52 protein-coding genes, 2 tRNA genes and 1 pseudogene are annotated in these 49607 nt (G+C 64.5%); 13 read left to right on the plus strand and 42 right to left on the minus strand.

All coding sequences use genetic code 11. The features are described 5' to 3' along the window. From A5906_RS44210 to A5906_RS10815, 3 genes are all read right to left on the minus strand, one after another. Nucleotides 1-125 (minus strand): FAD-dependent oxidoreductase (locus A5906_RS44210; RefSeq protein WP_245326675.1); only part of this gene is annotated, 125 nt, incomplete at its 3' end. 11 nt (nt 126-136) lie between these two features. Continuing rightward, nucleotides 137-847, minus strand: a complete 711-nt coding sequence (locus A5906_RS10810; RefSeq protein ID WP_080135136.1) for a dihydrofolate reductase family protein — start codon at nt 845-847, stop codon at nt 137-139. A 19-nt stretch (nt 848-866) separates the two neighbouring features. Beyond that, the gene (locus A5906_RS10815; RefSeq protein WP_080135137.1) at nt 867-1535 is read right to left on the minus strand and encodes an FABP family protein; all 669 of its coding nucleotides are present in this window, start codon (nt 1533-1535) and stop codon (nt 867-869) included. A gap of 137 nt (nt 1536-1672) precedes the next feature. Here A5906_RS10815 and A5906_RS10820 point away from each other — a divergent pair, with 137 nt between their 5' ends. Next, the gene (locus tag A5906_RS10820; protein ID WP_080135138.1) at nt 1673-3793 is read left to right on the plus strand and encodes a hybrid sensor histidine kinase/response regulator; all 2121 of its coding nucleotides are present in this window, start codon (nt 1673-1675) and stop codon (nt 3791-3793) included. Nucleotides 3794-3823: 30 nt separating this feature from the next. On the opposite strand, the gene A5906_RS10825 is transcribed toward A5906_RS10820, so the two are convergent. Continuing rightward, nucleotides 3824-5143, minus strand: coding sequence for an aminotransferase class V-fold PLP-dependent enzyme (locus tag A5906_RS10825; protein ID WP_080135139.1), 1320 nt, complete (start codon nt 5141-5143; stop codon nt 3824-3826). Between the two features lie 159 nt (nt 5144-5302). After that, nucleotides 5303-5548 (minus strand): hypothetical protein, encoded by a 246-nt coding sequence (locus A5906_RS10830; RefSeq protein ID WP_080135140.1) that lies wholly within the window; start codon nt 5546-5548, stop codon nt 5303-5305. Nucleotides 5549-6523: 975 nt separating this feature from the next. On the opposite strand from A5906_RS10830, the gene A5906_RS10835 reads away from it, so the two are divergent. Together A5906_RS10835 and A5906_RS10840 are read left to right on the plus strand one after the other, a co-directional pair. Beyond that, complete coding sequence (locus A5906_RS10835; protein WP_080135141.1) at nt 6524-8266, plus strand: ethylbenzene dehydrogenase-related protein; 1743 nt, start codon at nt 6524-6526, stop codon at nt 8264-8266. A 54-nt stretch (nt 8267-8320) separates the two neighbouring features. Continuing rightward, nucleotides 8321-9331: a 2Fe-2S iron-sulfur cluster-binding protein gene (locus A5906_RS10840; protein WP_080135142.1), complete on the plus strand. Its 1011-nt coding sequence runs from the start codon at nt 8321-8323 to the stop codon at nt 9329-9331. Nucleotides 9332-9399: 68 nt separating this feature from the next. Here the strand turns inward: A5906_RS10840 and A5906_RS10845 are convergent, their stop codons facing one another. Next, nucleotides 9400-10203 carry a substrate-binding domain-containing protein gene (locus tag A5906_RS10845; RefSeq protein WP_080135143.1) on the minus strand — a complete coding sequence of 268 codons (804 nt, stop codon included), beginning with the start codon at nt 10201-10203 and terminating at the stop codon, nt 9400-9402. Nucleotides 10204-10579: 376 nt separating this feature from the next. Between A5906_RS10845 and A5906_RS10850 the strand changes: the two genes are divergently transcribed. Continuing rightward, nucleotides 10580-13069: a bifunctional diguanylate cyclase/phosphodiesterase gene (locus tag A5906_RS10850; RefSeq protein WP_245326665.1), complete on the plus strand. Its 2490-nt coding sequence runs from the start codon at nt 10580-10582 to the stop codon at nt 13067-13069. A 232-nt stretch (nt 13070-13301) separates the two neighbouring features. Here the strand turns inward: A5906_RS10850 and A5906_RS10855 are convergent, their stop codons facing one another. The 13 genes from A5906_RS10855 to A5906_RS10915 all read right to left on the minus strand — a co-directional run bounded on the left by A5906_RS10855 (nt 13302) and on the right by A5906_RS10915 (nt 23246). After that, a complete protein-coding gene (locus tag A5906_RS10855) occupies nt 13302-13943 on the minus strand; it encodes an HD domain-containing protein (RefSeq protein WP_080135145.1) in 642 nt (213 codons plus the stop codon). Nucleotides 13944-14124: 181 nt separating this feature from the next. Further along, complete coding sequence (locus A5906_RS10860; RefSeq protein WP_080135146.1) at nt 14125-15099, minus strand: GlxA family transcriptional regulator; 975 nt, start codon at nt 15097-15099, stop codon at nt 14125-14127. Nucleotides 15100-15318: 219 nt separating this feature from the next. Beyond that, a complete protein-coding gene (locus A5906_RS10865) occupies nt 15319-15762 on the minus strand; it encodes a cupin domain-containing protein (RefSeq protein WP_245326676.1) in 444 nt (147 codons plus the stop codon). An 80-nt stretch (nt 15763-15842) separates the two neighbouring features. After that, nucleotides 15843-16496 carry an HD domain-containing protein gene (locus tag A5906_RS10870; RefSeq protein WP_080135148.1) on the minus strand — a complete coding sequence of 218 codons (654 nt, stop codon included), beginning with the start codon at nt 16494-16496 and terminating at the stop codon, nt 15843-15845. Between the two features lie 74 nt (nt 16497-16570). Then, nucleotides 16571-17506: an NADP-dependent oxidoreductase gene (locus A5906_RS10875; RefSeq protein WP_080135271.1), complete on the minus strand. Its 936-nt coding sequence runs from the start codon at nt 17504-17506 to the stop codon at nt 16571-16573. 457 nt (nt 17507-17963) lie between these two features. Continuing rightward, nucleotides 17964-18039: transfer RNA gene (locus tag A5906_RS10880), tRNA-Phe, on the minus strand. A 175-nt stretch (nt 18040-18214) separates the two neighbouring features. Next, nucleotides 18215-18397 (minus strand): DNA gyrase inhibitor YacG, encoded by a 183-nt coding sequence (gene yacG / locus A5906_RS10885; RefSeq protein WP_080135149.1) that lies wholly within the window; start codon nt 18395-18397, stop codon nt 18215-18217. Nucleotides 18398-18546: 149 nt separating this feature from the next. Beyond that, nucleotides 18547-19176, minus strand: coding sequence for a Maf-like protein (locus A5906_RS10890; RefSeq protein ID WP_080135150.1), 630 nt, complete (start codon nt 19174-19176; stop codon nt 18547-18549). A gap of 158 nt (nt 19177-19334) precedes the next feature. After that, a complete protein-coding gene (locus A5906_RS10895; RefSeq protein ID WP_080135151.1) occupies nt 19335-19802 on the minus strand; it encodes an arsenate-mycothiol transferase ArsC in 468 nt (155 codons plus the stop codon). Between the two features lie 5 nt (nt 19803-19807). Continuing rightward, nucleotides 19808-20305 (minus strand): UPF0262 family protein, encoded by a 498-nt coding sequence (locus tag A5906_RS10900; protein ID WP_080135152.1) that lies wholly within the window; start codon nt 20303-20305, stop codon nt 19808-19810. Next, on the minus strand, nt 20302-21597 hold the full coding sequence (hisD, locus tag A5906_RS10905; protein ID WP_080135153.1) for a histidinol dehydrogenase: 1296 nt from the start codon (nt 21595-21597) through the stop codon (nt 20302-20304). The genes A5906_RS10900 and hisD overlap by 4 nt, the downstream gene beginning before the upstream one ends. A 116-nt stretch (nt 21598-21713) precedes the next feature. Further along, nucleotides 21714-22163 carry a DUF2948 family protein gene (locus A5906_RS10910; RefSeq protein WP_080135154.1) on the minus strand — a complete coding sequence of 150 codons (450 nt, stop codon included), beginning with the start codon at nt 22161-22163 and terminating at the stop codon, nt 21714-21716. Nucleotides 22164-22310: 147 nt separating this feature from the next. Next, complete coding sequence (locus A5906_RS10915) at nt 22311-23246, minus strand: SDR family oxidoreductase (RefSeq protein WP_080135155.1); 936 nt, start codon at nt 23244-23246, stop codon at nt 22311-22313. An 86-nt stretch (nt 23247-23332) separates the two neighbouring features. Between A5906_RS10915 and A5906_RS10920 the strand changes: the two genes are divergently transcribed. Then, complete coding sequence (locus A5906_RS10920) at nt 23333-23974, plus strand: TetR/AcrR family transcriptional regulator (protein ID WP_080135156.1); 642 nt, start codon at nt 23333-23335, stop codon at nt 23972-23974. A gap of 39 nt (nt 23975-24013) precedes the next feature. Here A5906_RS10920 and A5906_RS10925 read toward each other — a convergent pair whose 3' ends face one another. The 5 genes from A5906_RS10925 to A5906_RS10945 all read right to left on the minus strand — a co-directional run bounded on the left by A5906_RS10925 (nt 24014) and on the right by A5906_RS10945 (nt 28126). After that, complete coding sequence (locus A5906_RS10925) at nt 24014-24838, minus strand: alpha/beta fold hydrolase (RefSeq protein WP_080135157.1); 825 nt, start codon at nt 24836-24838, stop codon at nt 24014-24016. Nucleotides 24839-24951: 113 nt separating this feature from the next. After that, nucleotides 24952-25461 (minus strand): hypothetical protein, encoded by a 510-nt coding sequence (locus A5906_RS10930; RefSeq protein ID WP_080135158.1) that lies wholly within the window; start codon nt 25459-25461, stop codon nt 24952-24954. Between the two features lie 192 nt (nt 25462-25653). Next, complete coding sequence (locus A5906_RS10935; RefSeq protein ID WP_080135159.1) at nt 25654-25962, minus strand: EthD family reductase; 309 nt, start codon at nt 25960-25962, stop codon at nt 25654-25656. A 205-nt stretch (nt 25963-26167) separates the two neighbouring features. After that, nucleotides 26168-27874, minus strand: coding sequence for an FAD-dependent oxidoreductase (locus A5906_RS10940; RefSeq protein WP_080135272.1), 1707 nt, complete (start codon nt 27872-27874; stop codon nt 26168-26170). A 51-nt stretch (nt 27875-27925) separates the two neighbouring features. Continuing rightward, nucleotides 27926-28126 carry a hypothetical protein gene (locus tag A5906_RS10945; protein ID WP_080135273.1) on the minus strand — a complete coding sequence of 67 codons (201 nt, stop codon included), beginning with the start codon at nt 28124-28126 and terminating at the stop codon, nt 27926-27928. 315 nt (nt 28127-28441) lie between these two features. On the opposite strand from A5906_RS10945, the gene A5906_RS10950 reads away from it, so the two are divergent. Then, nucleotides 28442-28516: transfer RNA gene (locus tag A5906_RS10950), tRNA-Thr, on the plus strand. A gap of 1640 nt (nt 28517-30156) precedes the next feature. Here A5906_RS10950 and A5906_RS10955 read toward each other — a convergent pair. The 5 genes from A5906_RS10955 to A5906_RS44215 form a co-directional block, all read right to left on the minus strand. Continuing rightward, nucleotides 30157-30633 (minus strand): cyclic nucleotide-binding domain-containing protein, encoded by a 477-nt coding sequence (locus A5906_RS10955; RefSeq protein WP_080135160.1) that lies wholly within the window; start codon nt 30631-30633, stop codon nt 30157-30159. 67 nt (nt 30634-30700) lie between these two features. Beyond that, complete coding sequence (locus A5906_RS10960; RefSeq protein WP_080135274.1) at nt 30701-31489, minus strand: class I SAM-dependent methyltransferase; 789 nt, start codon at nt 31487-31489, stop codon at nt 30701-30703. Between the two features lie 98 nt (nt 31490-31587). Next, complete coding sequence (locus tag A5906_RS10965) at nt 31588-32226, minus strand: ferric reductase-like transmembrane domain-containing protein (RefSeq protein WP_080135161.1); 639 nt, start codon at nt 32224-32226, stop codon at nt 31588-31590. A gap of 10 nt (nt 32227-32236) precedes the next feature. Beyond that, nucleotides 32237-32740 (minus strand): peptidase associated/transthyretin-like domain-containing protein, encoded by a 504-nt coding sequence (locus A5906_RS10970; protein ID WP_080135162.1) that lies wholly within the window; start codon nt 32738-32740, stop codon nt 32237-32239. Between the two features lie 190 nt (nt 32741-32930). Then, entirely contained in the window at nt 32931-33107 is a 177-nt protein-coding gene (locus A5906_RS44215) for a hypothetical protein (protein WP_186465150.1), read from the minus strand. Between the two features lie 261 nt (nt 33108-33368). On the opposite strand from A5906_RS44215, the gene A5906_RS10980 reads away from it, so the two are divergent. Beyond that, nucleotides 33369-34376: an LLM class flavin-dependent oxidoreductase gene (locus A5906_RS10980; protein WP_080135164.1), complete on the plus strand. Its 1008-nt coding sequence runs from the start codon at nt 33369-33371 to the stop codon at nt 34374-34376. 131 nt (nt 34377-34507) lie between these two features. Then, nucleotides 34508-35236, plus strand: a complete 729-nt coding sequence (locus tag A5906_RS10985) for a helix-turn-helix transcriptional regulator (protein ID WP_080135165.1) — start codon at nt 34508-34510, stop codon at nt 35234-35236. 73 nt (nt 35237-35309) lie between these two features. Here A5906_RS10985 and A5906_RS10990 read toward each other — a convergent pair whose 3' ends face one another. The 6 genes from A5906_RS10990 to A5906_RS11015 are packed head-to-tail and all read right to left on the minus strand — an operon-like array spanning nt 35310 to nt 39927. Beyond that, on the minus strand, nt 35310-36185 hold the full coding sequence (locus A5906_RS10990) for an amidohydrolase family protein (protein ID WP_080135166.1): 876 nt from the start codon (nt 36183-36185) through the stop codon (nt 35310-35312). A 12-nt stretch (nt 36186-36197) separates the two neighbouring features. Continuing rightward, nucleotides 36198-36593, minus strand: coding sequence for a RidA family protein (locus A5906_RS10995; protein ID WP_063693448.1), 396 nt, complete (start codon nt 36591-36593; stop codon nt 36198-36200). 25 nt (nt 36594-36618) lie between these two features. After that, on the minus strand, nt 36619-37422 hold the full coding sequence (hpaH, locus tag A5906_RS11000) for a 2-oxo-hept-4-ene-1,7-dioate hydratase (RefSeq protein WP_080135167.1): 804 nt from the start codon (nt 37420-37422) through the stop codon (nt 36619-36621). Between the two features lie 3 nt (nt 37423-37425). Continuing rightward, on the minus strand, nt 37426-38286 hold the full coding sequence (locus A5906_RS11005) for a fumarylacetoacetate hydrolase family protein (protein WP_080135168.1): 861 nt from the start codon (nt 38284-38286) through the stop codon (nt 37426-37428). Nucleotides 38287-38340: 54 nt separating this feature from the next. After that, nucleotides 38341-38958 (minus strand): flavin reductase family protein, encoded by a 618-nt coding sequence (locus A5906_RS11010; protein WP_080135169.1) that lies wholly within the window; start codon nt 38956-38958, stop codon nt 38341-38343. A 3-nt stretch (nt 38959-38961) separates the two neighbouring features. Then, a complete protein-coding gene (locus tag A5906_RS11015) occupies nt 38962-39927 on the minus strand; it encodes a Bug family tripartite tricarboxylate transporter substrate binding protein (RefSeq protein ID WP_080135170.1) in 966 nt (321 codons plus the stop codon). A gap of 131 nt (nt 39928-40058) precedes the next feature. On the opposite strand from A5906_RS11015, the gene A5906_RS11020 reads away from it, so the two are divergent. From A5906_RS11020 to A5906_RS11035, 4 genes are all read left to right on the plus strand, one after another. Further along, entirely contained in the window at nt 40059-40850 is a 792-nt protein-coding gene (locus A5906_RS11020) for an IclR family transcriptional regulator (RefSeq protein ID WP_080135171.1), read from the plus strand. A gap of 150 nt (nt 40851-41000) precedes the next feature. Next, nucleotides 41001-42296, plus strand: coding sequence for an O-acetylhomoserine aminocarboxypropyltransferase (locus A5906_RS11025; protein ID WP_080135172.1), 1296 nt, complete (start codon nt 41001-41003; stop codon nt 42294-42296). Between the two features lie 3 nt (nt 42297-42299). After that, entirely contained in the window at nt 42300-43082 is a 783-nt protein-coding gene (locus A5906_RS11030; RefSeq protein WP_080135173.1) for an alpha/beta fold hydrolase, read from the plus strand. A 68-nt stretch (nt 43083-43150) separates the two neighbouring features. Further along, the gene (locus A5906_RS11035) at nt 43151-43654 is read left to right on the plus strand and encodes a DUF6496 domain-containing protein (RefSeq protein ID WP_080135174.1); all 504 of its coding nucleotides are present in this window, start codon (nt 43151-43153) and stop codon (nt 43652-43654) included. Nucleotides 43655-43668: 14 nt separating this feature from the next. Here A5906_RS11035 and A5906_RS11040 read toward each other — a convergent pair whose 3' ends face one another. Then, entirely contained in the window at nt 43669-44622 is a 954-nt protein-coding gene (locus A5906_RS11040; protein ID WP_080135175.1) for an aliphatic sulfonate ABC transporter substrate-binding protein, read from the minus strand. A gap of 21 nt (nt 44623-44643) precedes the next feature. Continuing rightward, nucleotides 44644-44865: a hypothetical protein gene (locus tag A5906_RS11045; RefSeq protein WP_080135176.1), complete on the minus strand. Its 222-nt coding sequence runs from the start codon at nt 44863-44865 to the stop codon at nt 44644-44646. A 394-nt stretch (nt 44866-45259) separates the two neighbouring features. Here A5906_RS11045 and A5906_RS11050 point away from each other — a divergent pair, with 394 nt between their 5' ends. Continuing rightward, on the plus strand, nt 45260-45991 hold the full coding sequence (locus tag A5906_RS11050) for an SDR family NAD(P)-dependent oxidoreductase (RefSeq protein ID WP_080135177.1): 732 nt from the start codon (nt 45260-45262) through the stop codon (nt 45989-45991). Between the two features lie 216 nt (nt 45992-46207). Here A5906_RS11050 and A5906_RS11055 read toward each other — a convergent pair whose 3' ends face one another. From A5906_RS11055 to phnK, 5 genes and pseudogenes are all read right to left on the minus strand, one after another. Then, nucleotides 46208-46819, minus strand: a complete 612-nt coding sequence (locus tag A5906_RS11055) for a pyridoxamine 5'-phosphate oxidase family protein (protein WP_080135178.1) — start codon at nt 46817-46819, stop codon at nt 46208-46210. 88 nt (nt 46820-46907) lie between these two features. After that, complete coding sequence (gene phnN / locus A5906_RS11060) at nt 46908-47504, minus strand: phosphonate metabolism protein/1,5-bisphosphokinase (PRPP-forming) PhnN (RefSeq protein WP_080135179.1); 597 nt, start codon at nt 47502-47504, stop codon at nt 46908-46910. After that, nucleotides 47501-48658 carry an alpha-D-ribose 1-methylphosphonate 5-triphosphate diphosphatase gene (locus A5906_RS11065; RefSeq protein ID WP_080135180.1) on the minus strand — a complete coding sequence of 386 codons (1158 nt, stop codon included), beginning with the start codon at nt 48656-48658 and terminating at the stop codon, nt 47501-47503. Before A5906_RS11065 ends, phnN begins: the two co-directional genes overlap by 4 nt. Before the next feature lie 5 nt (nt 48659-48663). After that, nucleotides 48664-49362, minus strand: a complete 699-nt coding sequence (gene phnL, locus A5906_RS11070) for a phosphonate C-P lyase system protein PhnL (RefSeq protein WP_080135181.1) — start codon at nt 49360-49362, stop codon at nt 48664-48666. Between the two features lie 8 nt (nt 49363-49370). Continuing rightward, a pseudogene (phnK, locus tag A5906_RS44220) lies at nt 49371-49607 on the minus strand (phosphonate C-P lyase system protein PhnK); the annotation flags it as partial.

Genomic DNA, 49607 nt, shown 5'->3' on the forward strand with positions numbered 1-49607 from the left:
CCGCCGCAGCGCTCGCGCGCTTCGAGGATCGTGACCCTCCTGCCGGCGCGCACAAGTTCCCGCGCCGCCATCAGGCCGGCCGCACCGGCGCCGACGATGACAATGTGCTCTGAGATGTCTGGCATAACGGCGCTTTTTACCCGGCCGCGCCTTGCGGATCGTTCTTGATCAGATAGCGCAGCAACAGAACGCCACCACCGAGCTCCCGCACGTTCTCCAGCGTCATCGCTGTGAGAGGCGCGCGCTTGTCGCCGTCCGCTTCTGTCGAGTCGAACACAAAGGGCGCGCCCTTGGCGCCGTCGATCGCGGGACTGAGGATCAGATTGAACTCGTCGATCAGACCTGCGCGCAGGAAAGCGCCATTGGCCACGCCGCCGCCCTCCACCAGCAGCCGCTTGACGCCGAGCTCGCGGTTGAGGATGTTGAGCGCCAGCACCAGGTCGATCTCGGACTTGCCGGCGAAGATATAGGACACGCCCTCGCCGCGGAGCCCTGCGAGGTGCGAATCCGGCACGCTCTCGCTCAGCACCACCACGATCGGATCGCCCCCGATGTCGGAACGTCCCCAGCCGATCTTGCCGTGCGCGTCGAGCACGACGCCATAGGTCTTCGCGTCGCGCCGCGCGAACCAGTTCTGACGCGGAAACGTCTCGCCGGTCGTCGCGGGATAGGGCTTGCCCTTGGCGAACTCCGAGCCGGTGACCCGGCCGATCACCCAGGCATCGCCGCCGAGTTCTTCGTGGATCTTCTCGAACCAGTCCGTGCCCGCGCCCTTCGGACGCCAACGGCTGGGATGCGTGCGGCCGTCGAGACTCGAATGCATCAGACAAATGACATACGGCTTCATGCCAATCTCCGGGTAACGCTCAAGCCGCCGTTCCGCCGCCGTCGGCTTTGGCGCGATCGTTGACGATCACCGCCAGCGGATTGAGCTTCGGCGGTGCGATGAGCTGAAGCGTGTTGGTGTCGTGATGATTGAACGGCGCACCGCGCACGAACAACTCGGTCCGGATCAGATAGGTCCAGCTTCCGTCGTCGTTGAAGGTGATGTCGCAGCGATAGGAATCGGTGCGGAAGGCCTGTTCCAGGAAGTCGGTCGAGCAGATCCCGTAAGCGGTATCGCCGCGCTTCGCGGTGACGGAGATCTTCTTGTCGTCCGTTGCGGCCGTGCCCGAGGCCAGCAGCACCTGCCCGCGCGGGATCGCCAGCGTCTGCATGATCAGTCCGGTCGCTGGCTCCCACAGCCAATAGCCAACCTGGTCGTGAAAAGTGATGTCCTCTTCCGGCGTGTTGATGTGGATGTGATAGCGCAAGCCATAGAACAGCTGCGGCCCGTTGGCCTGGGGATCGATCGGGTCCATGCGGATGCGCTCGATGAAGGTGCGTCGCTCCGGCCCATCCGCCTTCGGATTGACGTCGATGCCCTTGTCCGCCTGCCAGCTGCCGGCAAGACGGCGCAGCGGCCCGAGATTGGCAAGCGCGTCGGGCGAAACGTCCTCGGGCTCGGTGAAGATGTCGGCGGGAATGGGGAGCATGGGGACCTCGCGTCGTTGCGGATGCAGCAATAGCACAAGGCCGGCGTAAAACTACCGGAATGGAACGAGAAGTCGTGCCGGACGTTGTGGGATGGTTGAGTCCTCGAAATTCCGGGCTCGGTTGGGCAAGGACGCCCATGTCACGCGTCGCGAGGAGTCCGGTGCTGTCGGAGAGAGCCGCTCTGCAGCCAACTGACGTATCCTTCCTCGCCGGCGGCGGCGAGCTGGGCGCGATGATGCGCGCCCTCGACTGGTCGGACTCGCCGCTCGGCCCCCCCAATCATTGGTCGCAGGCCCTGAAGACGACGGTCGGCATGCTGCTGGCGGCGCAAGCCCAGATCGTTCTGTTCTGGGGCCCCGATTTTGTCGCGCTCTACAATGATGCCTATGCGCCGGGCATCGGCGCCAATCATCCCCGCGCCCTTGGCCGCCCGGCGATCGAGAATTGGGGTGAGCTGTGGGACGATCTCGAACCGCTGCTGGCCGGCGTCCGCCGGACCAGGACGACATTCGCCGCAAAGGACCGCCCATTCTACGTCGAGCGCCACGGCTACGGCGAGACCAGCTACTGGGACGTCTCCTATTCGGCCGTGCCGGATGACGACGGCTCGGTCGGCGGCGTGCTCTGCATCGTCTCGGAAACGACCGAGCGCGTTCTGGGCGAGACCCAGCTGCGGGCGAGCGAAGCGCGCTACAGGGAGCTCAATGCCACGCTCGAACAGCGCGTGGCCGAACGCACCGCCGAGCGGCATTTGCTTGCCACGATCGTGGAAACCACCGACGGGCAGATCCAGGCCCTCGACCTCGATTACCGCTGGCTCGCCATCAACGCGTCCTGCGCCGCCGCCTATGAGCGCATCTACGGCAAGCGGCCGAAGGTCGGCGATTCCCTGCACGAATTCCTCGCCGACCGGCCGGAGCATCTTGCTGCGGCCACGGCGGTCTGGAGTCGCGCGCTGGGCGGCGAAGCCTTCACCACGATCGAGGAATTCGGAGATCCCAGCTTCGATCGCCGCGTCTACGAGATGAAGTTCGAGGCGCTGCGCGCGCCGGATGGCACGAGGATCGGCGCGTTCCTGACCGGGATGGACGTGACCGATCGCCTGGAGGAGCAGGTGCGGCTCGCACAGGCGGAGGAGGCGTTGCGTCAGGCCCAAAAGATGGAAGCCATGGGCCAGCTCACCGGCGGTGTCGCCCACGACTTCAACAATCTTCTCACACCGATCGTCGGGCTGCTCGACATGTTCCAGCGCAGGGGCATCGGCGGCGAGCGCGAGCACCGCCTCATCGCCGGCGCAGCGCAGGCGGCCGAGCGCGCCAAGACGCTGGTCCAGCGTCTGCTCGCCTTTGCGCGCCGGCAGCCGCTTCAGGCCGTTCCGGTCGATATCAGCCGGCTCGTCGGCGACATGGGCGACCTGATCTCGAGCACGACCGGACCGCGGATCGAGGTGACGGTGGACGCGCCGGAAGGGCTTCCCGAGGCGATGGCCGATCCCAACCAGATCGAGATGGCGATCCTGAACCTCAGCGTGAATGCACGGGATGCCATGCCCGACGGCGGCAAGTTGCGTATCTCGGCCAAGGCTCGCACGGTTGAGCGCGCACACAGATCTGGACCGACGCCGGGGACCTATGTCTGCATCTCCGTCGCCGATACCGGCATCGGCATGGACGAGGAGACACTGGCCCACGCCGTCGAGCCGTTCTTCTCGACCAAGGGCGTCGGACAAGGCACCGGTCTCGGGCTTTCGATGGTCCACGGCCTTGCGTCCCAGCTCGGCGGCGCACTCACGATCAGGAGTGCGGTGGGGGCCGGGACGACGGTGGAGTTATGGCTGCCGGTAAGCCACGCGCGCCCGGGCGCGATCGACACCGCCCCGCAGCCGAAACTGCAGCCGCTTCCCGCCGGCACGGCGCTGCTGGTGGACGACGAGCCGCTGGTGCGCATGAGCACCGCCGAAATGCTGAGCGAGCTCGGCTACACGGTCGTCGAGGCGGGCTCGGCGGAAGACGCCCTTCAACGCGTCCGGGAGGGCCTCCGGCCGAACCTGCTCGTCACCGACCATCTCATGCCGGGCATGAGCGGCACAGACCTCGGCCGTGTCCTGCGCAACCAATATCCCGAGCTCCAGATCCTCATCGTCTCGGGCTATTCCAACAACGAAGGCATCACGCCGGATTTGTCGCGACTGACGAAGCCATTCCGGAGCGATGAGCTGGCGGCGAGTCTTGCGAAGCTCGCGCAGTTGGCGCAGTAGGCGGCTAAGCGAGCCGGAGCAATCGCGCCCTCAACCTGCCTTCGTGCCCGTGATGGTCGCAAGCGCCTCGACGAAGCGGTCGAGATCGGCCTCCTCGGTGTAGAGCGCCGGCGTCACGCGGATGCACTGGCCCTTGGCGACGCCCGCCCGGCGAACCGTCAGGACCTTGTAGGTGTCCCTGAGCTTCGCCACGATGGCGTCGTTGTCGGCCTTGCTCGTCTTGCCAGCGAGGCGGAAGGACGTGATCGCACCATAGAGGCCGGCCTCATCAGGCGTCAGGATCTCAAGGTCCTTGAAGCCCCTGCTACGGCTGACCCAGTAGTCGCGCAAATAGCGCAACCGGGCCTGTTTCGCCGCAGCACCGATCTGCCGATGGAGTTCGACAGCCGTGGGCACCGTCAGCACCGTCGCGAAGTTGACCGTGCCGGTGTGCACGCGCGAGCGGATGTCGTCTTCCGGGAAATCCTCGTCGCCGAGGTCGCGATCGATGGCGGAGAGGCGGTCCTTCCTGATGTAGAGGAAGCCCACGCCGACGGGCGCGCCGATCCATTTGTGCAGGTTGAAGCCGACGAAATCGACCTCGAGCTCGCTTACCCTGAAGTCCATCTGTCCCCAGGAATGAGCGGCGTCGAGGATGACATCGACGCCCTTCGCCCTCGCCATGCGCGCGATCTCGGTAACCGGCATGATGAGCCCGGTACGATGACTGACATGGGTGAGGAGGAGAAGCCTGGTCTTCGGATTGGCCTCGAGGGCGCGGGCATAGGCGTCGAGCACGCCCTGACGCGCGGCCGGCTCCGGCACGTCGAACTTGACCACGTCGACGCCGCGGCGCCCCTTCAGCGCGTTCATGGCATATTGCATCGAATCGTAGTCGAGGTCGGCGTAGAGCACGCTGTCGCCGGGCTTCAGCCTGTTGTAGCCGCTGATCAGCAGCTGCAACGCTTCAGTCGCACCGCGGGTGAGCGCGATTTCCTCCGGGGCTGCGCCGACCGCCGCTGCCACCTTGGCCCGCACGGCCTCGAAATCCGCGCCCGCGCGCTGCCGCGCGTAGTAGGTGTTCTGATAGTTGACCATGTCGGACAGGCGGATGAACTCGCGCCTCACCGGCTCTGCCATGATGCCCCAGAAGCCGTTCTCCAGATTGACGACGTCAGGCGTCACGGCATAGAGCCCCTTCACGGCCGTCCAATAGGCCTTGTCGGTGGCGATTGCGGCCGCAGGTCCGCTCAGTTGCGCCGGCAGGCCCTCGGCAGCAAGAGCCGGCGTCGCCAGCGGCGCGACGGCCGCGGCCGCGAGGCCCTTCAGGATCGACCGGCGGTCGGAAGAAATCGTCTTGACCAGATGCATGTCCGCTCTCCGCAAAGCGCGGCGAAAGGAGCAGCATTCATTGACCGGGCGATGACAATCAGATGATGCCGTCAGTGTCCGGCAGGGACTATGCGTGCATCGCGAGGGCGGTCGCGGGAATGAGGGCCGCTGATCGCCGCCCTCGCCCGGAGACCGCGCTCAAGCCGCTTCCGACATTGATTTCGCACGCTGCTCGAGCACGCCGATCGTCGACACCAGATTGTCGCGTCGCGCGCGGAGGTTCAGCGCCAGGAGCGGATAGCTCGGCTGATTCACGTCGAACACGCCGGTTTTCGCTTCTTCCTCGAGAATGTCGGTGTTCAGCAGCCGAACACGCCACCACAAATCCGCGATCAACGCATCGAGCTGGAGTTCACCAGCACCAGAACGGGACACTTCCTGCATGACTTGCCTCAACCTGAAACGGCCACCTCTGCCGGGGCCTGGATTGGCCTCAGCTGAGCAAGCAGAGTGCCAGGAGTGGGCGGGCGCCCCTGACCAGGGGCTGTCACAAGGATGCGGACCTGGAACTGGATGGACGACCTCGCCATACTGCCGGCATGAGCGATATATTTCATCTCTTTGCCCCGGGGCCGATCCAGTCTGCTCGCCAGACCCAGCCTGCTCAGTGGCGCTGTTCTGTTTCGACCGCTGTCGCCGCTATCGGCAGATCTGCCAGCGACCATGCATGCGACACCGGTCCTGGTCCTGATGGAGAGAACGACACACGCCGATCGCGCGGCGACGGTCTGAGGCTGGCCGAGAGCCTGAGACGTGCGGGTGCTGCAGTGACGCATCATGTACTCCACGCGGGACACGCGATCACGTCAGAGGACGGAGAGGTCGCACGAGAGTGGCTTGCCAACACTGTCCGGACATAGGGGACGATTGGCCTCTTGCACCCGGCGATATCGTTCGGCGTCATATGCCGCCAAGTGCAATGCCGAAATTTCGCGATGCGTCGCGCGTTGCAAGGCCGGCAACAAGGTATTCATCGGCGTCTATGAAGGCACCGGAGGCGGCCAGTCCTGGAGGCGTGAGGCGGGCCATTCAGAACAAAACCGCGAACTCGTATATGATTGAGATTGCTATATAAATCCAAGTTGTGTGTGGGAGCATCGGCTACCTGCGTCCCCCAACGGTTTTAGCCGAGTTTATGGTGGACGCGGCTTGGCGACCCGCGCAACGGCCGCGCTCTGAGCTGCCCGGCACCGGAGTTAAGCAGGATCAGAGACGCTCGTTGGCCGACCGCATTGATTGGGATAATGATCGTTGCCGGTCGCCTTGGCTGGTTCGGCGATCACGCCGATCTCGCCAAATCCCCAATACTCGCAGCCTTTCTGGCGCAACTGCTGGTTTACCCTGGGTAGGCTTTGTGCAATGAACGATGTCACCGCTCGAACGAACGCCGATGCCTTGACCGAGAAACGCCTCGCTCAGACAAAGACTCGAGAAAGCCCGCCACGCACCGATGTCGGGACGATAGCCCTCCATTGGGCGACCGCGGTCGCGTTCGTCGTAAGCCTCGTTACCGGCATACGCATCGCAGCGGACGCGCTGCACGCCCCCTTCTCGAAATGGCTCGCTCCGGTCCTGCCGCAGGGCGAGATCTTTTCCTGGCATTTCCTCGGGGGGCTCGCCCTGTTCTTCTGCGGGTCGGCCTACGTCGCCTACCTCGCGCGCAGCGGCCTCCTCGAGCGCAACAGCCCCAAGAAGACGCGGATCCTCACGATGCGCGCCCCGGCTCGCCTCAAATGGGGAGCCGTCAACGTCTTCCTGCACTGGTTCGTCTATGCGCTCGTGATCTTCCTCACGGGGACGGGCGTCATGATGTATCTCGGCTATGGCGGCTGGTGGGCTTATCTTCACTCGATCGCCGCCTTCGTCGCCCTCGCCTATATCTTCGCGCATGTCGCAGCGCACTATTTCTATGGCGGCTGGCAGCAGATTTTCCGCGTGTTTCGGCCGACGCCGCTCGCGATCACGAAGGCCGTGCGGCCGAGGCCTCTTCTCGGCGCCGCTGCAATCGGGGTGGCCGTCGCGTGCGGCGTCGCCGGACTCGACTGGGCGACGCGCGATACGCTCGTCATCGCGCGGGTGAGCGCCGCGCCCAAGCTCGACGGCGCGATGGGAGATCCCGCCTGGTCGCGCGCGCTGCCCGTCTTCATTCGCACGCAGCAAGGTGCCAATCTCGGCGGATCGGGCGAATCGCTCGTGGAGGTGCGCGCCCTGCACGACGGGCAGAAGATCTATTTTGCCTTCCGCTGGGAGGATCCCACGCGCTCCCTCCGCCGCATTCCGATCATCAAGCAAGAGGATGGCTGGCACGCCCTCGACGAGCGTGCGGGCCTGCAAGACGCCTCCGACTTGTACGAGGATAAGCTGGCGGTCATTTTCTCGGATAATCCATCGCTCGGCGGCGCAGGCGCGACGGATCTCGGTGCCGATCCGCTGCCCGGCAAACCGATGCCGATCAACGGCCGCGGCTTCCACTTCACGACGGACGGCAGCTACATAGACATGTGGCAGTGGAAGGCGTCGCGCGGGGGCATGCTCGGGCGCGTCGACAGCCAATATATCGGCCCGCCCTACGCCCCTACTCTGGACGAGCAGAATTACAATGCCCGCTATCAGGGCGGCTATTGGAATAAGCCTGGCCGCTCTCTTTATTCGTATAACTTCAAGTTCATCCACCGCGACGACAAAGGGCCCGTCACGGTTCTGCGGCTTCCCAAGGACTGGAAGGCGCAAGTCGCAGCACTCGGCAAATTCGATCTTGATCCGAACAGCAGTGACGACGAGAGCGGCCGTTGGTACATGTTCGACTGGGAGAGCGAACCCTACACTCCAGAGGCCGACGCGAGGATTCCCGTCGGCACGGTCCTGCCCGGCGTGATTATTGCTGGTGACACCGAGGGAGAGCGAGCCAATGTCACCGGGGTTTCAAAATGGAGCAACGGACATTGGACGCTCGAGCTGACGCGCAACATGAAAAGCGATGGCAGATATGACAAAGCCTTCGTACCGGGCCGCGATCTCTACATGTGGGTCGCCGTCTTCGACCATGCACAGACGCGGCATGCGACCCATAATCGCCCGGTGCGTGTCGTGTCGCAGAAATAGGGCTCTCATGATCGGTGACGTGCTCGACCGGAGACCACTCCCTGAGGCTTCGCGATGAAGAGGTCTAGTCGACTCGTCATCAACGGCAAGCTCGTCGAAGCCCGCGCCGGCGAAAGCCTGATCGACGCCGCGCTCGGCGGCTCGATTCTCGTTCCACACGACTGCAGATCGGGACAATGTCAGAGCTGCCGGGTGACGGTCGTTTCGGGCTCGGTCGATGACGGCGGCTCGGGCCACGGCCGCACTGTGCTCGCCTGCCAGGCGGCGGTCGCGGGCGACGCCGAGATCGAATTCGAGGAATTGCCGATCCCGGTGAAGCGGGCGGGCGCCGTCACCGAGGTCAACCAGCTCTCGTCGGAGATCGCCGAAGTCGTGCTGACCACCTCCGCGCCACTCGAATTTCGGCCGGGACAATATGTGCGCGTCAAGTTTTCCGGCTATCCTGCGCGCGAGTTCAGCCCGACCTTCAGGCTTGATGGTTCCTTCAATCAACTCGAACTCGTCTTCCACATCCGGTGCCTGCCTGACGGCACCGTGTCGGGGCAGCTCGGCAAAGCCATCAGGCCCGGCCATGCGGCGCATGTGCAAGGCCCCTTCGGACAAGCCTATCTGCGACAGGGCCAGGGACCGCTGGTGCTGGTCGCCGGCGGAGCAGGCTGGGCCCCGATCTGGGCGCTTGCCCGCTCGGCGCGCTCGACCCAGCGCAACCGCGAGATGGCGATCGTCGTCGGCAGCCGGGATGTCGATAATCTCTATATGCTTCCCTCGTTGCAGTGGCTGATCGACGACGGTGTTCGCGACGTCATTGCGACGACGGAGGTCGGGTCTACCCAGCCGATCAGGCCCGGGCGCCCATCGCACTACCTGCCCCTGCTTGGCCTGGAGGATACGGTCTACGTCGCCGGCCCCCTTGGTCTCGTCGAGACCGTGAAGAACAAGGCGCGCTCGGCCAATGCGCAATGCTATGCCGATCCTTTCCTGCCGAGCTCTCAAACCCCATCGCTGATGGACAAAGTCGCCCGTCTATGGCGAAGCCGGGAGCAGCCTCATCGCCCCGGCCTGTGAGCCGATGCCGAGTTCCATCGGAACGGGAAAGGCTCTAGCAGCCCCGGCGGCCGCCGAGCTCCGGCGCCTTACGGCTTGACGGGCAGACTACCGAGGCTGGTGATGACGTCGGCTGCCTTCTGCGCATCGGCAAAGCGTAGAAAGGCCAGGGCGTCCGGATCCTGCAACGTGTTCAAATAGATCAGCGCCAGCACCACGCTCGAGGGATAATCCGCGTCCGTCGGGTAGTGGCCGTCCACGCGAAGCACCGTGAGCCCCTGTTCCAACGGCCGCGAGAAAGGACCGAAGCCGATCGCGCCTTGAACATCGCGAACCGTCTCGATCGCCTCCTGTGTGGTCGTTGCCATCTTCGATTTCTCAGTGATCTCGAGATCACGCCAGCCGGGCATGCTGGCCCGTAGCCCGGTGAGGGTGCTGTCCTGGTCCTCGCGCCGCACGACGCGGATGCGCATGTCGGCGCCGCCCAGCTCCTTCCAATTCGCAAGGCGGCCCGAATAGATCGCAACGAGCTGAGCGCTTGTGACGGCACTCACTCCGCAGCCGGGATGGACGATGAAAGCCGAGGGCAGGCGGGCGATCGCCTTGTAGACGATGCCGGAAGCCGCTTCGGCCTCGGTCAGGCGGCGTGCGACGCGTCCCAAGATCGCCTTACCGGACCCCACAGCCGCGATGCCTCCGCCAGAACCGATGCTGGGCGGGACCTCGACCTGTGCCGATCCTTCCTGCTGCATGAAGCTCGCGGCGATGGCGCGCAGGACATCGATGCCGTCTCCGGTCCCGACGATGTCAAGCTTGCGTGTTTCGGCGCCCGCGGCATTCACCCCCGCAAGGCAAAGGCCCAAGACGGCTGCCATTATCCTCGAAAATGCCATTGCAGACCCCTTCGAACCACGAGGAGCACAATCTGGCAAACAAACCTAAACCTTCTGTTGTCTCAACGCCGTGGAATCATCGGTGTGGCGAACAAGAAAGCACACAATCTGATGGTTTCGAAAAACCAATTGGTAATTAACTGGCCACAAATAGACGACAAATAGACGATTTAGTGGGTTTCACTCGCCTAAGTTCGGAGCCTGAAAGACAAGTCAGTGGGGGGCCTCAGCGAGCGACATTGATCGGTCCCCGCAAGTTCAGGTGCTGGCAGTGGTGGCGACTGACACCGAAATGGCGAAGGCATCGAGGGCGCCGTCCCGCTGGCGTCGTTGGGCCGTTCTGTCCGGGATTCCGGGTTTCCCCTCGTCTATCGCCATGCGCCTTGTTGCCGTCGTGCTCGCGACCGGTGTGCTCGGGCTCGGCCTCATCGGCGGCTTGACGGCGCTACGCCTGCAGCAGCAACTGAGGCAGCAGGCTGCGGCACTGGGCGAACTCTCAGAAGACCAGCTCGCTCATCGCCTTGACGGCGAGGCGCAGTTGGCGCGAGCGCGTATCGAGGTCCTCGGCGCGGAAACCGCATCGCGCCTGCGTCAGATCGCTCAGCGCACCGATGTCGCCAAGGCGGTCGCCTCGAACAACGATGTGACGATCCGCGAGCTGCTCAGCATCGTTGCTTCGACCTCCGGCTTCGAAAGGCTGATCGCCTTCGACGAAACCGGCCGCGTGATCGGCGCCAACACGCCCCTCGACCTCCTCGCCCTGAACGGGGCGATCGAGGGGACCGACCTCTCTGTCAATCTCAGGGCGATCCTCAAGGACAATAGCCGCTCGCACCCGCGGGGTGAGGAAGGCACCTATGAGCTCAAATCGGGTGAATTGTCAGCGCTCGGCCTGCCGCAGCGCCACACTATAGCACACACCGCAATCGAGCCCGTGTTCGACGACTTCGGCGACCTCATCGGCGCGCTTGTCGCCATCCGACCGCTCGGGCGCACGGAGCGGACTCTCGAGAACTTCACTTCGCTAGCCAATGCCGGCGTGGTCATCATCACGGGTGACAACGAGATCGTGTCGTCCGCGGGGCCTGAAGGAGTGAAATTCAGCAGTGCCGGGACGCGTTTGGGCGGGCTGCAGCGCTCGGATGACGGCAACTACGTCGCGCGCTGTGTCGACTATGAGGCGACGCTCAAAGTGTGTACGTTCGCGCGTGCATCGCTCGTGACGACAACACGCGATCAGATGTTCCAGATCGGCGCAGCCCATACCCGTTCGCTGATGTGGCAGTTCCTGGCATCCGCGGCGCTGGCGCTCGGTGCCCTGGTCGTCGCGCTGTTGGCCGCAGTAAGGCACTTCACGAAAGGACTTTCGGCGCTCGCCAGGACGGCCCAGGAAATCGCGGGAGGCAATCTCGACGTTCCGTTCCGCGCAACGGGCATCGGCGAGGTTCGCGGCCTCGGCCTCGCATTCGAGCGAATGCTGACGCATTTGCGGGCCAGCACGCGACGAATTCGTCAGCTCGCTTTCTACGATACGGTGAGCCGCCTTCCCAATCGGGAGAAGATGCGCGTCGATGCGCCGGCGCTCATCGACGAGGAAGAAGGCACAGCCCTGTTCTTCCTCGACCTCGATGGCTTCAAATCCATCAACGACACTTTCGGGCACAAGGCTGGCGACGAGCTGCTCAGGATGGTGGCCGAGCGCTTGAGCAATTTGCTGACGTCCAAGGTCGCTGCCGACAAGAGTCTGCTAGCCCGGGTCGGGGGCGACGAGTTCGTCGCCATCATCGCCGGGGTGAAGACGGTCGAGGCCGCGAGCCTCTGTGCCCGCGAGATGATCGATACGTTGCAGGCTTCCTTCAAGCTCCAGAGCAACCATGCGACCATCGGCGCCAGCATCGGCATTGCGATCTGCCCCACCCACGGCACAACCTATGACGATCTCCTGATCCGCGCCGACCTTGCGATGTACGTCGCGAAGAGCTCGGGACGCAATACCCACGCGTTCTTCACTCCGGATCTCGCAGAGGTCGCGCGTGCCCGGCATGCGCTCGAAACCGATCTCGCCCTGGCGATCCGCAATGAAGAGCTCGTCGTCCATTACCAGCCCAAGGTGTCCTGCGTGGATGGCCGCATCTTGGGGGTCGAGGCGCTGGCGCGCTGGCATCATCCGACGGAGGGCAACATTCCTCCTCAGCGCTTCATCAAGATCGCGGAAGAGATCGGCCTCATCATGGAGATCGACCGCTTCGTGCTCAGGCGCGCGCTCGCCGAAATCGGAGGCCTGATCCGGGCCGGCTCGAACCTCGTGCTCGCCGTAAATGTCGCCGCGACGGAAATCGAGGACCCGCTGTTCATCAAGGATATCGTCACGACCGTTCGCCAGGCCGACTTCCCGCCGCCACACCTCGAGATCGAGGTCACAGAGTCGGTCGCGATGCGCAATCCTGATGTCGTGCGTGAGAGAATAAGCCTGCTCAGGCAATTAGGCATACGCTTCGCAATGGACGATTTCGGAGCCGGCTATTCGAATCTTTCGACGATGGCGAGGCTCCCCTTCGACGCCGTGAAGCTCGATCGCACGCTCGTCGCGGGTGTCGCGGAAGACCGCGAGAAGCAGACGATCCTTCGCCTGGCACTCGGACTTGCGGACGAATTGGGGTTCGAAACGGTCGTAGAGGGCATCGAAACGGCCGAAGACCTTCGGTTCGCGGCTGAAAACGGCGCGACCATGGCACAAGGTTATATCTTCTCTCCCCCGGTATCGCTCGAGGAGTTCACCGTCCTGCTCCAGCCGAGCCGCTTGGCTTCAGCGGCCGAACTGGCGCCCAAGCGACACGGAGCGGAGCGGCAGGCTGCTATCCACTGAGGCGTCGCCGACGACACGGCGGGTGCCGGTCGGGGACCGAACAGGCTTACGGGAGCCCTGCAACGGCTCGCGGCTTTATACCGAATTGCGGGAAATGATGCCCAGGGAAGGAATCACACGCAACCACCGACACGAGGAATAGCTGTTTGTGATCAGTATGGTGGCGTGAGCGCTTCGTCGTTGGTGGCGGTTGGTGGCCACCTCAGCTTTCTTGGTTCGCGGCAACGGGGGGTCAGTTCGGCCAGGCCGAGCCAAGGATGATCGAGCAGAAGTTCTGACGGACATAGTTCATGTCCTTCAGCGCCAAGACATCGGCCTTCACATTTCCGAACGTCGTCAGCGGCTTCTTGATAATGCCGCTGGCAAAGTGCTCTATGATGTTCTCCTTGAAGTTCGTCTCGCGCGGATGGTGGACGCAGACATGGTCGCGCTGTTCATGCGTGAAGTCGTGATACGCGATGCCGAGCACGTCCATCTCCACACCGGCGGTCACCAGCGCGATAGTGGGACGCATATGCTCGGGAATGCCCGGCGTGGTGTGGAGCGCGATCGCAGTCCAGACGTCCTCGACATCACGCTCCGGCACGCCGTACCTTGTCATGAAGTCGCGTGCGGCGTTGGCGCCGTCCACCTCGAAACGTAGGTTGGGGCTCGAGTATTTCTCGGTCAGGCCCATGTCGTGGAACATCGCGCCAAGGTAAAGCAGCTCAGGATCGTACTTCAGCCCGCGGCGCTCGCCGGTCAGCGCGCCCCACAAGAAGACGCGGCGGCTGTGGTTGTAGAGCAGGTCGTCTTCGGTATCGCGCACGAGCTGCGTGGCGGCGCGCGCGATGGCACTGTCAGGAACGCGGATACCGGCGATGATCTCAGACATGGAGCAATCTTCTCGGTTGGGCAGTGGGCTGGTTTCTCGTCGGTATTACGCACGAGAGCCCTGCTCCGGACAACGAACAGGATCCTCCGGATCAGGACAGCCGCACGTCGTTTCCTGACAAAAGGCCCGTCCGAGCCTGCGGCAGCAGGGGACAGCGGTTCGTCGCTGGATACTTCGCGATCTATTCCGATTCCGCGCGCCGGAAGCTGGCGCGATATTGGACAGGAGTCACGCCAAGACGGGTGCTGAAGACGATCCGCATCCGGTCCGCCGACCCGAACCCGCAATCGAAGGCGACGGCCTTCAGCGGCCGGTCGCTTGCTTCCAGCATCATGCGCGCCGCATCAACGCGGGCGCGCTCGATGAAGTCGTGCGGTGTGGTCCCGGTCACCTGCACGAAATGTCGGGCCAAATTCCGTGGGCTCATGCCGACGACAGCGGCAAGCGACTCCAGCGTGTGGCGATCCCCGATCCTCGCCATGACATGGTCCTGGATGCGTGCGATGGGCGATTCCGGATCGGCAGGTGCTGTGAGATAGGGACTGAACTGCGACTGTCCTCCCTGGCGCTGGGCAACCACAACCAGCCGCTTGGCGACCTTGAGCGCCGTTTCCGCGCCGTGCCGCTGCCCGACGAGCGCTAAGCCGAGATCTATCCCCGCAGTCACACCGGCCGCGGTGATCAACCGTCCATCCCGCACATAGATCAAGTCGGGCTCGACCTTTGCCTTCGGGAACCTGGCCGCCAGCGCCTGTGCATCCTGCCAATGGGTTGTGACTCGCCGATCGTCCAGGAGACCGGCATAGCCAAGGACAAAAGCCCCTGTGCAGATCGATCCATAAATGCTCGAGCGCCACGGCAGCTCCGTGACCCACTGAAGCAGGTGCGGCTCCGGCTCCGCTTCCGGTGGCGTCGGAGCGCCGGCCACCAGAATGATATCGAAGCCGCCCGCCGCCTCCTCGAAGGTTAAGTCGGCCATCAGCCGTATGCCGTTCGACGCGCGCAGCGGATTGCGGTCAGCGGCAACCAATACGGTTTCATAGCGGTCCGCGCTGCCAAGAAACGTGTTCGCCTCGCTGAACACATCCATCGGCCCCGCCACGTCGAGGGCCTGCACTCCCTCATAGACGACAATCGCGACAGCTTGTACCGGCACGTCTTACGACCTCTCCAGTCTGGCTGCCTTATTATGCAGGTAGTCTAGACTCTGCAAAGGTCTGGCGCGATCTGGGGAGCAACAGAACGAACACCGTGCATCTCGGTTTCAGGGGCTATGGACTTCCATTGGTCGATTTTGCTCTCCCAGCCACCGACCAAGCGACCCATGCACGTCTAAAAAAGATCGCCACAGCGACCGGCGAATTTTGTCGCGCCATTATCGTGATCCCGGCGCCTTGTCTGGCGTCGTCAAGGGCTCGTCCTTGGAATCGACAACGAAGACTGCCAGTAAGCTGGCGGGCTCCTTCTCGCTCGCGTTCTCGCTGATGCTGTGATGTGAGCCCGGCATTTCGTAAAAGCCTTCACCCGCATGATAGACCTTCGCGGGGTCATTGCCGACTTGGCTGCGGATGGCGCCGGACAGCACATAGGCGTAGATGAATGCCGAGGCTGCGTGGTGATGGGGGAGCGATTTGCCTCCGGGAGGATAAGTCACCGTCACAGCAACTATTCTCTTTCCTTCGACATTCGGGAGTGCATGCTCGAAGGCTATTCTCACCTGCTCCCGGTCCTGCGCGATCGCGGGCGAAGCTCCCATCGCTGCTGCCACCAGCGCGACGGCTGCGGCTCGCGTTACTCTCCTCACTGCTTTTGCCGTCATCCCGGAAGGGACTGACAGAGCACCAATTCCAGAGGCGAATCCCTTGATCGACGTCATCGCTATTCTCCTTACGAGCCCACTTAGGCCATGGAATCCGGGAAGGGAGACGCGGCGATCAAGTCGCAGGCGTTGGGACTCTTGAACCCCGGGATGAAACGTTCGCAGACGGCGGCGTTGACGGTGCCATACGTCGTCGCAGGCTTGTGCGCAAAACCGGCGAAATACTCCTGAATGAAGCCTTCTTTGAAGTTTGTGCGCGGGTACTTGGCGACAATCTCCTCGCGCAGCTCCGCTGGGAACTGATCGAACCCCACCCCGATGACATCGAGAAGCACACCGGAGTTCAGGAGCGCCACTTCGGGCCCCATATGCTTCGGGATGCCGGGGGTGGTATGCAGCGCAATCGCTTCCCAGACGGTCTGCACCTGATCTTCAGCGATGTTGTGAGTGCTAAGAAACTGCCGTGCGGCATTTGCTCCATCGACCTCGAAGCGCTCGTCTGGACTCGAGAACTTCTTGATCAGGCCGAGATCGTGAAATGCGGCAGCGACGTAAAGGAGCTCACGGTCGAAGCGCAGATTCCTCTGACGACCCTGCTCAGCAGCGAACAGGTAGACCCGGATCGAGTGATTAAACAGCAGATCGGTGGAATGTTCGCGCAGGATGTCCGTCGCCTCTTTTGCGAGCAAGGAATCGGGAATGACAAGAGCCTGAGCGAGATTTCGGGGTGTCATGGTCGCGTCCTTTCAAGAATTACTTGGGGTTTGCCTGCGCATTGCGCGCGAGCGCAACTACGAGATTACGCTGATCAGCTCGCGCCGACGTCGAGCACGATCTTTCCTTTCGGCTGAGGCCGCACGCGTTCCAGCATCAAATGAGCTTCGCGCGCATCGGCGAGGGGTAAGACTGCCCCCACGTTTGTTCGTAGTTTTCCACCATCGATGAAGCGAGCGACCTTGGTCAGATATTCGCTCGTGACGTTGACCAGAAAGAAGGCGGCTTCAACACCGTGGCGCTTTGCAATATCCTGATCCGGGCGGGACACTGCCGAAATCAGCTTGCCGCCGCGACGAAGGACCTGGAACGAGCGGGTTTGCGTTTCGCCGCCGACCAGATCAATGACAGCATCCGCGTCCCGTACGTGTTCCTCGAAGTGCTGGGATCGGTAATCGATCACGGTGTTGGCGCCGAGGTTGCGCACGAGGGAAATATCGCCCGCCGATACGGTTGCGATGGTTTGCACACCCACGCGTCGGGCCAGTTGAACCGCATAGGATCCAACGTTGCCGGCCGCCCCGTGAATAACCACCGTTTGACCTGGTTTGAGTTGGGCGCGATCAAACAACGCCTGCCACGCCGTCACCGCGACGACAGGAACGGACGCAGCCTCGATGTGGGTTAGCGAGGTCGGCTTGTTCGAGACCATTCCCGCGGAAGCCAAGGCGTACTCAGCGTAGGCACCGATAAACTGCGGATTCGTAACACCATAAACCTGATCTCCCGCCCGCAGTTCGGAGACTCCCGGCCCCACGGTGACGATTTCACCGGACAGATCCGAGCCCAGAGTGAGGGGGAGCGGTTGTGGCAAAGCGCTCTTGCCGGACCTGATCCAGCCATCCCATGGCCCAACTCCAGCGGCCGCAACTTTGACGAGGACCTCGCCAGGACCTGGCTCGGGTCGCGGCACCGGCTCGAACTTCATGACCTCTGGTGACCCAAACTCGTGCACGCGCCAGGCCATCATTGTTGAATGAGCATTATTCTGAGGAATGATGCTGCGGGTCATCTCATACTCCTTGCGCTCAGCTCGTACCGCGTCGACCGGAGACTTGTTACCGGCGGCCTCCCGCTTGCTCTCCTCGTCCCACCTGACGGCGAAGCGGCGAATGTCGATTTGTCGGACTGGTTTGTGCGTATGTCGCCATGGAGCGCTGTTTTGGGCAACGAACGCGATCCTACGGATCAGGACAGCCGCACGTCGTTTCCTGACAACGGCCGTCGGAGCCTTCGCGGCAAGATATTCGAGAGCGCCGACCTTCAAGGTCGGCTAGAGCCCGCCGACAATTCCGATCAGAGAAAATCGATCAGGGCAGGCGTGGCTGCAACAGGCCGCAGTGTCAAGAATTGCCCGACCGCGGAATCTCCAGCCTGTCTCGAGCTCTGGCGCAGGCATCGTGCACGATCGTGCTCCCGCGTGGAAATGGTGCCCAGGGGCGGAATCGAACCACCGACACTGCGATTTTCAGTCGCATGCTCTACCAACTGAGCTACCTGGGCGTGCTCCAAGAGAGGGGCCAAAGCCCATCGAGCGGGCGGTTTATAGTGGGCCGGGAGCTGCCTGTCCACCCACGCTTCACCTTTGGCTTCGCGGGGCGGGGCCCGGCTGTGCACAAGGTGGTGCGTTGCTGGCGCCGCGGGACGGACACTCAAACAAACGATTGATATTGTTTACTTATTCGACGTCATCCACCTCGTCGTCGCGGCCGGGGATGACGTAGGAGCCTTTCAGCCAGCGGTTCAGATCGACGTCGCGGCAGCGCGAGGAGCAGAATGGGCGGGTGGCCTGTGCCTGCGGCTTGCCGCAGATCGGGCAGGTTTTGAGCGGCCCGGCGGGCTTTTTGACCTGGTCGTCCATGAGGTGCGCAGCACGGTGAGGGAGTTCAAGCGCCTGTCGGCGAACGGGTTCCCGGCGCAGCGGCACATGCGCCTCGGTCCGGACCCGGTCAGGCCATTCTACTGTGCATGGGGTTGTTTTCGAGGTTTTTGTCGGCGCGGTCCTGGCGCTCAGACCGCGGTGGAGTTGAGCCAGCCGAAGCGGATCGGAAAGCCCTCGCCGCCGAGCAGCGTCGTGGTCTCGTAGAGCGGCAGGCCGACCACGTTGGTGTAGGACCCGACCATCTTCACCACGAAGGAGCCGGCGATGCCCTGCACGGCATAGCCGCCGGCTTTGCCGCGCCATTCGCCGGAGCCGATATAGGCCTGGATGTCGTCCTCCGAGAGGCGCTTGAAGCGGACGCGGGTCTCGACCAGGCGCTGGCGGAAGGCTTCGCGCGGGGTCACCAGGGTGATCGCGGTGTAGACGCGATGGTTGCGGCCCGACAAGAGCCGCAGGCATTGCGCGGCCTCATCGACGAGATTGGCCTTGGGCAGGATGCGGCGGCCAACCGCCACCACGGTGTCGGCGGAGAGGATGAAGGAACCGCGCAACTCGTCGTCAAGCTGCACCGATTTGAGCGCCGCGTCGGCCTTGGCCCGCGCGAGCCGATTGGCGCAGGCGCGCGGCAGCTCTCCCCGCCGCGGCGTCTCGTCGACGTCGGCCGGCCGGAGCGCGTCCGGCTCGATGCCGGCCTGGTTGAGCAGCGACAGGCGTCGCGGCGAACCGGAGGCAAGTACGAATTTGGGGCGGCCAAGCATCAGGTGATTTGGGAGATCAGGCAGGGGTGAATTGCGCGCGGAACCTATCGGAAGGGGGCTGATTTCACAACCCGGGAACCCGGACTTTACTGATTCGAGGTGCCCGACATCGCTGTGCCCTCAGTCTGTGACGCGGGTGTTACGCCCACTGCCGCACGCTAACCGCTCGCCGCGCCCACTTTGGCGAACCGCCGGCGGATGCGCAACAGGAGCTGGTCGCAGACCTCGCGATAGGCGGCGAGCTTCTGGTCGCGGCTGCCCTCGATGGTGGTGGGATCCTGCGTCGGCCAGTATTCGACATCGGCGGCGAGCGTGCGGGTCAGCTCAAGCGCCTTGTGATGGGCTTCCGGCGACAGCGTGATGATGAGGTCGAAATTCAGCCCCTCCCAGTCCTCCAGCTCCTCGAAGGTCTGCGGCTTGTGCGTGGAGATGTCCTGGCCGAGCTCGCCCATCACGGCGACCGCGAAAGGATCGAGCTCGCCCTTCCTGGCGCCGGCCGACTTCACGTAGAGGCCCTGCGGAAACATGTGCTGCAGGAGGCTCTCGGCCATCGGCGAGCGCACGCTGTTCATCGCGCAGGCGAACAGCACCGATTGCGGATCGCGTGCGCGTGGCGGACCCGCCATCGCGCTTAGCCCTTCCAATGAAGAACGGTAATGAGCGTGAACAGCCGGCGCGAGGTCTCGAAATCGACCCGCACCTTGCCCTTCAGCCGCTCCTGCAGCGTGCGCGATCCCTCGTCATGGATGCCGCGGCGGCCCATGTCGATGGCCTCGATCTTGTCCGGGGTCGCGGTGCGGATCGCCTGGTAGTAGCTGTCGCAGATCATGAAATAGTCCTTCACGATCCGCCGGAACGGCGTCAGCGACAGCAGATGCGCGACCACGGGCGTCCCGTCCTCGCGGCGGATGTCGAACATCAGCCGGTTGCCGGTGATGCCGATATGCAGCGTGAATGGTCCCTGCCCGTCGGCGCCGTCGGGCGCGAACAGGTTCTGCTCGATCAGATCGTAGATCGCGATCGCGCGCTCGTGCTCGATGTCCGGCCCGGAGCGGCCGATCGAGTCCTCGTCGAGGGTGACCGCGACGATGCGATTGTTGGAGTCGTCCTGTTCGGGCGGCTTTGTCATGACAGATTGAGGCGCAATCCAATCGAGCGTGAATGGGCGTCCAGCCCCTCCGCCTTGCCGAGCGTCATCGCGGCAGGTCCCAGCGCGCGGAGCTGATCCGGGCCGCATTTCAGGATCGAGGTGCGCTTCATGAAGTCGTGCACCGACAGGCCTGAGGAGAACCGCGCCGAGCGCGCCGTCGGCAGCACGTGATTGGAGCCGCCGACATAATCGCCGATCGCCTCAGGCGTATGGGCCCCGAGGAACACGGCGCCGGCGTTGCGAATCCTTGCCGCGAGCGCATCGGGATCGACAGTCATGATCTCGAGATGCTCGGCCGCGATCGCATCCGCGAGCGGAATGGCATCGCCGAGGTTCTTCACCATGATGATGGCGCCGAAATCCGCCCACGAGCTGCCTGCGATCGCCGCGCGCGGCAGCGTCTTCAGCTGCGCCTCGACGGCCTTTTCGACATCGGCGGCAAGCCGCGCCGAATCGGTGATCAGGATCGATTGCGCGCTGGCATCGTGCTCGGCCTGAGCCAGGAGGTCAGCGGCGATCCAGTCGGCGTTGCCGGTGTCGTCGGCGATCACCAGCACCTCGGAGGGACCGGCGATCATGTCGATGCCGACTTTGCCGAACACCAGCCGCTTGGCGGCGGCGACATAGGCATTGCCGGGCCCGACGATTTTTGCCACCGGCGCAATGGTCGCGGTGCCGTGCGCGAGCGCGGCCACGGCCTGCGCGCCGCCGACGCGGTAGATCTCGGTGACGCCGCCGAGTTGGGCTGCCGCCAGCACCAGCGGATTGAGCTTGCCGTCGGGCGAGGGCACCACCATCACGAGGCGCGACACGCCCGCGACCTTTGCGGGCACCGCATTCATCAGCACCGAGGACGGATAGGCCGCCGTGCCACCGGGGACATAGAGGCCGGCGGATTCGATCGCGGTGTAGCGCCAGCCGAGCTCGACGCCGAGCGGATCGGTGAAGCGCTCGTCCTTCGGCAGTTGGCGGCGGTGATAAGTCTCGATGCGGTCGCGCGCGAGCTTGAGCGCATCCAGCGTTGCCGCATCGCAGGCCTTGACCGCAGCCTCGATCTCGGCGGCGGTGACGCGCAGGCCGGATGCATCCAGCTTCAACCGATCGAACTTGGCGGTAGCCTCGAGCAGGGCCGCATCGCCGCGCCTCGCGACATCGTCGACGATGGCGCGCGCGGCGGCCTCCACGTCGGCCGAAACCTCGCGCTTGGCGGCGAGGAAGGCCGCAAATCGCTGGTCGAAATCGGCGCTGCTGCGGTCGAGACGGACGGGCATTTTGGCTTGGCTTCCGGCTGGTCTTTGGGGCGGATTGGCTCACCCGGGCCCCTGCTCAATGGCGCGGCGGGCAAGCGGCGTCAACCCTTGCGCCCCGCCCCTGTTGGCATGCCACCTCACCCCTCCCCCTCGACCTCCACGCCCGTCCCCAGATCGTCTGCCCCCAGGTCCGTCAGCTCGCATTCCAGGCATTCGACGTCGAGACGGATGGCGCCGCCTTGGGCGAACAGCAGGAGGGCGCTGCCGCCGGGCTCCTCGGCGCGGCCATCCTGGGGGTGAAACTCGATGCCGACGAGGTCCAGGACCTTGTCCAGCGCGCCCAAATCGATGTTGCGCGATTTGCAGGCGAGCACGCGGTCGAAGCGGAGCGCGGAGACCAGCCGGCGTGGCTCGGCCGCGCCGTCCAGGGTCTGCTCCCAGTCCAGCCGGCTCATGCCGACCACCAACCGCTTCTCGCCCTGCCGCCAGATGATGTCCGCGGCCTGCACGCGGGCGTCCTGGACATGGGCCGAGATCACCGCGAGGTCATCGGCGTCTAGCGCGATCATTTTGAGCTGGGGAGACATCGCCGGCGCTTCTCCTTCAAGACAGACAGGGCTCAACGCGCGCAGGCGCGGAAATTTCCTCACAACTGACGGGCGCGCGGTCTAGATGCTATTGATATCCTCCATTTGCAGCACCTTCCGCGGATACCCTTCCCGGGGCGACATGGATCATGCAGCGGCCGCGATCTCGTCGAAGGATACACCGGTCAACATCGCCGAAACGTCCCACAGCATCGCTGCGGTCGCGGAATCCTTCGCCCGCGGCATGATCTTCGCGGGCTCGGGCGGTCCCTTCAATTCGTAGAACCCGTTTGGGCCATAATAGCTGCCGGGTTCGACGGACGGAGAGGTCGCTGCGAACAGCGTGGGCAGCGCGCCTGCGGCGGCGGACTGGCTGATAAAAGGTTGCAGCAGCCGGCCGACCCGCCACTGGAACGTGTTGGTGCCCGGCCCGTTCGGAATGAGATCGGTCCGCGCATAACCGGGATGAGCGGCAAGGCTCATCACGCCCCAGCCGGCGGCGAGGCTGCGGCGATGCAGCTCCAGCGCAAACATCAGCATCGCCAGCTTGGACTGGCAATAGACCCGCCACGGACGGTAGGACCTGCTTTGCAGATCATCGAAATCGATCGCGCCGGAGCGGTGCGCAAGACTCGAGAGATTGACCACGCGCGGCGCCTTCGCCCGGCGGAGCTGCGGCAGCAGGCGCGCCGTCAGCGCGTAATGGCCGAGATAGTTGGTGCCGAGCTGCATCTCGAAACCATCCGCGGTCTGCTGCCGCTTCGGTAGCGCCATCACGCCGGCATTGTTGACGAGGAGATCGAGCTGCTCGTTGCTGGCGGCAAAGCGTCTGGCGAAATCGGCGACCGAGGACAGGCTGGCGAGGTCGAGATGCTCATAGGCGATCAGGGCGTTGGGAAACCGCTCGCAAATCCCCTCGATCGCCCGCAGCCCCTTTGCGTCGTTGCGCCCCGCGAGTATGACAATGGCACCGGCCCCCGCCAGCGCCAGCGCCGTCTCGTAACCGAGCCCGCCCGTCGCGCCGGTCACGACCGCGGTCTTGCCGCTGAGGGAGGGAATGTCTGCCGTGGTCCAGTCGGTCATGCCATGTCTCCAGGCCGGAGGGTGGATAAAGGCCCGCGCGCGGACTAAATGTGCACTGAGTGCAACTTTGCAAGAGGCGGGATGATTTGAAGGCTTCGAAAGCGGTCAGGGAGGGCGCCAAGCCATTGTCAGCGGTCGCAAAATCGCCGCTGGCGGCCGGCCTGCGCCAGCGCAAGCAGCAGGAGACTCGCGAGCGGCTGACCCGCGCGGCGATGGCGCTGTTCCTGGAGCGCGGCTTCGAGGCCACGACCATCGACGACATCGCGGCCGCCGCCGATGTCTCGCGCCGCAGCTTCTTCCACTACTTCGCTTCGAAGGAGGACGTCGTCTCCGCCTGGCAGGAGGATGCCGCCGCCGCGCTGGTCACCGAGATCCTCGCACGGCCTGCGGACGAATCGATGCTGACGGCGGCGGAGAACGCGATCGCAGCGGCGATCAAGCGGATCGATCCCGCGGAAGCTGCGGCCATGTCGCAACTCAAGCGCGACAATCCCGCGCTGCAGGCGCGCGATCAGCTCAAATATGAGAAGCTCGAGCGGGCGCTCGCCGAGGGGCTTGCCCGGAGAGCGAAAAGCAAATCGGACCAGCCGAAGGCGCGGCTCGTCGCCATGATCGCCACCGGCGCGATGCGCGTCGGTGGCGAGAGCTGGATCGGTGAAGGCACGCGCGAGAAGCCGGAGGCTTTCGTGAAGCGCACCTTCGATGCGATCCGGGCGATATTGAAGTAAAGCGCTCACCCTACCCTGTAGGGTAAGGATCGCGCTCCATCACTCCCTGAAGAACGCCAGCAGATCGGCGTTGATCGTCTCCGCATGCGTAGTCGGCATGCCGTGAGGGAATCCCTTGTAGGTCTTCAGGATGCCTTTCTTGAGCAGCTTGGCAGAGAGCGGCGCGGAGTCGGCGTAAGGCACGATCTGGTCGTCGTCGCCGTGCATCACCAGCACGGGGACGTTGATCTTCTTCAGGTCCTCGGTGAAGTCGGTCTGCGAAAAGGCGACGATGCCGTCGTAGTGCGCTTTCGCGCCACCCATCATGCCTTGGCGCCACCAGTTCTCGATCACCGCTTCCAATGGTTTTGCGCCGGGGCGGTTGTAGCCGTAGAACGGGCCCGCCGCGATGTCGCGATAGAACGCCGAGCGGCCGGCGGCGAGCTGGGCCTGGAAATCGTCGAACACGCTCTTCGGCAAGCCGCCGGGATTGGCCGCGGTCTGCACCATCAGCGGCGGCACCGCCGAGAGGATCGCAGCCTTTGCGACGCGGCTCTCGCCGTGACGGGCGATGTAGTGCACGACCTCGCCGCCGCCGGTGGAGTGGCCGACATGGATGGCGTTCTTGAGATCGAGATGCGCGGTGAGCGCGGCCAGATCGTCGGCGTAGTGATCCATGTCGTGACCGTCGGCGACCTGCGCCGAGCGGCCGTGGCCGCGGCGGTCATGGGCGATGACGCGATAGCCGCGCGTGACGAAGTACATCATCTGCGCGTCCCAATCGTCGGCCGACAGCGGCCAGCCGTGGCTGAACACGACCGGCTGCCCCGAGCCCCAGTCCTTGTAGAAAATCTCGACGCCGTCTTTGGTGGTGATGGTGGGCATGGTGGGGCTCCTGTAGTGAGAGAGTCATTCCGGGGCACGCGAAGCGTGAATCCGGAATCTGGAGATTCCGGGTTCGATGCTGCGCATCGCCCCGGAATGACGGAATCAAGCGTTCAAGCAAACGCCATCGGCTTGTAGCGGCGCCAGGCGCCGATCGTAAGCACCACGAAGAACACCAGCACGATGCCCTGCACCACGGCGAAGACGGGACCGGAGGGCGGCGCCGGCGGCACGGCGGGCGCGAGCGCGGCGAGCGCCGGGACCTTCAGGAACGACTGGATCACCAGCACGAAGACGTTGAAATAGAGCGAGATCATCGCCGTCACGATGTAGACCGGACGCCAGACGCCGCTGAGCTTCATGCCGTAGAGCGCGAAGCAGGCAATCGCGAGCAGCACCAGCGAGATGATGCCGATGATGTGCGAGGGCAGCAGCTCCTTGAACGGAAACAGGAAGCCGGTGGCGCTGGTGAGGATCGTGAACAGCAGGAAGATCGCGGTGAGACCCGGCATCGACTTCGAGCCGAGCAGGCCGAACATTACAATGAGGCCCGCGATGATGCCGATCAGACTAATGATGACATGGACTAACGTGAAGGCGGGCAGGCTCAACCCGAGAACCATGACATCTCTCCTACTCTCTGCATCGAGATGATGAGAGTAGTATTACGCTCCTCATGGGATTGCCACATGCATTGGCGTCACATGGCTGTGCGAAGCCATGCGTCATCGTGCGAATCGACAAACGCATGACTGAGATTTTTGCAGCGCTGTCACGAACGACAGCAGGTTTTCAACGAAAGTTGAATCGATCCCTCAGACTTCCTTGGTGTCGAAGATCAGGAGGTCGGCGCCACCGCTGGCGAATTTCGGCACGTCGCCTGCGGCCGCCTTGCCCGCTTCGCTGCCGAAAGCCTTCTGGATGTCGGCCACGCTGTCGAAGGTGAGGATGGCGACGAGGTGGATTCCGGACGGGCCGGCGGGAGAGCCGACCGCGCCCGTGCTGACTGCGTATTTCTTCAGGCCGGGCAATTTCTTGGCGAGCGGAATGTGGGTCTCGGCATAGTGCTTGTCGAAGGCGGCAGCATCCTTGGGCGTCTTGTAGAGCACGACGAGTTCGGCCATTGAGTCCTCCCTTGGGAATCCCTGATTTTTCAACGCGCGATTGGCTTCGCGACGAGGCGATAGTCTGTGGGACGCGGCAAGATGGCAAGCCGGATTCGGCTTGCCATTTGCTTGTCTTGTCCTTGACCTACAGTTTGAGCACGGTCTCGTCGGAAAACCGCTCCACACTGTTCGCTGGCGCGGCCCTTCGGGTCCGGATCGTGCTTTAAAGCGCCGGTTTTGCGGCGTCGCCGAGATAGCCGTGCAGGGCGGCCACGACCTGGGCGCCCTCGCCAATGGCGCCGCCGACGCGCTTGACCGAGCCGGAGCGGACGTCGCCGACGGCGTAGACGCCGGGCACCGAGGTCTCGAGCGGCGCCACGAGCTTGCCCTGGTTCAACTCGGACTGTGCACCTGTCACCACGAAGCCGCCGCGATCGAGCGTCACGCCGCAGCCCTGGAGCCAGCTCGTAGCGGGATCGGCGCCGACGAACAGGAAGAGATTGCGGATGTCGGCTTCATCCTCATCGGTCGACAGCCGGCTCTTCCAGCGGACCCGCCGCAGCAGCGAGGTCTCGTCGCCTTCGAGCGCGGTGATCTCGGTGTTGAACATCAATTCGATGTTGGGCGTCGCTTCGATGCGCTCGATGAGATAGCGCGACATGCTGGCCCCGAGGCCCCCGCCGCGGATGATCATCAGCACGCGTTTGGCGTGGCCCGACAGGAACACGGCGGCCTGGCCGGCCGAATTGCCGGCGCCGACGAGGGCCACCTCCTCGCCAGCGCAGAGCTTCGCCTCGACCGGGGAGGCCCAGTACCAGACGCCACGGCCCTCGAACTTGTCGAGATTTTCGATCTCAGGCCGGCGATAGCGCGCGCCGCTGGCGACCACCACCGCGCGCGAGCGCAAGGTGTCGCCGCAATCCAGCGCCAGCGCGAAGGTGCCGCCACTGCGCGAGCAATCCAGCGAGCTCACCGACATGGGAATCATGATCTCGGCGCCGAACTTCTGCGCCTGGGTGAAAGCACGGCCCGCCAGTGCCTGGCCGGAGATGCCGGTCGGAAACCCCAGATAATTCTCGATGCGCGCGCTGGCGCCGGCCTGGCCGCCGAAGGCGCGGGTGTCGACAACCGCGACCGAGAGACCTTCGGAGGCCGCGTAGACCGCGGTCGCAAGCCCCGCCGGTCCGCAGCCGACGATGGCGACGTCGTAGATCCGGTTGTCCTTGGCCCCGCCGATCATGCCGATGGCGCGGCCGAGCTCGGTCTCGCTGGGATTGCGCAGCACCGTGCCGCCGGCCGTCACGACGAGCGGCCAATCCTCCGGCTTCGGCGAATAGCGCGCGATCAGCTCGGCGGCGTCATGCTCGCTGCCGGGATCGAGCAGATGATGGGGCTGGCCGTTGCGGGTGAGGAAGCCCTGCAGGCGCACCACGCCGGCGGAGTTCGACGGCCCGATCAGCACGGGACCGCCGACGCCGCCCTGGATCAGATTGACCCGGCGCAGAATCAGCGCGCGCATGATGCGCTCGCCAAGCTCGGCTTCGGCCACCAGCAGCGCGCGCAGCCGGTCCGGCGGGACGAGCAGCACCTCGACATCGCCCTCGGCGCGGCCGTCCACCAGCGCCGGCCGGCCCGAGAGCTGGCCGAGTTCGGCCAGAAATTGCCCCGGCCCCTGATCGATCACCGGGGTGACGTGACCGAGACCGTCGCGCTGGGTGATGGCGACGTGGCCCGACAGCACCACGAACATGCCCGGCCCGGGCTTGCCGGTCTCGAACAGCAGCTCGCCGTCCTTGTAGTGCCTGAGCTCGCCGAAATGGCGCAGGCGCTCGATCTCGGCTTGTGTCAGCGTCGGGAAGGTCTGCTCGGGACGTGTGAACTGCGGCATCAGCGCCTCCCGGTCGGTTCGTTGCACCTCGTCCTGCGCCATCGTCATTCCCGCTCATTCCAAAATCCACTGCCGGCCTTTAGTCGCCGGACTTCATTCACCGGTCTTGCCGACGGTCCCCTCGTTGAGGGAACCTTCGTCGTTCTGCGAGGGATCAGTGATTGCGGCGCGCTCGCGCGCCTGCAGCTTCCGCCGCTTCAGGTTTTCGCGCAGCGCCGATTTCAGCCGGTCGTCCCGGGACGTCCGGCCCTGTTTCGAATCCTGGCCCGCGCCGTTGTCGTTCCTGTCAGTCATCAATGGTCCATCGCCACGGTCGGCCATAACTTGCCCAACGAACATGGCAGCTCAAGAGGCGACGTCGATCCAATCGTGCGAAACTCGAAATGGATCGAATCCCGGCCCTGGGCCAACTGGCCAGTTGGGCGGGGACGTCAGACCCCAAATCAGGGAAAAGTCGGCCGATTCGGGCGAAAACGGGCAATTTGGCCCTGATATCGGCCCGATTTTCTCGTTTTGACGGGGCTTGCAAGCTTGCGCAGGAGGGGGGCTTGTGGCAGATATCGGCCCGCTTGGTAGGCCCCGTGGCGGCCGATTCTGATCCCAGCACATGCTGCCGTAGCTCAGTGGTAGAGCACTCCATTGGTAATGGAGAGGTCGACAGTTCAATCCTGTCTGGCAGCACCATTCTCTTCATTCAATCAGACATGAATCAGCGTTCTCGCGGCATCTGGCGCCCGAGTTTTGCTGTTTTCCTTGACCCTCTCCTTTGAAGAGGGCGCAGGGAAGGCCGGGTGCCGGCTGGCACCCACGGTCCACTGTGCGAAAGCACACGCAGAAAACTGCACAGCGGCATACAGGTGAAGCCCAACACACGGCCTTCCCTGCGCAGTGGTTTGACGGCTTATGCCTGCTCTCCCCGGAGCCGAGTTCCTTCTGGCCTCCGTCACCTCGCGAATTGACGATACCTCCAGGCCCGGTTGAGCCTGAAAACATCTCCGCAAGGCTTGACCGTAGCAACGACGGTCAGGACCACATGGTTTTGCCGTACGCAACTTCACCCCGCTTCGCCCGAGGGGCTTCGCGAAGGTATTGGCGCCGTCCGTCCGCACGGAGCACGACCTCACGAGGTTCATCTCGCCCTGGTCCCGCCTTCCCGTGCCCGACGCAGCCGCGTCCACCGCACCCCGATCCACGTTCGTTACGACGTACGATCGCCCCTCTCCGGGGACCGGGATGACGGGATCATGCTGCAAATCCGAAGTTCGGTAAAGTAGTATATTTTTGCCGAGCCGGGATTGACGGGGTTTGGGTGTTTTGCCCGACGGGTCAGATCGGCGGATGGAGAGGCAAGCCCNGCCCGCCGACACCTTCCACAGACGTGATGCCGAGGTCCTGACCGCGCAGGTAAGGTTAATTCTTCCTTTCGATTGTCGGTAAAATTTTATCTATTATCGTCTGCTCATTCATGATGAACCAGAGGCTCCGATAGTGTTTGCGTTTTGCCTGATCGTGACTGGGACTGTACTGCTTCTGACCGGCTTGGTTGCCTTCGGCTTTCATCGAAACTCGCTGCACTCGATGGCGTTGCTGTAGCCAAGCCAGGCTTTGTAGAGCGAAACCCATCAGAGCTTTGATCAGGGATAAAGCGGGTGGGCTCCGCAACTACTCGTGCATCAGCGTGTCGCCAACGCGTTCCTTCATCACAACCTGAAATCCATCTCGCAGGACGGCAAAGCAAGGAGTTGCGGCCCCATCGACGCGCCAGACGGCCCCCTACCGACATTTGACCGCCTCTCTCAAGGCCTGCACCCGTCCCGGACCATGTGCTGGCGAGCTTTTCGAGAAGCTGCAGTCGCACTGTCCGTTTGCCCTCCGTCGTGATAGTCTCATATCTCGCGTTCTGTCCGGGAGGACACAATGGGATGGTTTGACGGGCTGTTTGGAAGGACGTCGGCGCCTACGACCCCACTCCTTGCGAGATTCAGACGGAAATCACGGGCTCCGACTGATCCTGATTTGCTGAGGATTGCGAAAGACCGAAAAGGGCATGTCTCGAAGAGAGCCGTGAGAGACGAATATAACCGGCTGCTCCTGGAGAAGTATGTGCACGACAAGTCGTGACGTCTGACGCGCGTTGAGATTTGAATGCATTGTCATCGCGCTTCAGGCTGTTGTTTGCGCGTGCTCTTTCCGGAAAACCACTTCGCACTTTTCCGGATCATGCTCTGGCTCGCAGGACGGGCGGAGCGAAGCGAATCCCGTCAGCGTCTCGTCCGCTGGCAACATGATGGGTTTCGCGAGTGCTCCACCCTTCCTACGCACGATCAATTGCCGTCGCGCATCTGCTGCCCGGCGAAGCGATCGTCGGAGCGGCGCAGCCGTCGGCAGAGCTCGCGATTGATGTTCTGCAGGACGATCACATAGGCGTGGATGTCGGCCTTGTAGCAGGCGTAGAGATTTTGGGCTGTCAGGTCGTACAGCACGGTCGGCCCCTCCGCGACCACCGTGGCGGAGCGGTTCTGCATCTCGATCAGAGTCATCTCGCCGAAGAAATCCCCTCGCTGCAGCACGGAAATCGGAACGACGTTCCCTGAATTCGTGCGTTTGCTCACCACAAGACGGCCGGATCTGACGATGAACATCGAGCGTCCCGGCTCGCCTTCGGCCACGACGGTCGCACCGGCATCGAGACGGCGCTCGACCAGCATGGAAATCAGGAGGTCAAGGCTGGGGTCCGACAGACCGCCGAAGAACGGCGTCGCCAGCAGGAACGCTTTCAGATCGGGAGCAGTGACGGTCATCGCGCGAGGTTACGCCCCGTCGCGAATTGCGGCAAGCAGAGCAGATTGGCGCCCACCCTGCCCGCTGCTATCCGGGTCGGCGTCCTCTGATCGCGTGTGCGCGCGCACTGTAGGTGATGCGGCCATCGGCATCCGCCGGCAGGCGCGCACGGACCCGCGCGATCAGCGTCTCGACGTCTGCGGGCTTCATTGCGGCAACGGCAGGCCGGATCGCAGGCGACTTCAGACTGATGGCCCAGAACTCGTCGAATCCCGAAAAGGTCCGCTGCACCGTGATCTCGCGCGTTTGCACGTCCTGGAGGCCTGCTCCTCGCCAGAGGTCTTGCAGCGCTTCCATGCGGGAGGCGTCCAGCCGCGGCGGGCGCGTCGCCGCAATGCCCATCGCCTTCATCTCGTTGTAGATCGGGTCGAGCGGAAAGCCGCCTCCCAGCATGTCCCACATGTAGGTCACGACCGCGCCGCCGGGGACAACGACCCGCACCATTTCGCTGACGCCCTTGGCAGGATCCGGAACGAACACCAGGACCAGGGCCATCACGGCCGCATCGAAGCTGCCGTCGGCGAAAGGCAGCGCCATGGCGTCGCCCTGGCGAAACTCCGCGACGCGCGCCGCAGGCCGCGTGCGTGCGAAAGCGAGCTGCTCTGCCGAGGGGTCGATGCCCTGGACCTCGACCGGACTGCATCGCTCGACCAGGAGCTCAGTGAAGGCTCCGTTGCCGCAACCGATATCGATCCACCGCAAGCCGGCCGGAGGAGCCAGCCAATCAAGGAATATCCCGCCGGCGGACCGGCTCCAGACTCCCATCATCTGCTCGTAGGCAGCACCGTCGTCGAAGTGAATTGTCGGCTCTGGCATTTCGAGATCCTCCCAGCCCGATGACGATCCTTCGCGCGCCATTCTGCGCACAAAGGATGGAAGCGGGAAAGTCCTCGGTGCGACCCGGTCCGCGCGGCTCACTGCCGTGCAATGCTCTCGCCGCGGAGCGCCCTTCGCTTCCGCCACACCTGCAGGTCGATCATGACCTTCACGGTTGCCGCGAGGACGAGTGCGCACAGCGCCGCCTTCGAGATCGTCTCCATGGTCCCCTCGATCAGCAGACAATGGACCACGCTGCCTGCGACGATGACGATCGCGAGCGGCATGTGAAGGAAGCGCCAGGTTCGCGGTCGCAATCCCAATCGCCGGCGCAGCAGCGCCAGCAGCGCGACGATGAAGATGGCCCACATGGCGATGACGCCAAAGGGCGAGAACGGTGTCGGCGAGGCGAAGGTCAGGGCGTCGATCATGTCGGGCGGGCTGGTGATCCAGAGGCCGGCGACGTGGATCACGATCGCGAGGGCCAGCGCGCCGCCGATCCAGTGATGAGCGCGCCGTCCGCGATAGCCTGAGAATCCCGGCATGTAGCCGCCGACCAGCAGGGGCTGGACGAGCACGAGGCCGAGGGCAACGATGCCGGCGAATCCGGCGAGGATATAGACCGGACCGCGCCATGCGAGCTGCTCGCTCGATGCGGCAGCGGCGATCGGCGCGCCGACGGCAACGGCAAGGACAGCCCAGATCAGGATCGCCCGGGCCGACGTCCGCCCCGTCATTCGTGATCCGTCAGGTGGGCTGCAGGACGAAGTGCGCCTCGAGGCTGGTGTCCTTCGGGCTTCGCATCACCGGGCGCAGGAAGACGGTCTTGAACTCGCCGCTGTCATAGGCGAGGTGGCCGTGCGGCTGGCCGAAGATCGGAATGATCTGTGGCATCTCGAGCCGGAACCTGCCGTCCTTGTCGGTGAGCGTGGCACCATGGCTCTGCGGCTCATGCTCCTGACCTTCGACCGTGTGCGCCCAGATCTGGATGCGCTGTCCGGCCAGCGGAGCGCCGTCGCCGGCACGGCGGACAGTGCCACTCATCCAGAAACCACCCTTGCCGATCCGGTCCACGATCGCCGCGCCCTTGCGGTAATTGTTCGCCCCGCCCGACATCGATTCCGTCGGCGCGAGGCCGTCCGCGCGGGCCGGCAGCAGGAGGCCGGAAGTGCCGGCCGCCAACATTCCGGTTGCGAGGACGGAGCCGCCCGCGGCGAGGAGGTTGCGGCGGTTGAGTGCGACAATGGCCATGTCAGTTCCTCCGGGCGACCGGGCAGTGACTCCGGCAAACCTACAACAACAGGCGCAAAACGCCCAGTTGGGGCAAAGGGCGCAACAGGTCGCAATAACAGTGTTGTGAACGGAGGGGCAGGCCACTCAGACGGCTGCGTAGGATGGAGGGAGCGAAGCGATTCGCAGCTGCTCTACCCATCCCCGCAATTCAGCCGCGCTTGCCCTGTTGTCGTTCAAGGCGGAGCCTTTGTGCTCTCATGCGTTTTATCTCTTCGTTGAGAGCGTCGGTTTTTTCATCAAGGCGTGAAGTCTTTGATTTCGGCTCGTCGCGCTGACGTATCTTTTCGAGCGCTTTCTCAACCGAGAGCTTGGTCGGATCGGCCATCATACCTCTCCAGGAAGGAATCGAAGCAACCAATGCTGGAAGTGAAAATGAAGCCAGGTTTTGAATGTTGACGTAAGTCAAACCTGCGGCGGACGTCCGCTGGATCAAACAGGCTGCCTGGGCGGTTCGCCGGTCACCCCCGACAATTCCGAATGGCATCGTTGCGCCCCTGTCCAATCGACACTGCAGCGCTAACATTTGGACTGGACGGCATTACATATGGAGCCCCGACGCATAGGCCCTCCACCCGGACCCTCACGCATGATCCCCTTCTCCGTGCTCGACCTCGCTCCCATCCGCCAGGGCGGCGACGCGGCGCAGGCGTTTCGCAATTCGCTCGATCTTGCCCAGCATGCGGAGAAATGGGGCTTCAAGCGCTTCTGGCTGGCCGAACATCACAACATGACGGGCATCGCGAGTGCGGCGACCTCGGTCGTGATCGGGCATGTCGCGGGCGGGACGAAGACGATCCGCGTCGGGTCCGGCGGGGTCATGCTGCCGAACCATTCGCCGCTGGTCATTGCCGAACAGTTCGGCACGCTGGAGTCGCTCTATCCCGGGCGAATCGATCTCGGGCTCGGGCGGGCGCCGGGTACGGACCAGTTCACGGCGCGGGCGCTGCGACGCGACCTTGCCACCACGTCGGAGAATTTTCCGCAAGACGTGCTGGAATTGCAGGCGCTGCTCGGCGATGTGCAGCCGGACCAGGCGATCCGTGCCGTACCCGGCATGGGGACCAAAGTGCCGCTCTGGATCCTGGGCTCGAGCACCTTTGGCGCGCAGCTTGCGGCCATGCTCGGCCTGCCCTTCGCGTTCGCCTCGCATTTCGCGCCGCAGATGATGATGCCGGCGCTGCGCGAATATCGCGCGCGCTTCGAGCCCTCGGCGCAGCTCGACAAGCCCTATGCGATGGTCGGCGTCAACGTCTTCGCGGCGGACAGCGATGCGGAGGCGCAGCGCATGTTCTCCTCGCTGCAGCAGCAGTTCATCAAGCTGCGCCGCGGCACGCCCGGTCCGCTGCCGCCGCCGGTCGACGACATGGACGCGCTGTGGTCGCCGGCCGAGAAGGCCATGGTCGGCCAGTCGCTGTCCTGCTCCGCGGTCGGCTCGCCTGAAGTGGTCGAAGAAAAGCTGAAGGCGCTGATCGCCGAGACCGGCGCCGACGAATTGATGACCACGGGGCAAATTTACGATCACGCCGCGCGGCTGCGCTCGTTCGAGATCGCCGCCGAGGTGCGCGACCGGCTGGCGGCGTCGCCCAATCGCTGAGCCAGGCACCGGCGCGCCGCGCTGGCCGAAAACATGCACGAGATTGCGGGCCCGGCAATGGTGTCCTAAACTCGCGACATGGAAGGGGCAGCGTAGCGCCGATCCCTCAAGGCCTGATCGCAGGATCGACGATGGATGTGATCCGCAGCCGTGCATTCGAGTTCATCGAGACGGTCCAACAACTTCCCGACACCGCGAGTGTCCTGGACGCGATGGGGCGCATGCTCGGCCAGTACGGCGCCGACCAGTTCTGCTGCTCCTATGTCGCGCCGCTCTCGACCGAAGTCCCGCGCGAGGCCGTTCTCGCCCATCGGCTGCCGCACGGCTTTCTGGATATGTACTCCGCCGAGCAGTTCGTCTGGGACGATCCGGCGCTACGCTACTGCAAGACGACGCTGCGTCCGTTCCGATGGTTCAGGGAGGCGCCATTCGATGCGGCCCGGGAACCGCGCGCGCTCGAACTGGTCCGCCGCGCCCGCGACTTCGGGCTGGTCGACGGCGTGATGGTCCCGATCGCTTCGCCCGCCAACCGCATCGGTCAGGTGTTCTTCGGCGGCCGCGAAATCGATCTGCCGGAGCGTGATCTGCCGGCTCTCCATCTCATGGCGCTCTATGCCTTCGACCGGGCGCTGGCACTGCGCGGGCAGCCCGAGGCACGGACACTCGCGCTGTCCCTGCGCGAGTGCGAGGTGCTGACACTGGCTGCGATCGGGAGATCCACCGAGGACATCGCCGACGCGCTGGCGATAGCGCCGCGCACCGTGAAGGCGCACGTCAAGAGCTGCTGCAAGAAGCTCGGCGCGACCACCCGCACGCAGGCCGTGATGATCGCCATGCGCGACCGGATCATCTCACCCTGATCGGTCGCGCGACGGATTGTTGCCCGCGCATGATCCTTCCGGAAAACCGCTCCGAACTTTTCCGGATCATGCGTTAGTCCGGAAAGCCGAACAGTTTTGCCGGATTGTGCACCAGGATCTTGTCCAGCTCGGCCTGGTCGGGCGCGTAGCGGTACATCAGCTCGAGCAAATCGGCATCGTTGGGCGGCTGCTTGACCGAGACCGGGTGCGGCCAGTCGCTGGCCCAGACGCAGCGGTCGGGGGCGGCCTCGATATAGGCGCGCGCAATCGGGATGACGTCGTCATAGGGCGGGCCGGCCTTCGAGGTCTTCTCGCCGAGCGACAGCATGACCCAGAAATTGCCCTTGGCCAGCAGCTCCAGCATCTTGCGCAGGTTCGGATCGGCCTTGCCGGCTTGCGGATCAGGCCGCGCCATGTGGTCGATCAGCACGGGCACGTCGAGATTCTCGTATTTGGCGACGCTGGAGACGATGCCGTCCTTCTCCGGCTGGATCTTGACGTACCAGCCGAGCTCCCGGATGCGGGCGATGGCGCGGGCGAAATCGGCATCCGAGAGCACGGCTCCGAGCTCCTGGCGGAAGCTGAAGCGCGCGCCGCGCACGCCGGCATCATGCAGCTTGGAAAGATACGAGTCGCTCGCTTCGGCGAACACCAGCGCGTTGGCGCAGCCGCGATAGTTCGGCCCCATCGCGGCGAGGCCGTCGAGCACGACGGCATGATCGGCGCCATAAGTGGTGGTCTGCACGATGATGCCGCGCTCGATGCCGAGCGTCTTGTGCATGCGCAGTGCCGCTTCCCAGGTCGCCGTCGGCATCCGGTAGGCAGCGCCAGGACGCTCCGGATATTTGTCGATGGGACCGAGCACGTGGAACTGGCTGTCGATGGTCTTCGGCGGCGGCGCCTTGACCGGGCGGCGCGGATTGGGATCGAACGGCAGATAGGTCGGCATGCATACGCTCCTTCAGTCGATCACGGCGGTGAAGTCGCACTGCACCAGCGCGCCGCCATCCATGTTGTCCATCGGCAGCGCGTGGCGCGCCGGGCGCGAATGCTCGTCCGGAAACATCTTCAGCCACTCGACATTGACCGGACCGCGCTGCGTGCGGTCCTTCAGCCACACCGTCATCTTGATGATGTCGTCGGTGGTGCCGCCTGCCGCCTCCACCGTCGCCTTCATGTGCGCGAACATGTTTGCGCATTGCGCATCGAGGCTCTCGGGCATCGCATTGGTCGCGGGATCGCGGCCGAGGATGACGCCCGACATCACGAGATTGCCGATGCGGCAGGCGTTCGGGATCGGATTGACGTGCTTGAAGCCGCCGATGTGGATGCTCTTGCGCCGCGATTGGCCGGTCATGGTGCGCTCCCTTCTTGTTGTTGGTTCAGACGAACTGGCACGACACCGAGCCGAACGCGCCGTAGTCGGCATGAAAAGTGTCGCCGCGGCGGATGTCGACCGGACGCGTGAACGATCCCGCCAGCACCACCTCGCCGGCGGCGAGATATTCGTCATGCGGCGCGAGGCGGTTGGCGAGCCAGGCAATGCCGTTGGCGGGGTGATTGAGAACGCCGGCGGCAAGGCCGGTCTCCTCGACCTCGCCGTTGCGGAACAAGAGCGCACCGATCCAGCGCAGATCCGCATCCATCGGACGGATCGGCCGGCCGCCGAGCACCAGTGCGGCATTGGCGGCGTTGTCCGAGATGGTGTCCATGACCTTGCGCGTCTTGCCGGTCTCGGGATCGACGCGATGCATGCGTGTCTCCAGGATCTCCAGCGCGGGCGTGACGTAGTCGGTGGCGTTGAGCACGTCGAAAATGGTGCAATCGGGCCCGCGCAGCGGCGCCTTCAGCACGAAGGCGAGCTCGACCTCGATCCGCGGCGCGTGGAAGCGGTCGAACGGGATGGGCGTCGCGTCGGCATAGAACATGTCGGCGAACAACACGCCGTAATCGGGCTCGTTGATGCCGACCGCATTCTGCATCGCTTTCGAGGTCAGGCCGATCTTGTGGCCCTTGATGACCCGGCCGCGGCCGAGCTGAAGTTTTGTCCAGGTGCGCTGGACCGCGTAGGCATCCTCGATGCTGAAATCCGGATATTCCTTCGAGAACATCGGGATCAGCGTCTTGGTGCGCTCGGCTTCATCAAGGCGCGCGGCCAGGCGCTCGATCGTGGCATGATCCAGCATGCTCTATTGCTCCGCGGCGACGGTGTTGCGCAGCACGCCGATGCGGCTGGACTCGACTTCGACGACGTCGCCGACTTTCAGCCAGCGCGGCGGATCGAAGCGCGCGCCTGCGCCGGTCGGCGTGCCGGTGACGATCATGTCGCCGGGCTTGAGGGTGGCGAAGGTGGAGAGATAAGAGATGATGAAATCGAACGGGAACATCAGCCGCTCGGTCGTGTCCTGCTGCCGCAGTTCGCCGTTGACGCGGGTGACGATGTCGTGCGGTCCGCGCGGGTCGAGCTCATCCGCCGTGACGATCCACGGGCCGATGCTGCCGGAGCGGTCGAAATTCTTGCCCTGCGTGACGTTGAACTTGCCGTGGCGCAGCCAGTCGCGGATCGTGCCTTCGTTGCACAAGGTCATGCCGAAGATATGCGACCACGCCTGTTCGCGCGGGATGTGACGGCCGCCCTGCCCGATCACGATGACGAGTTCGCCTTCATAGTCGAGCTGATCGGAGACCTTAGGCTTCTCCAGCGGCTGGCCGGAGCCGGTGATCGAGGACATGCTGCGCACGAACAGGCTGGGATATTTGGGCAGGTCCGAATTGTCTTTGTATTCCGCATTGCGCTCGGCGTAGTTGACGCCGATGCACCACAGCTTTTCCGGCGCCGCCACCGGCGGCAGCAGGACGAGCTTGTCCAGCGCGTGATCCGGCTTTTGTCCGGCGACGGCTTCCTGCGCCTCGGCGAGCGCATTCGCCGCGATCAGCGCCTTCACGTCCGAATAGTCGCGGCCGATCCGCCTGGTCAGATCGACCACGCCGCCTTCCACGGCCGCGCCATAGCGCGTCTCGCCATCCAGGAGATAGCTCAGGAGTCGCATTGTCATTTCCTCCGGTGATCTTGAAGCGACCTGGCCCGCGAGGGACCCGCGCACTCAGTCTTTCGATTTGGGAGTCTGGAAGACGGTATTGAGCGTCACGATCTCGCCGAGGGTGGCGTAGCGCGGCCCGCCGATGCGGGCGATCGGGTCGAGCGCCTTGGTCTCGACCTTGCCGTCGTTGACGAGGCCGTCGCGCAAATGGAACATCACGACCTCGCCAACGATGAGCCGGCTCTTGGCGTCGCCGAATTCGAGGCATTGCCGGAAGCGGCACTCCATCGCGACGGGAGCTGCGCCAAGCCGCGGCACCTTGATGCGCTCGCTGGCGATCGTCTCCAGGCCGAGTTCTTCGACCTCGCTGATCTCAGGTGGATGCTCGATCGAACTGTCGTGCACCGCCTTCATCAGGGGCGTATCGGCGATGTGGATGACGTATTCCTCGGTGTCGAGGATGTTGTGCGCGGTGTCCTTGTAGTCTGCGCCCTTGCGGCCGACGCTGATGGCGAGCATCGGCGGCTTCTGCGAAACGAAAGTGAAGGCGCTGAATGGAGCGAGGTTGAGCACGCCCTTGCTCGACAGGCTCGTGACCCACGCGATCGGGCGCGGCACCACGATGCCGGTCATCAGGCGGTAGATGCGCTCGGCGCCGAGCTCGGTGGGGTCGATTCGCATCGATCAGTCAGCCTTGATGTTGGCCTTGCGCACGACCGGGATCCACTTGGCGTCCTCGCGCTCGAGATAGGCTCTGAACTCGTCGGGCGTCATCGCGGTTGCTTCGCCGCCGAGTTTTTCGAACTTGTCGATCACGCCGGGATCTTTCAGGATCGCGACCAGCGTTTCGTGCAGCTTGTCCACGACCGGCCCGGGCGTGCCCGTCGGCGCGAACAGGCCCGTAAAGGTCTGGCCGTCAAAATCCTTGTAGCCGAGCTCGGCGAAGGTCGGGACGTCGGGCAGCGACTTCAGGCGATGCGGGCTGGTCACGGCGAGCGCACGGAACAGGCCAGCCTTGATGTGCTGCAGGCTGACGGTGAGCTGGTCGAATGCGAACTGGACCTGGCCACCGAGCAGGTCGTTGATCGCCGGCGCGTTGCCGCGATAGTGCGCGGTGACCCATTGCAAATCGAGGTTCGACTGCATCAGCTCGCTGAGCAGATGGTTGGTGGTGCCGGGGCCGGGCGAGGCCATGGTCAGCTTGCCGGGCTCGCGCTTGGCGAGCTCGATGAATTCCTTGAAATTGTTGGCTTGGACCGACGGATGGACCTCGAGCACCAGCGGCGTCATCGAGATGGTCGAGATGGGAAGGAAATCCTTCTTCCAGTTATAAGCCTCGCGCTTGTTGATCTCGGTCGCGAACAGCACCGGGCCGTTGGCGCCGACGAACAGCGTGTAGCCGTCTGGGACCGACTTCGCGAAGGCTTCGCCCGCGATCATGCCGCCGGCGCCGGCCTTGTTCTCGATGATGAAGGGCTGTCCCAGCTTTTCCTGGAGCTTGTCGGCGACGATGCGCGCGGCGCTGTCGACATTGCCGCCGGCGGGATAGGGCACGATCAGCTTGACGCTGCGGGCGGGCCATTGCTGACCAGAGGCGGGTCCTGCCAGCATCGCGGCCGCAGCAGCGATGGCAATCCAGATTAATCTCATGTTAACCTCCCAGCCGCGCTTCCAATTCCAAACCGGGTGCCGCTGACGTCGCGCATGGCATCCCGGTCGCGGCGCAATCTCCAGATGCGCACTTTACCTGTCGAGTGAATTGTGGCGTTCTTGTCCATATTATGGACAGAAGCAGAATAGCCCGCAACGCCATGGAACCGCGGCAAGGCGCGCAGGCGATCCGGCGCGCGCTTGCTGTGCTGCGTATTCTTGCCGCAGGGCGTGAGGATGGTGTGCCATTGGCCGAGGTGGTGCGAACCACTGGCCTCACCCGCCCGACCGTGCATCGCATCGTGCATGTGCTGATCGAGGAAGGCATCGTCGAGCGGCACGCGCGCACCGGCCGCTACGCGATCGGCAACCAGGTGCCGGAGCTCGCGCTGGCGCGTCCCCGGCCATCGCGGCTGCTGATGGCCGCCAATCCCTCTTTGCAACGTGCATCCGCCGCCATCGGCGACACGCTGTTCCTGACCGTGCGCACCGGCAACGACACGCTGTGCGTCGACCGCAGGATCGGCGTCTATCCGATCCAGGTGCTGTCGATCGAGGTCGGCGCGCGCCGGCCGCTCGGCGTCTCCAGCGCAGGCGTCGCCATCCTCGCCGCGATGGCGGCGCCGGAGGCGCGAAAAATTGTCGCGGCCAACGAGAAGCGGTTCGAGGCCTACCGGACCGACGTCGCGACGGTGCTCGGCGAGGTCACCGCCGCGCGGCGGCTGGGATACGGAATGAGAGAGATTGGCCTCGTGCAGGGCACGAAATCGATCTCGACCTGGATCAAGACTCCGGACGGGCAGCCCGCCGCGGCGATGACCGTTTCCGCCGTTCGCACGAGGCTCGGCCCGAGGCGGGAGCAGGAGGTGGCGGAGATTTTGCTGCGGGAAGCGCGGATCATCGAGCAGGCGATTGGGGGGTAGTCACAACCAGCGCTCAGACTGCAGTCCTTCGCCTCGCCCCCCTTGCAGGGAGAGGGAGCACACTGCCCTTGCGGCGCTGTCAATGGCTGACTTGGTCCTTCGTTTTGTGGCACAACGGCCGCCATCACCGACCGACCAACGAGGCCACGCATGCCCGCGCCAAAGCCGCCTGCCTTCGAGACCCTGAGCCTGCATGCGGGCCAGCATCCGGATCCCACGACCGGCGCCCGCGCGGTGCCGATCTACCAGACCACGTCCTACGTGTTCCAGGATTCCGACCACGCCGCCGCGCTGTTCAACCTGGAGCGTGCCGGTCACATCTATACGCGCATTTCCAATCCGACCACCGGCGTGCTGGAGGAACGGCTCGCCGCGCTCGAAGGCGGCGTCGGCGCGATCTGCACCGCGAGCGGCCAGGCGGCGATGCACCTGGCCATCGCGACGCTGCTGAATGCCGGCGACCATATCGTGGCGTCGAGCTCGCTCTATGGCGGCACCATCAACCTTTTGGCGCACACGCTGCCGCGGTTCGGCATCACCACGACGTTTGTGAAGCCGCGCGATCTCGACGCGTTCCGGTCGGCGATCAAGCCGAACACGAAGCTCGTGATCGGCGAGACCATCGGCAACCCCGGCCTTGAAGTCCTCGACATTCCCAAGGTCGCAGCGATCGCGCATGAGGCAAAAATTCCACTGCTGATCGACAACACTTTTGCCACGCCCTATCTCAGCCGCCCGATCGAGCTAGGGGCCGACATCGTGATGCATTCGGCGACCAAATGGATCGGCGGCCACGGCATCGCGATCGGCGGCGCCATCGTCGACGGCGGCCGGTTCGACTGGCGCGCATCGGGCAAATTCGGCGTGCTGACCGACCCCTATGGCGGCTATCACGGCATCGTCTTCGACGAACAATTCGGCACGGCCGCCTTCATCATGCGCGCGCGCACCGAGGGCCTGCGCGATTTCGGTGCCTGCCTGTCGCCGACCAACGCCTTTCAGCTGTTGCAGGGCGTCGAGACGCTCGGCGTGCGCATGGACCGCCACATGCAGAACACGCATCTGGTGCTGGAGGCGCTGAAGTCCAACAAGGCCGTCGACTGGGTGCTGCATCCCTCGCTCGAGGACCACACGGACTACCAGCTCGCCAAGACGCTGCTGCCGCGCGGTGCCGGCTCGATCGTGTCCTTCGGCATCAAGGGCGGCCGGCCCGCGGGCCGCAAGTTCATCGAATCCCTGCGCATGATCAGCCATCTCGCCAATGTCGGCGATGCCAAGACGCTGGTGATCCACCCCGCCTCGACCACGCATCAGCAGATGGACGCCGAGCAGCTCAAGGCCGCCGGCATCGGCGAGGAGCTGGTGCGGCTCTCGGTCGGCATCGAGACCGCTTCCGACATCATCGACGACCTCAACCAAGCGCTGCGCATCTCGCAAAAGGCCTGACACATGAAGCTCTCCGTCAACGGCACCGAGGTATTTGTCGCAACCGGCGGCCGCGACTTCGACAAGTCCCTACCTGCCGTGGTCTTCATTCACGGCGCCGGCTTCGACCATTCGACCTGGGCGCTGCATACGCGATGGTTTGCCCATCATGGTTTTTCCGTTCTCGCGCCCGATCTGCCCGGCCATGGCCGCTCGGCAGGCCCCTCGCTTGGCACCATCGCAGAGATGGCCGACTGGACGGCGGCGCTGCTCGATGCGGCTGGAGCTACGAAAGCGCATCTGATCGGCCATTCCATGGGATCGCTGATCTCGCTGGAGACTGCCGCGCGGCATCCCGACAAGGTCTCCGCGCTGAGCCTGATCGGTACAGCCGCGACCATGGCGGTCGGTCCCGATCTGCTGAAGGCTGCCGAGGCCAACTCGCAGGATGCCAACGACATGGTGTCGATCTGGGGCCTCGGCTTTAACGCGGAGCTCGGCGGCAGTCTCGCGCCGGGCCTGTGGATGCATGGCGGCGCGCAGGCCGTGCTGAAGGCCTGCGAGCCGGGGGTCCTGTTCAGGGATCTGTCGGCCTGCAATGCCTACGCGAATGCGCTTGCTGCCGCGGCGAGCGTGAAGGTGCCGGCGACGCTCATTCTCGGCGAGCGGGACATGATGACGCCGGCCAAGGCCGGCAAGGCGCTCGCCGCCGCGATCCCGCATGCCAAGACTGTCGTGGTGCCCGGCGCCGGCCACATGATCATGGCCGAACGCCCGGACGAGTTGCTGGCCGCGCTGAGGAACTGAACGGATCGATCTTCTGCCTGAAGCGTTGCGGTCAGACATCCCTCTGACTCAAGAAGGGGAACTCGACCATGCCAAGACAGGAAGTCATTCGCAAAGCGAAGCAGGACAAGCGCGCGGGCAAGTCGGCCAGCACGCAGGCCGGCGAATTCGTCAAGGACGAGATCGAGAGGATCCGGAAAGGCAAGCACGGCGCGCGCTCGACCAAGCAGGCTATCGCCATCGGCCTGTCCGAGGCGCGTCGCGCCGGTGTCGATCTGCCGCCACCGAGCAAGGGACGCGCCAAGAAGGCAACGCGCCGCAGCGCCAAATACGCTTACGAGGTCGGCCAGGGCAAACGCACCCCGAAGCGCCGGCCAAAGGTATCACGTGCCGTCGAGAACGTCCTGAAGAAGGAGCCGCGCTCCACGGCATCGCGCGGCGCGCTGTCGAAGCAAGCCAAGCGGGCCGCAAGCCGCCGAACCGCAGCGTCCCGCTCGGCCGCCGCGCGGAAAGCGAGCCGCACCAAGGGATCGAAGGTCCGCTCCGCCGCTGCAAAGAAGGCGGCACGCACCAGGGCGCGCCGCCGGAGTTGATCGGCGGCGCCGGTTCAAGACCCCGGCGTCCATTTCCAGACGATGTCGGAGATGGTGACCGGCTTCGGGATCAGGCCGAGCTTTGCGAAACGATCTGCGACCGCCTGCTGGCTTGTGACAATTTCGGCATCCAGCGGCACAACGCGGAAGTTGGAGCGATCGACGAAGCGCCTGACGGCCTCGATGTCAACACCGGTCGCGTCCGCCTGCGCCTTGGCGACGTCCTCGTGATGTTCGTTGGCCCAGACGCCTTCGGACGCGAAGCTCGTGTTGAGCTTCGCGACCAGCGCAGGATACTTCTCCACGAAATCCGTGTTGGCGATGTAGAACGCGTTCGGCTTGTGCACATCCTTGTCGAAGGCGATGACGCGGGCGTTCTCCTTCAACTCGGCGAGCGCGAGATAGGGATCCCAGATCGACCAGGCATCGACCGAACCCTTGACGAAGGCTGCCGTCGCATCCGCAGGCGCAAGCGGCGCCGGCGTGATGTCGGACCAGGAGAGCCCGGCCTTTTCGAGCGCCGCGACCAGGAGATTGTGCGCGCTCGAACCCTTGCCGAAGGCGACGCGCTTGCCCCTGAGATCGGCCAGCGTCCTGATAGCCGAGTCCTTCGGCACGATGATCGCCTGGGTGTTGCCGTCCGACTTCACTGCGGCGACGTAGCGGATCTTGGCGCTGCCGGCCTGCGCGAAGATCGGCGGGGAGTCGCCGACATAGCCGAAATCGACACTGCCGACATTGATGGCTTCCAGCAGCGGCGGACCGAACTGGAAGTCGACCCACTTGATCTCGATGCCCAGCGGCCTGAAGGCGTTCTCGAGCGTCTGGCGCTGGCGCACTGCCGGGAAGAAGCCCCCCTTCTGCGTACCGATGCGGATTTCCGCAGGTTTGTCCTCGGCGCGCGCGGGTGCGGCCATGGCGGTCGCGAGCAGGAGCGTCGTTGCCAGAACGTGTCGTCGGGTGATCATAACGCGGTCCTTTCGGTGGGATCAGTTGGCGAAGAGGTGCGAGCTCGCGCGACGGCTACGCTCGGAGAACACGGCACGGGCGGCGCGCTCGGCCTCGCGGGCCGAGCGGAACTGGCGGCCTTCGAGGCTGTCGAACAGACGCTCGGAGGAGAAGAAGCGGAAGCCACGCTCATCTCTCGTGATGATGCCGGCGGCGCGGTCGTGGATCTCGATGATGTAGGCGTTGGATTGGGTCTGGGACATGACTGCTCGTTCGCCGAAAATTCGGCGTTCCTGTCTCGGGATTTTCGGGTGTTGGGGGCTGTTAAGAGATGGTCAGCAACAACAACAGGCGCCCGTTGCCGCCGAGAAACAGCGCCGCGTCACGCATGCCTGCATGTCGTTTTGATTGCGCTGATGGTCGGTTCTCATATCGCGGCTTCAAGCTCGAGGAGCAGTCTCTACGCTGCGAATATCTGGCGTTTGGGACGATTGGTCAATGAAATGGCTATCCATATTTGCGACGCGCGCGCTGGGGCGCTTCTCCCGTCGCAAGCACCGGCAGACGGATTCATCTCGCGATGAGTTCAACGCGCACGGGCGGCGGACATGATAGGCTTCGAGTAGCCACAAGACCGATGATTTGGAGGTTCCAGGCATGGCGGATGTTCTGAAGGGGCGCACGGCGCTCGTGACCGGGGGCTCGCGCGGAATTGGCGCTGCCGTCTGTCGTGCGCTGGCGGAGGCCGGCGCTTCCGTGGCCATCAATTGCCGCGAGCAGATCGGCCAGGCCGAACAGCTCGCAGGCGAGATCGTCAAGCAGGGCGGCCGCGCCGTCGTCGTCGCCGCCGACGTCTCGCAGCGCGAGGCTGTGGCCGATATGGTCGAGCGCGTCACGGCCGGGCTCGGACCGATCGACATTCTCGTCAACAATGCCGGCATCGCGATCACGCGCGGCATCGACGATCTCACCGAGGACGATTTCGACCGCACCATCCTGGTCAACCTGAAATCCGTCTTCCTGTGCACGCAGGCGGTGCTGCCGTCGATGCGCGCGCGAAAATGGGGCCGCATCGTCAACATCTCCTCGGGCGCCGCGCGCGGTGCCGGCTCGATCGGCCCGCACTACAACGCGTCCAAGGCCGGCATGGAGGGCCTGACGCGAGGCTACGCGGCGCGGCTGGTGAAGGACGGCATCACCGTCAATGCGGTGGCGCCCTCGCTGATCGAGACCGACATGATGAGCGGACAGGCCGGCCTCGTCAGCCGCATCCCTCTCGGCCGCTTCGGCACCGCGGAGGAAGTGGCGAAAGCCGTGATGCTGCTGGTCGACAATGCCTATATGACCGGGCAGACGGTCGCGCTGAGCGGCGGGATGGCGTTTAATTGAAGGTGGCGGGCTCCTCTTCCTTCTCCGCTTGCGGGAGAAGGTGGCGCGAAGCGCCGGATGAGGTATCTATCCCGCGCGACGCTTTTCGTGAGGATGGATTCCCCTCACCCGTCTCGCCGCTGTCACCCTAGCCGATGCTACGCATCGGCGTTCCTTGGGACGGCGGCCCAAGGGCCGCCTATGCCACCCTCTCCCACAAGCGGAGAGGGTAAAAGATCACCACATCGTCGCCGCGGCCCGCGCCGCCCAGCCGCGGTCATACTCCGCGCCGCCGACCTTGTTCTCGCTCATCTCGGCGAGGATCTGCCCCGGCGTCGGCAGCGTCTTCAGATCGACGCGTTTGTCGGGGTTCCAGAGATCGGCGCGGACGATGGCGCGGGCGCACTGGAAGTAGATTTCCTCGACCTTCATCACCATGACGCTGCGCGGCGCCTTGCCCTCGACCTTGAACGAGGCGAGCAACTCCGGATCGACAGAGAGATGCGCCCGGCCGTTGGCCCGGACCGCATTGCCCGAGCCTGGGATCAGGAACATCAGCGACACCCGGGGGTCGCGCACGATGTTGCGCAGGGAGTCGACCCGGTTGTTGCCACGGCGATCCGGCAGCATCAGCGTTCTGGGATCGTGAATGCGGACGAAGCCGGGCAGATCGCCGCGCGGCGAGCAGTCGATGCCCTCCGGCCCGATGGTGGCGAGCGCTGCAAACGGCGCCTTCTCGATGAAGATGCGGTAGAGCGGGGTGACGTGGTCGGCGACTTTCACGGTCGAGGCGTCGTTGGTGGCGCCGTAGATGGCTTCTAACTGTTCGACCGTTTCGATCACCGTCATGCCACTCTCTCCTTGTTGCGCCGCTTTAGGTTCTATTTTTGAGCATGATCTTTTCGAAAAACCGCGGCACACTTTTCCGGATCATGCTCTACTCGTGCCAGCCTTCATTCCTGATCACGCGCACGAGCTGGCGGCTGTGATACTCCGCGCTGCCCGCATTGAGAATGGTGACATCGGCATTGGCCGACGCGCTATCGACGCTACGCGACAGCCGCTCGGTGATGTTGCCGTCGCTGTGCCGGGCGCGTGCGGCGAGCCGCTGCGCCAGCACGTCCGGCGGCGCCGTGATCGCGACCACCACGACGTTGGCATAGGCCTGGCGCAGCGCTGCGATCACCGTACGCGAGACATTCGCGACGACAGCGCGGCCGGCGCGGATGTCGTCGTTGATCTCGAGCGGCAGCGCATAGGAATGCCCGTGTGCCTCCCAATGCACGGCGAAATCGCCGTGCTCGCGCGCGCGTCGGAATTCATCTTGGCTCACCGCAATATTGTCCTCGTCGGCGGAGGACGCACGCGTCACGACGCGGCGCGGGAACACGATGTCGGGATCGTCGCTGCAGGCCGCCTGCGCCTGCCGCAAGAGCGTGTCCTTGCCGGCGCCGCTGGGACCGACCACGAGCACGAGCCGGCCGGGCCCAATCGCGCCCGTTTGATCCTGCGCCATGATCGTCGTCTCGCTCATGCGACGCGGTGTCCTTCGCGCCAGACGCTGCGGACGACCGGAACATGGCCTGCAACATGCACGCGGATCAAATCGGCGCGCTTGCCGGTCGCGACCTCGCCGCGGTCGGTGAGGCCGACAGCCTCGGCCGGCGCTTTCGTCACGGTGCGAACCGCAGCCGGAAGGCTGATCGCGGGCACATGTTCCGGCAGTTGCAACGCGGCCATGAGAAGGCTCGACGGGATGTAATCCGACGACAGGATGTCGAGCAGGCCTTCGCGGGCGAGATCGACCGCGGCGATGTTGCCGGAGTGAGAGCCGCCGCGCACGACGTTGGGCGCGCCCATGAGGATGTCGATGCCGGCCTGGTGCAGGCCGCGCGCGGCCTCCAGCGTGGTCGGGAATTCCGCCACCGAAACGCGATCGCGCACGGCGTCCGCAACGTTCTCCTCGGTGGTGTCGTCGTGGCTCGCGAGCGGAATCTGGTACTGATGCGCCAGCGCTACGATCTCGCGCATGTTGGCCGCCGCATAGAGCCTCTGATATTCGAAGCGCTTTGCGAACAGCTCGTCGAGCTCGGCGTCGGTCTTGCCGCCGCCCTTGCCGCGATAATAGTCGCGCAGCTTGACCTCGTCGCGGAACTGGCGCTGGCCCGGCGTGTGGTCCATCAGCGACATCAGCTTCACGTCGGGACGATCGATCAGCTCCTTGGCTTCCTCGACCACGCTCGGCATCGGGATTTCGCAGCGCAGGTGCAGGAAGTGGTCGGCGCGCAGCAGGCTGGCCTCGCGTGCACTGGTGATCGCGGCGGCGAGCACGCCGGCGCGGCCGTCGACCTCCTCGGCGCCGTCCTCGCGCCAGACCCGGAGCGAATCGAACACGGTGGTGATGCCCGAGGTGGCGAGCTGGCCGTCATAGGAGATGACGGCGGCGACCGGATTCCAGAACACCTTTGGCCGCGGCACGTAATGCGCTTCGAGATGGTCGGTGTGGAGCTCGATCAGGCCGGGCATGATCAGATCGCCGCCGGCATCCTCTGCGCCCGCAGGCGCAGTCCCATCGCCGATCTCGGCGATGCGTCCGCCGGCGAGCGCGAGCCAGCCCTGCTCGATCACCCGGTCGGCCAGCACGATCCTGGCGTTGGCGATCACTGTGTCCTTCGGCTTCATTTCCATGTCCTTCAGGCCGCGGCGGCAAAGCTGGTGACGTCGACGATGCGGTCGGCAATCAGATGACGGATTTCGTCGTCATGGACAATGGCGACCATGGCGACGCCCCCGCGCTTCTTCTCGGCGATCAGCTCGACCACCACGGCGCGGTTGGCGGCATCGAGCGAGGCGGTCGGCTCGTCCAGCAGCAGGATCGGCAGATCCGAGATGAAGCCGCGCGCGATGTTGACGCGCTGCTGCTCGCCGCCGGAGAAGGTCGCGGGCGGGAGCTGCCAGAGCCTTTCGGGAATGTTGAGGCGGTGCAGCAGCTCGCCGGCGCGCGCCTGTGCGTCGGCGCGGCTCATGCCGCCAGCGATCAAAGGCTCGGCGACGACGTCGATGGTGGCAACACGCGGCACTGCCCGCAGGAACTGGCTGACATAGCCGATGGTGGCGCGGCGGATGTTGAGGACCTGCCGCGGCTCGGCGGTGGCGAGATCGACCACGACGCCGCGATGGCGGATGCCGATGCGGCCGCTGTCGCAGCGGTAGTTGCCGAAGATCATCTTCAGGATCGACGATTTGCCGGCGCCGGATGGCCCCGAGAGCACGACGCATTCGCCGGGGTTGACGTTGAAGGTCACGCCGCTGACGACAGGCAGCTCGATGCCGCCTTGCAGGTGCATCGTAAAGGTCTTCTTCGCATCGGTGACGTCGATCATGGCGGTCATTGGAAGGCTCATGGCGGCAAAATCGAGGAGACGAGGAGCTGGGTATAGGGCTCGCGGGGGTCGTCGAGCACCTGGTCAGTGAGGCCGGTCTCGATGACGCGGCCGCCCTTCATCACCATCACACGGTGTGACAAGAGGCGCGCCACCGCAAGATCGTGGGTGACGATGACGACAGCGAGGTTCAGCTCGGCGACGAGGCTGCGCAGGAGGTCGAGCAGGCGGGCCTGCACGGACACGTCGAGACC

Origin of the sequence: Bradyrhizobium sacchari (assembly GCF_002068095.1) — a bacterium.
GTDB lineage: Bacteria > Pseudomonadota > Alphaproteobacteria > Rhizobiales > Xanthobacteraceae > Bradyrhizobium > Bradyrhizobium sacchari.

Bases quoted from the DNA above. Each gene is read 5' to 3' on its own strand.
- A5906_RS10810 (WP_080135136.1), bottom strand. From the start codon at position 847: ATGAAGCCGTATGTCATTTGTCTGATGCATTCGAGTCTCGACGGCCGC.
- A5906_RS10815 (WP_080135137.1), bottom strand. From the start codon at position 1,535: ATGCTCCCCATTCCCGCCGACATCTTCACCGAGCCCGAGGACGTTTCG.
- A5906_RS10820 (WP_080135138.1), top strand. From the start codon at position 1,673: ATGTCACGCGTCGCGAGGAGTCCGGTGCTGTCGGAGAGAGCCGCTCTG.
- A5906_RS10825 (WP_080135139.1), bottom strand. From the start codon at position 5,143: ATGCATCTGGTCAAGACGATTTCTTCCGACCGCCGGTCGATCCTGAAG.
- A5906_RS10830 (WP_080135140.1), bottom strand. From the start codon at position 5,548: ATGCAGGAAGTGTCCCGTTCTGGTGCTGGTGAACTCCAGCTCGATGCG.
- A5906_RS10835 (WP_080135141.1), top strand. From the start codon at position 6,524: ATGAACGATGTCACCGCTCGAACGAACGCCGATGCCTTGACCGAGAAA.
- A5906_RS10840 (WP_080135142.1), top strand. From the start codon at position 8,321: ATGAAGAGGTCTAGTCGACTCGTCATCAACGGCAAGCTCGTCGAAGCC.
- A5906_RS10845 (WP_080135143.1), bottom strand. From the start codon at position 10,203: ATGGCATTTTCGAGGATAATGGCAGCCGTCTTGGGCCTTTGCCTTGCG.
- A5906_RS10850 (WP_245326665.1), top strand. From the start codon at position 10,580: ATGCGCCTTGTTGCCGTCGTGCTCGCGACCGGTGTGCTCGGGCTCGGC.
- A5906_RS10855 (WP_080135145.1), bottom strand. From the start codon at position 13,943: ATGTCTGAGATCATCGCCGGTATCCGCGTTCCTGACAGTGCCATCGCG.
- A5906_RS10865 (WP_245326676.1), bottom strand. From the start codon at position 15,762: ATGACGGCAAAAGCAGTGAGGAGAGTAACGCGAGCCGCAGCCGTCGCG.
- A5906_RS10870 (WP_080135148.1), bottom strand. From the start codon at position 16,496: ATGACACCCCGAAATCTCGCTCAGGCTCTTGTCATTCCCGATTCCTTG.
- A5906_RS10875 (WP_080135271.1), bottom strand. From the start codon at position 17,506: ATGATGGCCTGGCGCGTGCACGAGTTTGGGTCACCAGAGGTCATGAAG.
- yacG (WP_080135149.1), bottom strand. From the start codon at position 18,397: ATGGACGACCAGGTCAAAAAGCCCGCCGGGCCGCTCAAAACCTGCCCG.
- A5906_RS10890 (WP_080135150.1), bottom strand. From the start codon at position 19,176: ATGCTTGGCCGCCCCAAATTCGTACTTGCCTCCGGTTCGCCGCGACGC.
- A5906_RS10895 (WP_080135151.1), bottom strand. From the start codon at position 19,802: ATGGCGGGTCCGCCACGCGCACGCGATCCGCAATCGGTGCTGTTCGCC.
- A5906_RS10900 (WP_080135152.1), bottom strand. From the start codon at position 20,305: ATGACAAAGCCGCCCGAACAGGACGACTCCAACAATCGCATCGTCGCG.
- hisD (WP_080135153.1), bottom strand. From the start codon at position 21,597: ATGCCCGTCCGTCTCGACCGCAGCAGCGCCGATTTCGACCAGCGATTT.
- A5906_RS10910 (WP_080135154.1), bottom strand. From the start codon at position 22,163: ATGTCTCCCCAGCTCAAAATGATCGCGCTAGACGCCGATGACCTCGCG.
- A5906_RS10915 (WP_080135155.1), bottom strand. From the start codon at position 23,246: ATGACCGACTGGACCACGGCAGACATTCCCTCCCTCAGCGGCAAGACC.
- A5906_RS10925 (WP_080135157.1), bottom strand. From the start codon at position 24,838: ATGCCCACCATCACCACCAAAGACGGCGTCGAGATTTTCTACAAGGAC.
- A5906_RS10930 (WP_080135158.1), bottom strand. From the start codon at position 25,461: ATGGTTCTCGGGTTGAGCCTGCCCGCCTTCACGTTAGTCCATGTCATC.
- A5906_RS10935 (WP_080135159.1), bottom strand. From the start codon at position 25,962: ATGGCCGAACTCGTCGTGCTCTACAAGACGCCCAAGGATGCTGCCGCC.
- A5906_RS10940 (WP_080135272.1), bottom strand. From the start codon at position 27,874: ATGGCGCAGGACGAGGTGCAACGAACCGACCGGGAGGCGCTGATGCCG.
- A5906_RS10945 (WP_080135273.1), bottom strand. From the start codon at position 28,126: ATGACTGACAGGAACGACAACGGCGCGGGCCAGGATTCGAAACAGGGC.
- A5906_RS10955 (WP_080135160.1), bottom strand. From the start codon at position 30,633: ATGACCGTCACTGCTCCCGATCTGAAAGCGTTCCTGCTGGCGACGCCG.
- A5906_RS10960 (WP_080135274.1), bottom strand. From the start codon at position 31,489: ATGCCAGAGCCGACAATTCACTTCGACGACGGTGCTGCCTACGAGCAG.
- A5906_RS10965 (WP_080135161.1), bottom strand. From the start codon at position 32,226: ATGACGGGGCGGACGTCGGCCCGGGCGATCCTGATCTGGGCTGTCCTT.
- A5906_RS10970 (WP_080135162.1), bottom strand. From the start codon at position 32,740: ATGGCCATTGTCGCACTCAACCGCCGCAACCTCCTCGCCGCGGGCGGC.
- A5906_RS44215 (WP_186465150.1), bottom strand. From the start codon at position 33,107: ATGGCCGATCCGACCAAGCTCTCGGTTGAGAAAGCGCTCGAAAAGATA.
- A5906_RS10980 (WP_080135164.1), top strand. From the start codon at position 33,369: ATGATCCCCTTCTCCGTGCTCGACCTCGCTCCCATCCGCCAGGGCGGC.
- A5906_RS10985 (WP_080135165.1), top strand. From the start codon at position 34,508: ATGGATGTGATCCGCAGCCGTGCATTCGAGTTCATCGAGACGGTCCAA.
- A5906_RS10990 (WP_080135166.1), bottom strand. From the start codon at position 36,185: ATGCCGACCTATCTGCCGTTCGATCCCAATCCGCGCCGCCCGGTCAAG.
- A5906_RS10995 (WP_063693448.1), bottom strand. From the start codon at position 36,593: ATGACCGGCCAATCGCGGCGCAAGAGCATCCACATCGGCGGCTTCAAG.
- hpaH (WP_080135167.1), bottom strand. From the start codon at position 37,422: ATGCTGGATCATGCCACGATCGAGCGCCTGGCCGCGCGCCTTGATGAA.
- A5906_RS11005 (WP_080135168.1), bottom strand. From the start codon at position 38,286: ATGCGACTCCTGAGCTATCTCCTGGATGGCGAGACGCGCTATGGCGCG.
- A5906_RS11010 (WP_080135169.1), bottom strand. From the start codon at position 38,958: ATGCGAATCGACCCCACCGAGCTCGGCGCCGAGCGCATCTACCGCCTG.
- A5906_RS11015 (WP_080135170.1), bottom strand. From the start codon at position 39,927: ATGAGATTAATCTGGATTGCCATCGCTGCTGCGGCCGCGATGCTGGCA.
- A5906_RS11020 (WP_080135171.1), top strand. From the start codon at position 40,059: ATGGACAGAAGCAGAATAGCCCGCAACGCCATGGAACCGCGGCAAGGC.
- A5906_RS11025 (WP_080135172.1), top strand. From the start codon at position 41,001: ATGCCCGCGCCAAAGCCGCCTGCCTTCGAGACCCTGAGCCTGCATGCG.
- A5906_RS11030 (WP_080135173.1), top strand. From the start codon at position 42,300: ATGAAGCTCTCCGTCAACGGCACCGAGGTATTTGTCGCAACCGGCGGC.
- A5906_RS11035 (WP_080135174.1), top strand. From the start codon at position 43,151: ATGCCAAGACAGGAAGTCATTCGCAAAGCGAAGCAGGACAAGCGCGCG.
- A5906_RS11040 (WP_080135175.1), bottom strand. From the start codon at position 44,622: ATGATCACCCGACGACACGTTCTGGCAACGACGCTCCTGCTCGCGACC.
- A5906_RS11045 (WP_080135176.1), bottom strand. From the start codon at position 44,865: ATGTCCCAGACCCAATCCAACGCCTACATCATCGAGATCCACGACCGC.
- A5906_RS11050 (WP_080135177.1), top strand. From the start codon at position 45,260: ATGGCGGATGTTCTGAAGGGGCGCACGGCGCTCGTGACCGGGGGCTCG.
- A5906_RS11055 (WP_080135178.1), bottom strand. From the start codon at position 46,819: ATGACGGTGATCGAAACGGTCGAACAGTTAGAAGCCATCTACGGCGCC.
- phnN (WP_080135179.1), bottom strand. From the start codon at position 47,504: ATGAGCGAGACGACGATCATGGCGCAGGATCAAACGGGCGCGATTGGG.
- A5906_RS11065 (WP_080135180.1), bottom strand. From the start codon at position 48,658: ATGGAAATGAAGCCGAAGGACACAGTGATCGCCAACGCCAGGATCGTG.
- phnL (WP_080135181.1), bottom strand. From the start codon at position 49,362: ATGACCGCCATGATCGACGTCACCGATGCGAAGAAGACCTTTACGATG.